Here is a 56,889-nt window from a genome sequence, read left to right as displayed (position 1 = left end):
GACCTCAATCAGGTCACCTGGGAGATGCGGGCCATGTCCGGAGCCCCGCAGTTCCTGCCCTCGCAGGCGCTCCCCGACGTGCCCTACGCCGACTTCGCCAAGTCCATCGGTCTCGACGGCGTGCGCGTGGAGAAGCCGGGCGACGTGGAGAGTGCCTGGCATCGCGCGCTCGGCTCGGACCGGCCCTTCGTGATCGACTTCCGCACCGACCCGGCGGTGCCGCCGATTCCCCCGCACGCCAGCCTCGATCAGATCGAGGCCGCGGCGTCGGCCATCCTCAAGGGCGACAGCGACCGGGTCGGCATGATCCGGCAGGGGTTCAAGGCCAAGGTGCAGGAAATGCTCCCCGGGCGCGGCTCTAGTGGCGACTCGGGCGCCCGCGGGGGATCGGACGCCACATGACCCACGGTGCTCGGTCCGGTGCCGAACCTGCGGGGGACGGTGTGGATGTGGCCGTCTACACCGTCCCCACGGACGGACCGGAGGCCGACGGCGGCGCCACGGGCGAACTGGGCTCGGCCTGACCTTCCGACGTGAAGCGGCAGAGCGCTGCCGCGTCTCCTGATGGCCCATCAACGCCCCGCCCTGCCAGAGGATTTCGACCGGAGAGGACCACGTGATGTTCACGCCGGACCACACCGACACCGGCCCCGTTTTCGCGCCGCACGTGCTGCGGGAGTACGCGCTGCTGGCCGACGGCGAACGGGGCGCTCTGGTCGGCCCGCACGGCGACATCGCGTGGATGTGCGCGCCGCGGTGGGACTCCGACGCCGTGTTCTCGGCACTCGTGGGCGGCAGCGGCAGCTACGCCGTCACGCCGCTCGACCCGCGGCACGTGTGGGGTGGCTTCTACGAGACGGGCAGCCTGATCTGGCGCAGCCGCTTCATCACCGGCGAAGGGCCCGTCGAATGCCGCGAAGCCCTCGCCTTCCCCGGCGAGAGCGACCGCGTGGTGCTGCTGCGCCGGATCCTGGCGACGGACTGCCCCGCGCGGGTACGGATCGTCCTCGAGCCCCGTGGCGCGTTCGGCGGTGACAGCAGCCACGACGTCCGGCTCCACGACGACGTGTGGACCGGAAAGACAGGCCCGCTGAACTGGCGCTGGAGCGGTGCTGCGGCGGCGCGGGCAACTCGTACCCCGGATGGTGGCGGCGAGGTGCTCACCTTCGAGCTGACCGTGCCGCCGGGCCAGCGGCACGACCTCGTCCTGGAACTGTCCCCCAACGCGCTGCCCGCCGAACCGGTACAGCCCGACGCGGCATGGGCGGCCACCGAGGCCTCCTGGGCGCGGAACTGTCCCGAGCCTCCCGAGACCATCGCGACGCGAGACGCCCACCATGCCCTGGCCGTCCTGCGCGGCCTGACCAGCAGGAGCGGCGGCATGGTCGCCGCCGCCACGATGTGCCTGCCCGAACGCGCGGGAGCGGGCCGCAATTACGACTACCGCTATGCGTGGATCCGCGACCAGTGCTACGCGGGCATCGCAGCCGTGGGCGTCGGTGCCACCGGCCTTCTCGACTCAGCGGTCGGCTTCGTCTCGGCCAGACTTCTCCAGGACGGGCCGGAGCTCAAACCCGCCTACACTGTCACCGGCGGTGCGGTGCCTTCCGAACACACCCTGGATCTGCCCGGCTATCCGGGAGGAACCGACAAGATCGGCAACTGGGTCAACCAGCAGTTCCAACTCGACACGTATGGCGAGGCCCTGCAACTGCTGGCCGCCGCGGGCCATGCGGGCCGGCTGGACCCCGAAGGCCGGCGCGCCGTGCAGGTCGCCGTCGCCGCGGTCGAACAGCTGTGGAACCGGCCTGATGCCGGCATCTGGGAGATCGACGACCGGCACTGGACGCACTCCAAGCTGAGCTGTGTGGCCGGTCTGCGCGCGGTGGCCGCCCTCCCCGGTACCGGCAGGGACGTCGGTCGCCTCACCTCACTCGCCGACACGATCCTGGCCGACACGGCACGTACCAGCCTGCACCCCGACGGGCACTGGAAGCGGGCGCCGGACCTGCCGGGTGTCGACGCGTCGCTCCTGATGCCGCCCATCCGCGGCGCATTGGCGGGGGACGATCCCCGCACTCGTGCCACCGTGCGTGCCGTCCGGCGGGAACTGGCCCGTGACGAGTACGTCTACCGCTTCCGCCAGGACGACGGGCCGCTGGCCGAGGCCGAGGGCGCGTTCCTGCTGTGCGGTTTTCTGATGGCACTGGCCGAACACCAGCAGGGCCACACCACGCGCGCTCTGCGCTTCTTCGAACGCAACAGGGCGGCCTGCGGCCCTCCCGGTCTGTTCGCCGAGGAGTACGACATCATCCAGCGGCAGCTGCGCGGCAACCTCCCGCAGGCCTTCGTGCACGCTCTGCTCCTGGAGTGCGCCGCGCGTCTCAGCGAGGACCCGCCGCCACCGGCGCAGCGCGAGCGCGGGTAGCCCGAGGGTCAGGAAGAAGCTGCCCGGAACCGGCCCCCACTCCGTCAGCGGTATCAACTCATGCGCGCGTTGTGTCCAAATGTCGGTGGGTACCGAAAGTGGACGAAAGCAGCGCTGACAAGCGAGGAGACGAGAAGCACATGAAGATCGGCTACAAGCTGGCCGCCGAGGCGTTCGGCCCGTCGGAACTGGTGCGGCAGGCGGTTCTCGCCGAGAAGGCGGGTTTCGACTTCGTGGAGATCAGCGACCACTACCATCCCTGGCTCGACGTGCAGGGGCATTCACCGTTCGCCTGGACGGTCCTCGGCAGCATCGCGGCCAAGACCGAACGGATCGAGCTGGCGACCGGCGTGACGTGCCCGACGGTGCGCTATCACCCGGCGATCATCGCGCAGGCCGCTGCCACTCTCGCCCTGCTGTCGGAGGGACGGTTCGTGCTCGGCCTGGGCTCGGGCGAACGGCTCAACGAGCACGTGACCGGTGTCGGCTTTCCGGACGCCGTCTCCACCCGGCACGAGATGCTCAAGGAAGCCCTGGAGATCATCCGGCTGCTGTGGAGCGGCGGGTACCGCTCCTATGAGGGAAAGCACCTGCGGCTGGAGGACGCCCGGGTCTTCGACCTCCCCGAGAAGCTGCCGCTGATCGCGGTCGCCGCCAGCGGCAAGGCGTCGACGCGGCTCGCCGCGGAGTTGGGCGACGGCCTGTTCGCCACGGAGGACAAGCCGGAGATCGTCCAGGCCTATCGGGACGCCGGAGGTGACGGCCCGCGGTACGCGGAGGTGCCGATGGCGTGGGCGCCCGATGCGCACACCGGAGCGAAGGCCGCGCTGGAGACGTCGCGTTGGGCACTGACCGGGTGGAAGGTCATGAGCGAGCTGCCCAACCCGGTCAACTTCGACGCCGCGACCTCGACCGTGCGTGAGGACGACATCCTGCAGAAGTTCGCCTGTGGCACGGACCCCGCGCGGTACGTCGAGGTGGCGCAGAAGTTCGTGGACGCGGGCTTCGACAGGCTGGTCATGCAGAACGCAGGACCCGACCCCGACGGTTTCATCGACTTCTACCAGCGAGAACTCGACACGCGCATGCGCCGGCTCCGGCCGAGCCCCAGCACGGCCTGACGTAGGCCCCGGGCCGGCCTGCCGCGCATGCTCTCAGGACAGCTGCGACAGCTGTACGGGGCCAGGGCAGGGCGGGCTGCTTCTCGCCGCGTGCTGCCGGAGACCACAGGAAGGATCAATGTGTGCGCACAGGACAACAGCCCGGTCCTGGTGGCCGATGCGGGATCGTCAAGTCTGCGCCTGACCGTGTTCGGCGCCGACGGCAAGGCGCTCGCCGAACACCACAGTGAATCCCCGCCCGGCGATGACGCCTCGGGCCCGTTGAGGAAGCTTTTGGACACGGCGCCCGCCCCCGCCGCCGTCGGACATCGCATCGTCCACGGCGGACCGGAACTGCGCGGCCACACCGTGGTCGACGCCCAGGTCCGCGCCGTCCTGGAGCAGGTGGCCGACCTCGCGCCGCTGCACGTCCCGCCCGCCCTCACGGTTCTGGACGCGGCCCGGGAGCTGTTGCCGGACGTCCCACACGTCGCCTGCTTCGACACCGTTTTCCACAGCGAGCTGCCCGCTGCCGCGCGGGAATACGCGGTGCCCGCGACCTGGCGCGAGAACTACGGCCTGCGCCGCTACGGGTTCCACGGGCTTTCCTACGCCTGGGCGCTCGACCAGGCTGCCGGTCTCCTGGGCCACCGCCCCGAACAGCTTCACCTGGTGATCGCTCACCTTGGCGGGGGGTGCTCCGCATGCGCGGTGCGCGATGGGCGCAGTGTCGACACGACGATGGGATTCACCCCGCTGGAGGGGCTGGTGATGAGCCATCGCAGTGGCAGCGTCGATCCCGGCGCCCTGACCTGGTTGCAGACCCGGCACCACCTGCCGGCCAAGGACATCGAGAAGGCTCTGAACCACGAGTCCGGTTTGCTCGGCCTGTCCGGCACATCGGGCGACACGCGAGATTTGGTACGCAGCCGAGCGGCGGGGGACGAGCGAGCCGCGCTCGCCCTGGACGTCTTCACCCACCACTGCCGTCGTGGCATCGCCGAGATGACCGCGTCCCTGGACCGGCTCGACGCCCTGGTCTTCACCGGGGAGATCGGCGAGGACCAGCCCGAGGTGCGCGAGGAGGTGTGTGCCCGGCTCGCCACGCTCGGCCTCACCGGTGGTCTGCGGGCGTTGGTCGCCGAACGGCCCGAGATCGTCAGCCCACCCGGAGCGCGGGTCCCGGTCATCGTCGTACCCACCGGAGAGGCTGAGCAGGTCGACAAAGAGACCCGATCCCTGTTGGCCCACCGCTGAGACGGAGCACCCCTCCCTCTCCGCCGTCGGGAGCGGCCCCGATCTTCCGACAGCGTCACAGACAGGAGCAACATGGGATCCGAATCCGTGAAGATCCCCTCGCACCACACAACCCTGGGCGGCGACCTCACCCTCCCGCCAGGGGCACGGGGCGGAGCACCGGGCCCATCGGCGTCGTCTGCCGCCCGAGCCGAGAGCGCTGGGGCAACTCGTCACCACCCGAGATCGTGTACTTCGGCGCTGGTGCGTGCGGGCTCGTGCAGAGGCCGAGCCCCGGAATCGAGCGGCCGCGCGCCCGACGCGGAGCGCGGTTAGGTTGAAAGCGCGGGGCCCGAAAGCGGCGGGTGAGGCGGGCTGCCGCCTGCGTGGCGCCGGGCCGGAAATGACGGGAAACGGCGACGAGCCTTCAGCCCCCACCGAGGGAGAGAGGCAGGCATCAGGTCATGCGATTTCAGAATCGCCAAGTAGCAGGCCAGGAACTCGGTCTCCGGCTCATGGAATGGGCGTCCGAAGGTGAACTCCCGGATGCCGTGGTCCTCGCGCTGCCCCGCGGTGGCGTACCGGTGGCAGTCGAAGTGGCGCGCGCCCTCAGAGCGCCTCTGGATGTGCTCGTCGCTCGGAAGATCGGCCTCCCCGGACGTCCGGAAACCGGCATCGGCGCGATCGTCGGTGATGACCCACCGCTCTTCGACCGGCGGGCACTGCGCATGCTGGGCCTCGACGAGGATCGCCTCGCCCAGGACGTGGCCCGTGAACGCCACGAACTGAAGCGCCGCGAACAGCTCTACCGCGGCGACCGACCCATGCCGGACATCAAGAACAGCAACGTGATCGTCGTCGACGACGGGTTGGCCACCGGAGCCACCGCGCGTGCCGCTCTCCGCCATCTCCGGAGCCTGGAACCGGCCCGACTGATCCTCGCGGTCCCCGTCTGCGCTCCCGAGACCGCAGCGGGAATGCGCTCGGAAGGCGACGACATCGTCTGCCTCCAGCAGCCGCCCGATTTCGGGGCAGTGGGCCTCTGGTACGACGACTTCGAGCAAGTGAGTGACGACGAGGTCATCCAGGCCCTGAACGAACACCGCGCCACAACGCCCGACGGGTGACGGCCTGCCACCAGCGCCTCTGAGGCAATCCGGGAGCAGCCGCCCCCGGACACACACCGACTCAGCACCTACGGCCATCGACTCAGCACACCTTCGGATACTGACCCGACACCCAGGAGGAACCGACCATGACCGTCCCGCAGCCGCCCGGCAGGCCTGATCCGACGCGCCCCGACCCGGTTCCGCCGACGCCCACGCCCCCTTCGCCGCCTCCCGGCCCGCAACCGGGCCCGGCCCCGTCCCCGGTGCCTCCGTCAGGCCCCGACCCCGTGCCCCCCACGCCTCCGGGACCGGGCCCTGTACTTCCGGAGCCGGAACCGCCCCGGCCGTGACGGCAGCGCGAGCCGCACGGGTTCACATCAACCCGAAGCGGCCGAGCCGATGAAACGGGGGGACCGCTGACCGGCAGGCAGCTTCACCTCGCCTCCCTGGACTGAGCCAGGAGAGGGGTGTGTGCCCGGACGGCGCCGTAACGCCCGGCCGTGCGTGCCGGTCAGCCGAGGTCGTCCTCGGGATGAGCACGGTTCTGCAGCTGCCAGTACTCACCGGAGCAGCCCGACGGCAGCGGCGGGAAGCGGTGGGTCTTCACGTCGGTGCTCCAGTGGTGCTCTCCGCCGCAGTCACATTCGTAGATCCCGCTGGCAGGCACGATCTCGCCGGGGTGCCATGACGCTTTCTCCTCGCTCATTGCTCCTTTCTACGACAGCACCGCGCAGGCCGCGACCGGGCTGTCCGCCCACGTGGAACTGCCACGGCCGCATGCGACGAACTGTGCGGCCAGTCGGGGGACGGCCGCTGGGTACGGCTTGGGCACCGCTTGGAGCGCGGACTGCTCGGTCTAGCGCCTGTGAGGACGTCGGCCGGTCGCAACGGGATGACTATGCCGAAACCCAGGGGGTACCCGTCGGCCGCTTCATGCTCCGCCCGACGGGCAAAGGATGACGCGTTGTCCCTGCTCGCCCCGGAGCGTCCGCAACGAACTGGAGGTGTGAGCGATGACCAGCAAAGCCGAGACCGGAAGCACCACCGGGACACCAGACAAGGACTACAACCTCATCTGGTACGTCGAATCGTGCCTGAACAACGCGCTCCGACTGGAGACCTACATCCAGGACGCGGAGCGTGAAAAGGACGCCGAACTGGTGGATCTCTTCCGCAAGGCCCAAGCGGACAGCCGCAAGGGCGCCGAATTCGGCAAGCGCCTGCTGCGTGCCCGCTTGAACGACTGACTCACCGGCACGCCCGGTTCTGCTCGGGCTCGTTCCCAGAGCCCGGGCCTCTGGCGCGTGAGCGACGAACGGCTCCGGGCGGTGGCTTGCCTGCACGAAGGTCATTCGAGATTCTGTGGAACGTGAACCGTCCCCGGACCCCGGAGGGCTCGCGTGTCGACCGACGCCAATACCCGTGCCGCCACCAACACTTCTGCCCCCGAAGCGGGCGACAACGAGGGCGTGTTGGAGCTGCAGGGCGAGGTGCAGCAACTGCGGCAAGCGCTGGGGGCGCACGCCACGGTTGACCAGGCCATCGGTGTGATCATTGCGCTGGGCCGACTGAGCCCGGATGCGGCATGGACCGTTGTCCGCAACGTTTCGATGTGCACGAACACCAAGCTGCGGGACGTAGCGCAGCAGGTCGTCGAGTCTGCGTCTACGGGCGACGTGCCCAAGGATCTTCGCCGCGAGATCAAGCGTCAGATTCAACAGGCACAGCAGTCGGTCACCAGGCCAACCGACGAGCAGTGAAAAGGCTCGCGCCGCCCTTGTAGCGGAGCGGGGCGCTTCGTCGCCAAACTCTAAGAAGCCCTCTTATCCCGCAGGGAAACACTGACCTCCCGGCTATCGCCAGGAGGTCAGATGCCGAGTACTTCCCGCGCAAAATACTTGCTCGCCGCCGCAGCTGCCGTCGTACTCGCAGCCACAACCGGAGCCGCCCTCCCTGGGCACGGCCCGTGGCCATCCCACACGGTCCACGCTGCGTTGGCCCCGGGCGGCGACACCGGGGGAGGGGCTCACAAGCTCATCCGCGAACAGATCGACCTCGACCTCGACCGGGACGACGAGGACCGTGGTTTCTGACGGTCACGGCTGCAGGAGTGCGCGCACCGCTTGGACGATGTGCGTGCGGGAGATGCCTGCCGCGTCGAGGAGTTCGGTGGTGGTGCCGGAGCCAGGCAGGTTGGTGACGGCGAGGTGGGCGAAGGCGGGGTGGGCCGGAATGGTGGCGAGGGCCGAGAGGACGGCTTCCCCGAGGCCGCCTTCGGGGTGATGGTCCTCGGCGACGACGAAAGCGCCGGTGTCCTGTGCGGCGCCTGCGAGGGTGGCGGCGTCGATGGGCTTGATGGAGTACGCGTCGATGACGCGGGCCCGGACGCCCGCGGCGGCGAGGTCATCAGCGGCGGCGAGGCATTCGTGGAGGGTGACGCCCGCTCCGATGAGGGTGACTTGATCGTCGTCACCGCTGCGCAGGGTCTTCGAGCCCCCGACGGGGAAGCTCTCGTCGTCGGCGTACAGGACGGGATAGGCGCCACGGGTGGTGCGCAGGTAGGAGATGCCGTCGAGGTCTGCCATGGCCGCGGTCAGGGCGGTGGCGGACGTGGCGTCGCTCGGGTACAGGACGGTGGATCCGTGCACGGCGCGCATCATGGCGAGGTCCTCGACGCCCATCTGAGAGGGGCCGTCGGCGCCGATCTCCACTCCGCTGTGAGTTCCGCACAGCGCCATGGTGATCTCTGAAACGGCCGCCATGCGGATGAAGTCGTGCGCACGCGTCAGGAACGCGGCGAAGGTGGTGGCGTAGGGGCGATATCCGCAGACCGCCATGCCCACCGCATCGGCGATCATCTGCTGCTCGGCGATAAAGGTCTGAAAGTAGCGCTCGGGGTGAGCCTTCTTGAAGTCTTCGACGTGCGTGGAGTTACCGACTTCAGCGTCCAGGGCGACGACATCGGGATGCGCTCCAAGGGCGGCCAGCGCCTTGCCGAATGCGACACGGGTGGCCACCTCCTCGCCCACTTCGAAGCGGGGCAGCTCTACGGCGGCTGCTGCCGGAGCGGGAACGGGTGCGGCGTCGGGGGGCTTCGGGCCATTCACCCGCAGATCACGGATCCCGCCCAGCTCAGCGATGGCGCGGTCGGCCAGGTCCTCGGGCAGGGGCTTGCCGTGCCACCCCTCCTTGTCGGCGACCTCACTCACGCCTTGGCCCTTGACGGTCTTGGCGACGATGACGGTGGGGGCCTGTCCGTCGGCGGCGGTGGTCAGTGCTCGGTCGATCGCGTCGAGGTCATGGCCGTCGACGACCAGAGCGCGGCAGCCGAAGGCCTCGGCGCGGCGGGCGTAGGTGTCGGTGTCCCACTCAAGCTCGGTGGGGCCGCTCTGCCCCAGCCGGTTGACGTCGATGAGGACGGTGAAGTTGGCGAGCTGATGATGCCCGGCCTTGTCGAGGGCTTCCCATACGGACCCCTCGGCCATCTCACTGTCCCCGCACAACACCCAGACCCGATAGGGCTGCTTTGCCAGGTCCCGTCCGGTCAACGCGATGCCGACTCCGTAGCCGACGCCCTGGCCCAGCGAACCGGTGGCCACATCCACCCAGGGCAGTTCCGGAGTGGGGTGCCCCTGCAATCGGTGCCCGAATCGGCGGTACGTGGTCATCAGCTCCTTGTCGCTGACGACGCCGGCCGCTTTGAACATGGCGTACAGCAGGGGAGAGGCATGTCCCTTGGAGAAGACCAGGTGGTCGCCGGCCCGGTGGTCCGGGTCCTGCCAGTCGTAGCGAAGGTGGCGCGTCATCAGTACGGCCATCAGATCGGCGGCGGAGAGACTCGATGTGGGGTGCCCGGAACCGGCCGAAGTGCTGGCACGCACCGAGTCCACCCGCAGTTGCTGCGCGAGTTCGAAGACCTGGGCCAGGTCGCTTTCGGCGTCGAGCGTGCTTTTCTGGTCGGTGCTCATGACGGGGCCTTTCCGGGGACTAGGCGGCGCATTAGTGCTTCCCGTTCCGGTTGCCGGGTCACGGCAGTCGCAAACTTTGCCCTCATTCGGCGGGCGGTGACACGTACGGGATCGGCCCGGGTGCGGCGACGACCTCGGCCTCTGGTCAGGAAGCTCCTCGATTGATCACATGCTCCTGCATTTCGGTGAAGGACCGCGCGTCGCGGGGCGGGTAATTCAATCTGTCCGGAGCTGGGCCTACGTTCCTCCGCAGTGCGGAGTTCCGGGCTTTGCTCGGGGCCCGACCGCCTCAAAGGAGAAGGAAATGATGGTTCGCAAGGCGATGAGCGGTTGTACGGCGGTGGTTCTCGTCTCCGCGGCGATGACCGGCCTCGCTTATGCAGATGTTCCCGCCGAGCCGAAGCCCGGTGCGGCGGCGGCACCGCGGGTCACGGTCACCCCGACGACGGCCAAGCAGAAGACATCGGTCACGGTGAAGGTCGTGGGCGCTCCGAAGACGTGCCGTTCGGTGCAGGCGCGGTCGAATGCCTTCGTCGTCAAGACGGTGGCGTTGGCGAAGAAGGGGAACCCGCCGGTGTACTCGGGCAAAGCAGCGGTGAAGGCGAATGCCGCTCCGGGTGCTCACCAGGTCGTGGTCGCGGGAGTCGGCTGCGGAAAGTGGACGGCCAAGGCCAATCTCACTCTCCTCGCACCGGCCCCGAAGCCGGTGAAGGGCAAGGTCATCTCGAAGACCGGTGTCAACGTACGCCAGAAGCCCGCCTCCAACTCGCGCATCACCGGGGCTTACCGCAGCGGACAGACCATCGCCCTGATCTGCCGTAAGGCCGGCCAGCCCGTCGCCGGCAACCGCACCTGGTACCGGGTCAAGACGCCTCAGGGATGGGTCACGGCTCGCTACGTGAAGGCCAACGGCGCGGTCCCGCTCTGCAAGTGAACGAACCGTCCGTGATTCGTTCTCCGCTCCGCGCTGTGACGATCGCGGCGTGGGGCGGGGCGACTCGGTAGCGTTCGTTGCCCACTGCATTTGGGCCGGCAGGCACGCCCACGCCGTGCCTGCATGATGCGGACGGCGGTGGGTACCGAGCGCCTGCGGGCCGGGAGGATCATGCTGGCTGGGGAAGCCGCCGGGGCCTCCCGGCTCGACCACAGAGGCGCCGAACGCTGCTCTGAGAGCTTTCCTCGGCGCCGGCCCGCCTTCGGTCTAGTCGAGCCGATGGGTGTCGAGGACCTGCTCGGCCGTGTGCAGCAGGGGCTGGCTGTGGCTGAACGCGTGGGCGCGAAGGCGGGCCAAGGCATCGTCGGTGGTGAGCCCCTCTTTGGCGGCGAGGACACCTGCGGCCATGTGCACGGTGGGCGGGTAGCCCTGCGGTCCGCGTTGGGTGGGGCGGGCTTGGTTGGTGAGCAGGTGGGGGTGTTCCTCCAGGGCGAGCAGGCCCAGAATGCGGGCGTAGGCACTGGCCCGCTCTTTTTGTTCGGGGCTGAAGGGGATGGGTTCGCAGCGGTAGACGTCCATGGCGCCGATGGCGAGGTTGCCGATGGTCAGGGGCAGGGCCAGGACGCTGCGGGCTCCCTGTTCGCTCGCCAGGGGTGCGTAGGCGGGCCAGCGGGTGACTGCGGACGGATGTCGCAGGTCTACCGCGTCGAGAGGAACGCCTTGGGTGTAGGCCTCGGTGCAGGGGCCCTCGCCGGTGACCAACTGGGCGTCTTCCACAGTGCGGGCGCGTTCGTCCGTGGCCGTGGCGAGCAGGCGTAGCTCGCCGGCGACGACGAGGGTGACGCCGGCGAAGTCTGCGTCCATGTCCTCGGAGCAGGCCCGGCAGGCGGTGAGGAGTGTGACGCCACCGGTGTGAGCAGCGGCGCTGATGCGCTGCCAGGCTGCGGCGTGGTGGTCCTGGTTCACGAGGCGTCCCTATGGCGGGGTGGCGGGAGCCGCGTCCTTCCGCCGGGGTCTGGGGTGGATGGTGAGCTGAGGTGCGCGGTCAGGTTGATGCGGTCAGGGGCGTTGGATGGCTGAGGAGTTCAGGGTGCCGTCGATGAGTTGTTGGCAGAGTCCGGCGAGGGTTTGTCGGTGGGCGCGGGCGTGTTGGCGCAGGGCGTCGAAGGCTTCGTCGAGTGTGGATTGCCAGCGTTCGGCGAGGATGCCTTTGGCTTGTTCGATGACGATGCGGCTGGAGAGGGCGGCTCGTAGCTGGGCGCGTTCGATGTTGCCGTGGACGACGGTGCGGTGTTGCAGGATGGCGATGGTGGCGACGTCGGCCAGTGCCTGGGCCACGCGTGCGTCGGCGTCGCTCAGTTTTTGGTCGCGGGAGTCGAAGAGGTTCATGGCTCCCACGACTTTTTGCCGCAGTCGCATGGGCAGGGCGTGGGTGGTGGCGTAGCCGGCCTGGCGGGCGCGCTGGGCGAAGAGGGGGAAGGCGGCTGTCTGGGCGGGTGAGGTCAGGGTGATGTTGAAGCGGGCGGTGCCGGTGCGGTGGCATTCCACGCAGGGGCCCTGGTCGGCTTGGAGGGCGAAGAGTTCCAGCAGCCGGGTGTGTTCGTCCGATGCGGCGATCAGCTGCAGGCCCCCGGCGGGGTCGGCGAGCATGACGCCCACGGCGGAGACGTCGAGCAAGTCGTTGCACCGGTCGCACAGTTGGTGCAGGAAGTCGATCAGGTCGAAGTCGTCGACGAGGGTGTCCACGGCATCGACCATGGCTGCCAGGAGTTGTTCTTCGCGTTTCATGGCCCTTCAGTCCCTTCACCGGCAGGAATGTCCGGCCCGTTTTCATCATCGTGGAAGGCCAGGCGCCTGGCTACCACGTCGTTGGCTACCTCCAGCACGGGCCTTTCGTGCCGGTAGGCGTGGGCGCGCAGCAGGAGCAGGGCCTGGGCGAGGCTGACCCCGGCCTGGACGCTGACCATGCCGCTGGCCTGGTGGACGGCGGCCCGGTAGAAGTCGGCGGAGTCCTCTGCGGTGGCGAAGGCCTCTTGTTGCGGGCTGTTCTCCAGCAGGATGGGGATCAGGGCGTTGGTGACCAGCCAGGTGTCGGTCATCGCGGCGTCCGAGAGCGGACCCGGTGTGGTGCGTTGCAGGGTCATGGTGCCCAGGCAGGCGGAGCCGACGGTGAGGGGAAAGCAGAAGATCGCGCCGATGCCCAGCGCGGTGGCTTCGGGCACCAGCGCCGGCCACCGCTCCGCCGGCACGCGGGCGAGGTCTGCCACCAGGACGGGTCTGCACGTGGCGGCCGCTTGAAGGGCTGGTCCCTGTCCGAGGGTGAACTGCAGGTCCTCCAGCCAGGCGCTGGTACCCGGCGTGAACCACAGCAGTTCGCTCAGGCCGTTGCCGGTGGTCGCGGAGACGGCGATGCCGTCCACCCGCAGAGCCTGGGCGCACAGCCTCGGGTCCGCGCCGACCAGACCCGCATTCCCCGGGGACAGGCCCGCATCCCCGGAGGAGGGGTGCAGGCTCTGCAGCACGGCAGTCAAGTCACTGTCGGTGCCCATCGCTCTCCACCTCCCGTTTGCAGCAGCCTCAGGAGGGACCTCCGCGGCGCAGAGAATGCACTGAAGACGACTCCAGTCTAGGGAGTTTTCCGCGGTGCTGAGCTCACCTCGCCGTTCTCGGCGCCGTGAGCGGCGAGGTGCCTCAATTTGCCCCTCCCACCCGGCGAAAGGTGGCCGCCAAACGTGTGCGGAACTTGGCAAGTGCGAGGCGCGGCGGAAGGCGAGGCGTAGTGTGGACGTACAGGCTGCCCGAAGGCGACGCCGCTCGCCCCATCTCATCCTGACATTGGCTTCCGATCAGGGCAGCGTCGGCGGTGAATGCCGGAGTTCGGACGCCATGATGCCCGTGCACCTCAGGGTCGCTTGCCTGCTCGCTCACACACCGAGTTCCCCGTGACGGGCGCCCGGGCGGAAGCTGTGGCTCTCGCCGCCCGTTATTCAGGTCAGACCCAACCCGGCTTGCACCTCGGGGAGGCGTGCCGGACGGCCCTGCGCGGCGTGTATTCCGTGGGGCTCACGCTGGCGGCCGATGCCGCCTTGGCGCAACGGGTGTCGCTGTGCGCGGTCGGCCCCTTGGCGGCCAAGGGCGAGGAACTGCAGATCAGTCTCGGGGAGGGTCCCTGCGTACAGGCCCTGAGCGAGCGCTCACCGGTCCTGGTCGACGATCTCGAAGACCCCGCCATGACACGGCTCTGGCCCGTCTATGCCGAGCAGGCCAAGGCTCACCACATCCGCGCCGCTTTCGCCCTGCCCGTCCTCAGCGGCGCGGACCCGGCACAGCAGGCCGGGCTCGTCCTCACCCTCTACCGCCACGAACCCGGCCCGATCTCCGACGCCGACCTGGAGATCGCACAGGACCACGTCGACGCCGCTGACCTCCTGCTCCTGGCCGCGCCCGTGCCAACGGAAGACGACCTCATCCGCGCCTGGCTCCTGCCCGCAGACTCCGTGGTCCACCAGGCCATCGGCATGATCAGCTACCGTCACTCCCTCACCACCGGCCAAGCCCTCGCCCTGCTGCGCGCCCACGCTCACAGCCAGGCAACGCCCTTGACCGACCTGGCCCGCGCCATCGTCGACGACCACCTCACACTCCGTGAGCCGCCGTCCTCCGGGGACGCGGACAGCTGACAGGGCGGTCCCACATCGTGGGTGCGGGCGTGTGCCTCGCTCCTTCGGCCGGCGGGTCACTTCGGTCGAGGGTCCTCCGGGACTGAGTGGGCGTGGCGGCTCATCCGGATACGGATCGTGGTGCCTTGATCGGTTGCCCTCATGTCAGCGGAGTCACTGAGCTGACGGATGATCCACAGGCCGCGGCCGTCCAGGTGGGCGGTGCTCGGCGGTAGATATCCGGCAAGGGAAGTATTCAAGTTCCCCTTGGGATCGCTGACTTCGCAGAGGACTTCATTGGCGGTGGTCCAGATCCTGCAGCGACCGGCGCCTCCTCCATGGCGTATCGCGTTGGCCGCGGCCTCGTCGACACAGACCAGCAGACTGTCGATGCGGTCCGCCGGGAGCCCCGCCTGGCCGGCCAGACGGCAGGTGAACTCCCGCATCTCGGCGATCTGCTGGGGTCCGTTGAACTGAAACTCCGGGCTCCCGGCAGGTGGGGCCGGTAGGGGCACCGTGTCACAGGCAGCGCTGAATTGCTCCGGGGCGACGTGCACCGGATTGGTGCGGCGCTCGCCTCCCGCCATCACGCTGGGGTGGGTGAGGTGCGCGGTGTGCAGGACCGACTCCGGGAGGCTGCGGGTGTCGTAGGGGCACAGATGCCAGGCACCGGTGGAGGCCAACGCGAGGGTGAGCAATGCCTCGTAGCGGCTCCACTCCCGTACCTGTTCGCGCGACAGTCCCTCCCACGGCGTCTCGCCCAGCACGCGCGAGCGGCCCTGCACGCTGCGTGCCTGGTCGTGGTAGGCGAGCAGCACCTGTGCGGGAGTCCGGTACCAGTGAGCGGGGGCGAAGGAGATCTCGTCGGCCCTCTTGCCCAGGTTGCGGCGCAGCAGATCGGTGTTGTGCCGGCTGGTGGCGATGAACACCGGCTCCCTGGCCGTCAGCCCGTCCCGGGCAAAGGGGAGCGCGGAGGCGAGGAACTGCTCGTCGCCGCCGTAGAGCAGCAGATGGTGCGCGTGGGGTGCCGGGCCGGCCTGTGACGGCGCGCGCGGCTCACTCATCGGAGACCTCCTCCAGGACGGTCAGTGGGAGTTCCGGCCGGTCCCATCCGCAGGCCTCGATGATCTCGACAACCACCGGGCTCTTGGTGTGCAGGACCAGTCGGCGGCCCGGTTCAAGCATCGAGGCGAAGGCGGCCAGCGCGTGCAGCGAGGCGAAGTTCAAGAACGTCACCCGGGTCAGGTCCACCGTCACATCGGCGGGGGTCCCGTTCACGGAGAGCAGGTGTCCCACGAAAGCAGCCTGGTTGGTCAGATCGACTTCACCGGCCAGTCGCAGCCCCGGCGGAGAATCGGTGCGCCAGATCCGTAGCCGCGTATCGGCATAGTCAGCGGACATGAAGGACCTCTTGCCTGGCCGACACAGGGCGCTCCGCCGGACGGCCCGGCCGCTGCTGGTGATCACCGGGTCGTGGCATCGGCCGTGTCGTAGGCCTGTCGGCCGGTCGCATGGGGCCGGGGGAATGTCCGTCGGCGGCATGACGCCTCCTCGCAACGGGACCGCCGGATGCCCTTGTCACATGCGCGCTCACGCCGGTGGTGGCATCCACGGATACCTTTCGACAGTACGCTCGTCGGCTGCCGCAAAGTGGACATGGACGCGGGCAGTTCGAGCGTGGAAGGCGCCGTGCCGCTTACCGGGGTGGCGGCGTTCGCCACCCCGGCGGTGGCCCGTCACACGGGCGCCTCCAGTGCGTCGTTGCACCACGGCCGGCCGTTCGAGCAGGCCCTTGTGCTTCGACGCAAGCGGGGTGGGTCTCGGGCCGGGCTCCGATGAGCCGAAGTGCTGCGGTCATGCCGTGAGGCGGGTGCCGCGGCGCCAGACGGCACGGGTGTTGAGGGTGTCGCTGATGTTGCTGAGCGGGTCGCCGTCGACGAGCAGGAGGTCGGCGCGCAGTCCTTCGGCGATGCGGCCCCGGTCGCTGAGGCGGAAGCGGCGGGCGGTGGTCGCCGTGGCGGCGCGCAGGGCCCGTGCGGGCGTGAGGCCGGCTGCCACCAGGTACTGCAGTTCGTGGTGCAGGCTTGCTCCGTGTGCCAGGCCCCCGAAGAACGTCTCGGGCATGGAGACGTCGGTGCCGGCCAGTACGTCGACGCCGACGGCGTCCAGAGCGCGCACGGTGTCGTACACGTCGTCGAGCTTGCCCTGCGGGTAGCGGTTGTAGCTGGAGCGCAGGGTCTGGTCCCACTTGCTGTCGAGGCGTGCGGCGACCCGGGGGTCGTCGGCGAGTTCGCCGGCGGTGTTCCCCATCATCGAGGCATTGAGAGTGATGCAGGGAATGACGAACATGCCCGCGTCCTTGATGAGGGCGATGATTTCGGCGGTGTGCGGCTGGTCCATGAAGACGTGGGTGACGCCGTCGACGCCGGCTTCGGCGGCCATCCTGGTGGCCTCCACGGTCAGCGCGTGGGCCACGGTGAGGGCGCCGTACTTCTTGGCTTCGGCCACACCGGCGTTCACGGTGGCCTGGTCGAGCGAGGGCAGCCCGGGGTGTCCCTCCACGCTGCCGTCGTCGATCATGAACTTGATGAAGTCGGAGCCACGGGAAAGGAGTTGGGGCACGAAGGCGGCCGCTTGCTCGGGCGTGGTGGAGAACGGCATCAGGGGCATCACCGGGGGGAGATCCCACTTGGGGCGGAAGCCCTCGGGCATCAACTCGCTGGGGTGGCCGCCGGGCGGTGTGATGGCGAAGCCGGACGAGCGCACGTCGGCCAGGGTGTCGTCGTCGGTGATGAGCCCCCGGTTCTCCCGGGTGTTCATCCCCTGCATCTCCAGCTCGGTCGTCACCCCGAACCGCAGGGCGAGCGCCAGAGAACCCGGGGCGGAGTGGACGTGGGCGTCGATGAGCCCCGGCAGCAGGGTGGCACCGCTGCCGTCGACGATCTCGCTGTCCTGAGGAGCGTCACCGCCGATGCGGGCGATCCTCCCGCCGTCGATGACTACGGTCCCTACGCCGACCGCCTTCTCTCCGTCGAAGATGTGCGCGTCGGTGATCGCGGTGAGCGCCATAACAGTCCGCCTCGGTTCCTCGCTCGTCCAAGATTTACATACCTGATGCTATGTACTTGTCTACTGGTATGCAAATGTGCGGGCTGGGCCTAGACTCGGTCACATGAGCAGTGCGTCCTTCTCCGAGCAGCCTTCCGACGACCTGGCGCTGGACCAGATCGGCCCGGCGCTGTCACGGCTGCGCCGACGCGCACCGGCATCGAGCAAGGACCTCTCCCGCAACCTCGTTCTCAATGTGATCGCCGACGCGCCGGGCGAGACGACCGTCGGCGGCCTCGCTGCCGAGATGGGTGTCGCGCAGCCGGTGGCCAGCCGGACCGTCGCCGCCTGCATAGAGGACGGGCTGCTGCGCCGGGCGGCGTCTCAACTGGACGGACGCCGCACCGTGCTCGAACTCACCGAGCACGGCGAGGCCGAACGCAACCGCTTCGCCGCCGAACAGCGCAAGGCGTTCCAGGAGATCACCGCCGCCTGGTCGCCGGATGAGCGCATCCAGTTCGCACGCCTCTTGGTCCGATACGGAGCAGACGCCACCGCGTGGTCCAGGAAACAGGCCACCAGCGGCGACTGACCAGCCGACGCCGCGGGACCGAATCGACGAGCGGCGCCCCGACACCGAACCATGAGCAGGAGGCGCGTCACGCGCCCGGCCCCGTCCGCAGCGCATCGGAGATTGACTTGGCGCCGCCGTGGGCGGTGAATCCACCGTCCACGGGGATGTCCGCGCCGGTGATGAACGAGGCCTCGTCCGACAGCAGGAATGAGACGAGCGGTGTGATCTCGTCGACCGTTCCGGTGCGGCCCAGTGGCGTCTCGCGCACGTTGCTCTCGCGGAAGGCGGGGGAAGCTGACGCCGTCATCTCCGTCTCGATGAAGCCCGGGTGGATGGTGTTGACGCGGATGCCGCACGGTCCCAGTTCGAGAGCGGCAGACTTGGAAAGCCCGCGCAGCGCCCACTTGCTGGCCGTGTACGCGATCGGGTAGTGCGCGGTGAGGGCGACGGACGAGCCGATGTTGACGATCGAGGCGCCGGGCGGCATCAGCGGAGCGAGATGCTGGATGCCGAGGAGCGGGCCGGTGACGTTGACGGCGTGGACGCGGGTGAAGTCGTCGGGCATCACCTCGCCGAGCCGGGCCCGCCAGGTGATGCCCGCGTTGTTGACCAGGCCGTGGACCTGCCCGTACGACTCCTGCAGCTCCCTGGCGAGGTGGGCCCACTGCGATGCGTCGGTGACGTCGAGGGGGCGGATGCCGGGGGCCTCGGTGACGTCGGTGGCGATGACGCGAGCGCCCTCGCGGGTGAGGGCCTCGGCCTCGGCGGCGCCCTGCCCGCGGGCGGCGCCGGTGACGACGACCACCTTGCCCGGCAGGCGTTGCGGATTCACGGACGCTGCCGGTCGCGGCGGCGCCCGGCCGGGAGCGGTACCGCCTCGGCCCCGGCCACGACGGTGTTGGAGAGCGCCCCGATGCCCTCCACGGTGAGGGTGACGGTGTCGCCGGGCTGCAGCGGCGGCAAGGCCTGCTCGCCGCGCAGGCCCCACAGCTCGGCGAGGCAGCCGCCGTTGCCGCAGGTCCCTGAGCCCAGCACGTCACCGGGCACGACACGGGTGCCGCGCGACGCGTAGGCGACCATCTCCTCGAAGGTCCAGCTCATGTTGGACAGCAGGTCCTCGCCGATCACTCGGCCGTTGACCTCGGCGGTCAGGGCGAGGCGCAGGAAGCCGTCGCCGTCGCGGTACGGGTCGAGTTCGTCGGCGGTGACCAGGTAGGGGCCAAGCGTGGTGGCGGTGTCCTTGCCCTTGCACGGGCCCAGGCCCACCTTCATCTCGGCGGACTGCAGGTCGCGGGCCGACCAGTCGTTGAAGACGGTGTAGCCGATGATGTGGTCCCGGGCCTGGTCGGGGGTGAGGTCGCCGCCCTCGCGGCCGATGACGGCGGCGACTTCGAGTTCGTAGTCGAGCCGGGCCGAACCGGGCGGCATCGGGATGCTGTCGCCCGGCCCGTAGATCGCGTGCGGGTTGGTGAAGTAGAAGGTGGGCGCCGCGTACCACTGGTCGGGGACTCCGCTGACGCCGTCCACCGCACGGCGCACGCCCTCGACATGCTCCTCGAAGGTGACGAAGTCCCGTACGGAGGACGGCTGAAGAGGTGGAAGCAGCCGCACCTGTGAGACGTGCGGCCCCGGCGGCACGTCGAGCGCGGCGGCGCCGGCGTCGAGGAGGGCGGCAAGACCGCCTCCGGAACGGATCAACTCGGTCAGCGACGTGGCGCCGGGTAGCGGGTAGAGAGTGCCGTCCTCCTCGACGACGGCGACGCGGGTACGGTGCTGGTGGTCGTAGGTGGCGAATCGCATGGGGTCTCCTGGCGCGAACTGGGGCCGGGGGCGCCGGCGGCGGAGTCAGGGCAGGGACAGCGCCGCGGCGCCCCCGGGGATGGGGGAGATCAGACCGGCGGGGCGATGAACACGCCGCGGTCGGGGTCGTTGAACGACTCCTTGGCGACGAGCTCGTTCATCGCGTTCGCCGTGCCCCACTGGTCGGTGACCTCGGGCTGCGAGAAGTCGTAGACGTGCGGGTGCCAGGTGTCCTCGTCGAGCTCCTCCAGCTCGGTGGTGTACTCGACGGTGTTGCCGTGCGGGTCGAGGAAGTACGTGAAGGTGTTGTCGCCCGCCATGTGCCGGCCCGGGCCCCAGATCTTCCGGAATCCGGCGCGCATGACACGGCCGGAGCCGCGCATGTACTCGTCGATGCCGCGCATCTCGAAGGAGACGTGGTGCAGGGCCGTGTGGGGGCCCTGCGCGATGGCCATCGAGTGGTGCTGGTTGCTGATCCGCATGAAGTGCATGACCTCGCCCATGTGCGGCGAGCTGAGCGTGTCGGAGAGGGCGAATCCGAGGTGTGCCTCGTACCACTGACGTGTGCGGTTCAGATCGGGGGAGTTGAGGACGACGTGGGAGAGCTTGACCGGGATGGCCTCCTTCTCCTCGATCTTCCGGTGCTGCCTCACCTCGACGTCGGCGGAGACCTCGATGGTGCGCCCGTCCACGTCGAAGAAGCGGAAGCCGTAGCCGCCGCCCGGGGTGTCGACGGTGCCGGGCTGTGAGATCAACTGCACGCCGCCCGCGAGGAGTTGCTCGGCCAGAGCGTCGACGTCGGCTGCCGACGCCGCTCCGTACGAGACGAGGTCGAGCCGCTTCTCCTCGGCCTTGCGCAGGCGTACCACGTACTGCTCGGGGGAGCCCTCGGCGGCGAGGAAGGAGATGCCGGAGTCCTCGGCGACCTTGGTCAGGCCCCAGACGCCCGAGTAGAAGTCCAGCTGCTTGTCGTAGTCGGGCACGGCCAGGTCGACGTGCCGCAGGTGGGTCAGCAGACGGTTGCTCACGATGTCAGTCCTTTCGGAGGAGAGCGGCCGCGTTGCCGCCGCGCACCGCGTCGAAGTCGGCGTCGGGCAGGCGGGCGGCGCGCAGCGCGCCGAGCGGGTCCTCGGTGCCCATGTCGAAGGGGAAGTCGGAGCCGAGCAGCACCCGGTCCGCTCCGGCCACGCGTATCAGCTCCCGCAGCACGTGCGGGTCGTGGACGAGGGAGTCGAAGTAGAGACGCTTGAGGTAGCTGCTGGGCAGGTGGGCGCAGCCGGACCCGGCGTCGGAGCGGGCCGTCCAGGCGTGGTCGGAGCGGCCGATGTGCGTGGGCAGGTAGCCGCCGCCGTGCGCCGCGATGATCTTCAGGCCGGGGTGGCGGTCCAGGACGCCAGAGAAGATCAGGTGGGAGAGGGCGACTGCGTTCTCGGTAGGCTGTCCCACGGTGTTGGACAGGTACCACCGGTCGAGGCGTTCGTCGAGCGTGCAGCCGAAGGGGTGCAGGAAGATGATCGCGCCGGTCTCCCGCGCCCTGGCCCAGAACGGTTCGTAGGCCGGGTCGGACAGTTCGCGTCCCGGGGCGTGGCTGGAGATCTCCACTCCGGACAGGCCCTGCTCCAGCGCGTGGTCGAGCGCACGCACCGCCTGGCCCGGATGCTGCAGGGGTACGAGGCCGAGGCCGTGCAGCCTCTCGGGCGCGGCCGAACAGTGCGCGGCAGTCGCCTCGTTGGCGAGCCGGTACACCTTCTCGGCCGTCTCCTCGTCCGTCCAGTAGTGGTAGTGCGAGGGGGAGGGGCTGACCAGCTGGATGTCCACGCTTTGGGTGTCCATCGCGGCGAGCCGGACCGCGGGATCGGTGAGGCGGGGGATGCGTGCGCCGATCATCGGGCCGTTGACGTTCAGCGCGTCCGGTCCGTTGCGGCGGGCGTCCAGGGCCTTCGCATCGGCAAGGCCGGGCAGGCCCGCGACGAGCGCCTCTATGTCGGGCAGCAGGACGTGCGCGTGCACGTCCACGGTGGGTGGGATGGTCACGGCAGCTCCCGCAGCGCGGTCATGGTGCGGCCCATCAGGCCTGGCACGTCGGCGTCGCGTACTCCGTCGAGCTGCCACCGGCCGATCTGGACGGAGGCCTCCACGACGGGGCGTACGCGGGCGACGCGTCGCTCGTAGTACGCCTGGAGGAGTGCGTCGTCCCACGTGTCGGTGGCGGTCAGCATCTGGGTGAGGACCCAGGCGTCCTCCATCGACAGGGCCGCGCCCTGGGCGAGGGTGGGCGGGCAGCAGTGGGCCGCGTCGCCGACGAGGACCACGCGCCCGCGGTGCCAGGAGCCTTCCACCAGCATCCGGTCGAACCATGTGTAGTTGACCTGGGAGGCGTCGGTGATGTGCGCGGTGATCTCGGGCCAGTGGCCGCCGTAGTGCTGTGCCAGGGAGCGCATCTCGTCCGCGTAGGAGGCGGGCGGTATGGAGGCTCGGTCGCGGTTGGCCTCGACGACGTACGCGTAGAGCGTGTTCTCGCTGGTGGGGCAGTAGCCGGCGATGTAGGCGGGGCCGCCGTAGGCGAGGTCGGTACGGGTCATGCCTGCTGGACGGGGCGCCGCGACACGCCAGATGGCCATGCCGGTGGGCTCGGGCTGATCCGTGATGCCGATGGCCGCGCGGGTGGTGGAGCCGAGACCGTCGGCGGCGATCACCAGGTCGTAGCGGGACGTGGTGCCGTCGCTGAAGCGGACGGTGACGCCGGCCGCGTCGGCGGACTGGTCCAGTGACGTCGCTCGGACGCCCAGGCGTACGGTGGCGCCGCTCGCGCGGACCGCGTCGATCAGAATCCTCTGGAGCTGTGGGCGCTGCATGCCGACGGTGGCGGGCAGGTCGTCGCCGCCCGTGCGCAGATCCTCGGCGACGTGCAGCACGGTGCCGTCGGGGGCGGTGATACCGACCGCGCCGAACCCGAATCCGGACTTCTCCACCTGCTCCCACACACCCAGTTCGCGCAGGACGCGCAGGGCGTTGCCCTGGAGGGTGATGCCGGATCCCGCGGTGGCGTTCCAGTCGTCCTTCGCTTCGATCAGGTCGACCGCGATCCCGGCGCGGCGCAACAGGATCGTCGCGGCGTTTCCGGCCGCGCCGCCGCCGACGACGAGGACCGCAGGGGGTGTGCTCATGGGGGAACTCCTTCGTTCCGCTGGTGTCGTGTGGTGCCGTCTGTTGGCGTGGCGGACTACTTGACGGCGACCGGGTTGACCGGGGAGCCGACCGCGCCGGTGATGGGCAGGGGAGCGGCGGTGAGCCAGAACTCGTACACGCCGTCCTTCGCGCAGTCGGCGGCCAGCGCCTCCAGGTCCCACATCTCGCCGATGAGCAGGCCCATGTTCGGGATGACGACCTGGTGCAGGGGCTGGAAGGCGTGCTCGAACTCGTTCGGGCGGACCTCGAAGCCCCAGGTGTCGGTGGCGATCGCGGCGAGTTCGGTGCGGTGCAGCCAGCCCGCGGTGGTGAAGGAGAGGCCGGGCGCGGGGCCTCCGGCGTACTCGCCCCAACCCTCGCGCCGTGCCCGTGCGAGCTGACCGGTGCGTACGAGGACGATGTCGCCCCGGCCGACGCTCACGCCGTGCGCCTGGGCGGCCGCGGCCAGGTGCTGTTCGGTGACGGCGAAGCCGTCGGGCAGTTCGCCGTCGTCGCCGACCACACGGCCCACGTCGAGCAGGATGCCGCGCCCCGCGATGTGCGGGGCCATGTGCTCGATGCCGGTGACGAGGTCGCCCTCGGAGGTCACGACCTGGTCCGCGGCTCGGCCGTTCCAGGCCTTGCCGTGGTCGAAGATGTGGCCGAGGCCGTCCCACTGCGTGGAGCACTGCAGTGGCATGGCTATCACGTCGTCGGCGCCGCCGAGTCCGTGCGGGAACCCCTGGTTGCCGAGCGCCGCGTCGCTGCCGGTGTCCAGCATGGTGTGCACCGGGTTGGTGCGCCGCCGCCAGCCCTTTTGCGGGCCGTCCATGTCGAAGCGCTGTGACAGCGAGAAACTGACGCCCCGTCGCACGAGCGCCGCACCTTCGCGACGCTTGGCCTCGTCGAGGAAGTTCAGCGTGCCGATGCGGTCGTCCTCACCCCAACGGCCCCAGTTCGAGTACGCCTTGGCGGCCTCGGTGATCGCACCCTCGGGGTCGTGCCGGTCCAAGGACGGGCTGCTCACGATGCCACCTCCGCCGTACAGCGGGTGTGCTGCGCGCCGAGGCCGGTGATCGAGGCGTCCATGACGTCACCGTCGCGCAGCAGGCGGCCCCAGTGCATGCCGTTGCCTGCCGGGGAGCCCGTCAACACCAGGTCGCCGGGCAGGAGGTGGGCGGACTGTGAGGCGTAGGACACCATGCGGGCGACGTTGAAGATCATGTCCTTGGTGGACTCGTCCTGCATGGTCTCGCCGTTCAGCTTCAACACCAGCCGCAGGTCATCGGGGTCGGCGACCGACTCGGTGGGCACGATCCACGGGCCGAGCGGGGTGAAGCCGGGGGCGTTCTTGCTGCGCAGCCAGTCGGTGCCGATCTGCGGCATGTCCCGGCGAAAGACGGTGGCGCGGTCGGTGAGGTCGTTGGCGATCGTGTACCCGGCGACGTACTCCAGTGCCTCCTCGACGGATACGCGGTGCGCCGGGCGACCGATGACGGCCGCCAACTCCAGCTCCCAGTCAGGCTTTTCGGCCCAGTCGGGCAGCGTGACATCGTCGTACGGGCCGGTGATCGCGCTCGGCAGCCCGATGAACACGTAGGGCAGGTCCTCTGTGGCCCGCCGGTCCATGATGTCCGCCGCCTCGGCGCGCCGTTCGTCTTCGGGCCGGTCGTCCCCCGGAGCCTTGTGGGCGACGTGCAGATCGATGACGTGCTGCCGGTAGTTGGCGCCGGACTGGAACACCTGACGCGGCTCGACCGGCGCGTGCACCTGGAACTCCGCCAGCGGCCTGTACTGCGCGGAATCCTCGTCGGCCAGGGATCGCAGCCGCGGCAGTACCGTCGGCCAGTCCTCCAGGAGACGGCGGACGGTCAACCGTGCGTCGCCGAGGGCGTCGCGCAGATCGACGACGCGCTCCTCGGGTGTGAGCAGGGCGGGGAACGCCGGGCCGTCCGGGGCCGAGAGCGTCGCGAGGGCGAAGGGGCCGGCGAACGGCGCGGATGCGGGAGCGGGTTTCACGGACATGTCCTCCTGATTGCGGTGGGACTAATCTGGACCCGCTACCGACGATCAGGGAAATAGATTGTGTGGATGGCAGCCATCCACCAGACAGATTTCTCCTGGTCAGCGCCGCCCGACGCCCCACAGCAAGGGAAAGTCCGTGAATCTGGCCCGCCTGGACCTCAACCTCGTCGTCGCCCTGCGCGCCCTGCTCGAGGAGCGCAACGTCACCCGCGCCGGGCAGCTCGTCGGGCTCAGCCAGCCCGCCATGAGCGCCGCGCTGTCCCGGTTGCGCCGCCACTTCGACGACGACCTGCTCGCCCGCGTCGGCGGCCACTACGAACTCACCGCCCTCGGCCAGGTCCTGCTCGACCGCACCTCCACCGCCTATGACGTCCTCGAGCGGCTCTTCTCCAGCCAGGCCGACTTCGACCCGGCCGCGGAGAGCCGCGAGTTCAAGCTGGTGGCCTCCGACTACGCCGTCTCCGTCTTCGGCACCGCACTCGCCCGCGTCGTGCACGAGGAAGCCCCCGGCATCCGGCTGCGTTTCGCGCAGACCCCGCCCACCGTGGTCGATGACACCGCCACCCTGCTCAGCGCCGTCGACGGACTGCTCATGCCGCACGGCGTCATCAGCGACTTCCCCGCCACCGACCTCTACGAGGACAGGTGGGTCTTCGTGGTCGCCGACGACCATCCCAGCGTCACGGACGGGCTGACCCGGCAGGATCTGGCGGACCTGCCGTGGGTCACCTACCAGCGGACCTACGACGCGCCGGCCGTGCGCCAGCTGGGAATGCTCGGCGTGGAGCCACGCGTCGAGGTGTCGGTCGACAGCTTCCAGTTGCTGCCGCTGCTGGTGGTCGGCACCCGGCGTATCGCCATGGTCCAGGCCCGGCTCGCCCGGCTGCTGGCGCCGATCGCCCCGGTGCGGGTCGTGGAACCTCCCTACGAGGCGGTTCCCTTGCAGGAGGCCCTGTGGTGGCATCCGGTGCACACGCACGACGCCGCCCACATCTGGCTGCGGGAGACGGCGGCGCGGGTCGGGGCGACGCTGTCTTCGCCGCACGGCGCATGATCCGGCGGCCTGGCGACGACGCAGGACGGATACACGGCGGATATGGGACGTACGCAGGACGGATACACGGCGGACATGGGACGGACGCAGCAAGGGGGAGGCGCGCGATGAAGCCACCGCACCACGAGTCGGTTCTCTCCCGTGCCGCGCGCATTCTCGAGGCGTTCAGCCAGGACGAGCCGGCGCTGACCGTCTCGGAGATCGCCCGCCGCACCGGCCTGCACGTGGCGACGGCCTCCCGCCTGGTGGGCGAGCTGGTGGCGCACGGATTCCTGAGCCGCGACGACGGGCGGCGCGTGCGCATCGGCGTCCGGCTGTGGGAGCTGGTGGTGCGGGCCTCACCGGCGCTGTCGCTGCGCGATGCGGCGCTGCCGTTCATGGAGGGCGTGCACGACGTGGTGGGCCATCACGTGCAACTCGCCGTCCTCGACGGTGAAGAGGTCCTTTTCGTCGAGCGGCTGTCCGCCCCGAACGCGGTCATCAACTACACCCGCATCGCCGGACGGCTGCCCCTGCACGCCTCCTCCAGCGGCCTGGTGCTGCTGGCCCACGGACCTGCGGCTCTGAAGGAGCGGGTGCTGGCGGGCGAACTGGCCGCCTACACCCCGGCCACTCCCGCCGCCCCCGCGGAGCTGCGGGCGCTGTTGGCCGAGGTGCGCCGCCAGGGATACGCGTACTGCCCCGGATACGTGCACGACGACGCTCTCGGGGTCGCCGCGCCGGTGCGCGGCGCCGACGGGACGGTGGCGGCGGCCCTGTCCGTCATCGTCCCCAACGACCGGGGCGCACAGGCCGTCGTGCCCGTCGTGCGCACGGCCGCCCGAGGTGTGTCCCGCGCGCTGGAGACGCCCGCCGCGCGCGGGAGCGGGCCACGGACAACGGGCCACGGATAGCAGGCCGCAGGTGACAGACGTACGACAGCGATGTGACGGCGGCACGAAATTTGTCTCTCGCTGAGTGAGAAGGCCGTCGCGATGCGCTCGCGGTCACGCGCATCCTTCCCGCAATCCACAGACGGGAGGCGACAACGTGGTCGCACACGAACTGCTGCCCGCGCATCTTGGCCCCACCCCGGCCCTGACGCTGCGGGTCCGCGCCAAGGACGTCGTCGCTGATGGCATCGTGTCCCTCACCCTCGTTCACCCGGACGGCGCCCGGCTGCCGGACTGGACACCCGGCGCCCACATCGACCTGGTCCTGCCGCACGGCACGACCCGCCAGTACTCCCTGTGCGGCGACCGCTGGGACCCGTACAGCTACCGCGTCGCGGTACTGCGCGAGAGCGCCGGACGCGGCGGTTCGGCTTATGTGCACGACCGGCTGGCGGTCGGCGACCGGGTCGGAGTGGGCGCCGCACACAATCACTTCCCCTTGGTCCCGGCCGACCGCTACCTCTTCATCGCGGGCGGCATCGGCATCACTCCGCTGCTGCCGATGATCCACCAGGCCGAACTGGCGGGAACTGACTGGCAGTTGCTCTACGGAGGCCGAACCCGCACCTCGATGGCGTTTCGCGAGCACCTCACCGACACCTACGGCGGACGCGTGCACCTCCGCCCCCAGGACGAGTACGGCCTGCTCGACCTGGATACCTGGCTGAACCGTCCGGAGCCCGGCACCAAGGTGTACTGCTGCGGCCCGGCTCCTCTCCTGTCGGCAGTCCAGGACGCGTGCCGCGCCGCCTGGCCACCGCACACCCTGCGCACCGAACGCTTCACCGCCACCGCCCTGACCGAGCCCGTACGGCAGACGTCCTTCGAGGTGGAGCTGCGCCGCACCGGCACTACGGTCACCGTCACACCGGACGTCTCCGTGCTGCACGCCGTACGCGAGGCCGGGGCTGAGGTGCTGTCCTCCTGCGAGCAGGGCAGCTGTGGCACCTGCCTGGTCCCGGTCCTGGCGGGAACCCCCGACCATCGGGACGCCGTCCTGGACGACCATGAACGTGCCGCGGGTGACTGCCTGTTGCCGTGTGTGTCCCGCTCCCTTTCCGACCATCTCGTCCTGGACCTCTGAGCGCTCGTGCGGACCACGCGCCCCCGCCGTGGACCCGCACCGCCCCCGTTCCTTCGAGCCGCCCCCGTGGAGCCGCCATGCCCGAGACAGCATCCGCCCCCGCCCCGGCGCCGACCAGCGACGTCGACCCGTTCGCGGCGGAGCACCTGGCCGACCCCGACCCCCTGCACCGGCAGCTGCGCGCCGCCGGGCCCGTCGTCCACCTGACGCGTCACGACGTGCACGCCCTGGCCCGCCACCAAGAGGTGCACGCGGCCCTCGTCGACTGGCAGACCTTCCAGTCCGGATCCGGGGTGGGCCTAGCCAACTTCCGTCACGAGAAGCCCTGGCGACCGCCGAGCCTCCTCCTTGAGGCCGACCCGCCCCACCACGACGCCCCACGCCGCGTGCTGCGCGAGATCCTCACCCCGCTCGCCCTGCGCCGACTGCGCGAGACATGGCAGACGGTCGCCGAGGAACTCGTCGAGACCGTACTGGCCACCCAAGGGCCGGAGTTCGACGCCTACGAAGCGCTGGCGACGGCCTTTCCACTACGGGTCTTTCCCGACGCCGTCGGCCTGGGACCGGACGGCAGGCAGAACCTGCTTCCCTACGGCAACATGGCCTTCAACGCCTTCGGCCCGCGCAACGACCTCGTACGGGCCGACCTGCACCGGGTGGCCGAGCTGTCGGCCTGGGTGAACGACCAGTGCGCCCGGGAGGCATTGAGCGAGGACGGCTTCGGCGCCCGCATCTGGGCCGCCGCCGACCGCGGCGACCTCACCCCCGCGCAGGCGCCTTTGGTGGTGCGCTCCCTGCTCACGGCCGGCGTCGACACCACCGTGCACGGCCTGGCCGCCACGCTCTACGCCTTCGCCACCCACCCGGGTGAGTGGCAACGGCTGCGTCGGCGACCGGAGTTGGCGCGCGTGGCGTTCGACGAGGCAGTGCGCTGGCAGTCGCCCGTGCAGACCTTCTTCCGTACCGCCACCACCGACGTCGACATCGCCGGCGCCCGTATCCCCGAGGGCGGCAAGATCCTGATGTTCCTCGGTGCCGCCAACCGCGACCCGCTCCGCTGGACCGATCCCGACCGTTTCGACCTCACCCGGGACCCCTCGGGCCACGTCGGCTTCGGCATGGGCATCCATCAGTGTGTCGGTCAGCACGTCGCCCGCCTCGAAGCGGAGTGCCTGCTGACCGCCTTGGCCCGCCGCGTGGAGCACCTGGAACTCGCGGGCACTCCTCGGCGCCACCTCAACAACACCCTGCGCTCCTGGTCGTCCCTCCCGGTGCGCGTCCGCCCGGCGAGCTGACCGGCGGACACCAGCCCCTGCCCGGCCTTCACCCACCCCTCCTGACCGAAAGGACCTGCCTTCATGCCGCAGTACGTACGGGGCGTCGTCGCCCGTGCCAAAGGTGAACCAGTACGCGTCGAGACGATCACCGTTCCCGATCCCGGCCCGGGTGAGGCGGTGGTGCGGGTGCAGGCGTGCGGTGTCTGCCACACCGACCTGCACTATCGGGAGGGCGGTATCAACGACGACTTCCCCTTCCTCCTGGGCCACGAGGCGGCCGGGATCGTCGACCAGGTCGGCCCCGGGGTGACCGACGTGGTCCCCGGCGACTTCGTGATCCTCAACTGGCGTGCGGTGTGCGGTCATTGCCGGGCATGTCGGCGCGGCCGCCCGCAGTACTGCTTCGACACCCACAACGCACGGCAGAAGATGACACTGGCCGATGGCACCGAACTGACGCCGGCCCTCGGTATCGGGGCCTTCGCCGAGAAGACGCTCGTCGCCGCCGGGCAGTGCACCAAGGTCGACGCCGCCACCTCCCCGGCCGCGGCCGGCCTGCTCGGCTGCGGCGTGATGGCGGGCATCGGTGCCGCCATCAACACCGGGGGAGTGGGGCGCGGCGACTCCGTGGCCGTGATCGGCTGCGGCGGAGTGGGTGACGCCGCTGTGGTCGGCGCGCGCCTGGCGGGCGCGGCGCGGATCATCGCTGTCGACATCGACGACCGCAAGCTGCGCACCGCCCGTGAGCTGGGGGCGACCCATGCCGTCAACTCCCGCGTGAGCGACCCGGTCGAGGCGATCCGTGAACTGACCGGCGGCGTCGGCGCCGACGTCGTCATCGAGGCCGTCGGCCGGCCGGAGACCTATCGGCAGGCGTTCTACGCCCGCGACCTGGCCGGCACGGTGGTCCTCGTCGGTGTGCCCACGCCGGAGATGACGCTCGAACTGCCTCTCCTGGACGTGTTCGGCCGCGGCGGATCCCTCAAGTCCTCCTGGTACGGGGACTGCCTCCCCTCCCGCGACTTCCCCGTGCTCATCGATCTCCATCTCCAGGGCCGCCTGGACCTGAACGCCTTCGTCAGCGAGACCATCGCCCTGGACGAGGTCGAGGACGCCTTCGCCCGCATGCACCAGGGCGATGTCCTGCGCTCGGTGGTCATTCTTTGATGGCCGGCGTACGCGTCGAGGGCATCGTCAGCGAGTCTGCGGCGCGGCGGTGCTGGCGCGCAGGACCAGGCGCGGTGTCATGGTGGAGCGCATCGCCCGGTCCCGGCGGCCTTCCACCCGCTCGATCAGCATCCGTGCGGCGGCCGCGCCCATCTCCTGCCCGGCCTGGTCGACGCTGGACAACTGCACCGGTGCCAGGGCCGCCAGGGCGGTGTTGTTGTAGCCGACGAGGGAGAGGTCCTCGGGGATGCGCAGCCCGAGCTCATGGACGGCGCGGTAGATGCCAAGGGCCGCCACGTCCGCGCCGGCCATGATGGCGGTCGGCGGGTGTTCGGCCGTCAGGAGGGTGAGACCGGCCTTGAAGCCGCCTTCGTCGGAGTAGGCGGCCTGGTGGACGTGCAGGTGCTCTTCGAGGCCGTGGCGCCGCATCGCCTGCGTATAGCCCTCGGCGAGCACGATCTCCGGGGTGCGTCTCCACTGGGCGGCCTTGCTGCCGGGCGCCGAGACCAGGGTGACGTGCCGGTGCCCGAGGGCGACGAGGTGGTCCACCACGAGGCCGGCGCCGATGTCGTCGGCGTCCGCCACTGAGTCGTGGGTGTCCGCGCTGTCGTGGTGGCCGATGACGACCGTGGGTGTCGAGGCGGCCGTGGCGAGGACTTCCGGGCGGGGCGTGGCGGGTGCGATGAGGATCAGTCCGTCCATCTGACGGTCGGTCATGGAGCTGATGACGCGGGCCTGTTGGTCGGGTTCGAACCCGGCCGCGCCGATCAGAACGGTGTACTCGGTGCTGCTCAGCTCCTCGCGGATCCCGTCGAGGATGTCGGCGAAGAAGGCGTTGCGGACGTTGTCGAGGAGTACGCCGATGGTGTACGTCCGGCCGCGCATGCCGCGGGCCGCCGCGTGCGGACGGTAGCCGAGCTCCGTGATCGCCGAGCGCACCTTCTCCTGCATGCCCGGGCTCACGCCGTAGGCGTTGTTGAGCACCTTGGACACGGCTGTGGTGGACACGCCGGCGTGCCGGGCGACGTCGTTGATCGTCACGCGCTTGTTCTGCCTGGGTGTTGCGGCCCCGCCCATGGTCGGCACTCCGGATCTCGTGGCGTCAAGGGAAACGGTTTACAGAATGACATACACGCGCCACGGCGTCTGCTCGTAGGTACGTCAAGAATGCCGCCGGATGCCTTGACTGGCAGGGGAGTTGAGTGCAGGGTGTTGCCCACTCGCCATGGGGAACGTTTCACAAAACCCCGCTGCGGCTGGTCGGCTCTCCGTCCTGCGTGCCGCTCTCGACCCGGCCTGGATCCTTCCTGCTGCTCCTGGCCGGCCTTCCCTTCACCGCACCTTTCTTTCACCGACTTCTGGGAGTGAACCCGTGTCTTCCCGTACCCCGGGCGCCCGTCGCCCGCGCCTGATCCTGCTCACGACCGGTGTCGCCTCGATGTCGCTGCTCGCGACCGCCTGTGGTGGCAGCGGCGGCGGCTCCTCGGCCGCGCCCAAGGAGTTCAGCTACCTGAGCGTCACCGAGAACACCACCGTCAAGACCGCTCTGACGTCCCTGTCGAAGGGGGCGTGCAAGTCCGCCCAGCAGGCGCTGCCACTGAAGGTGGAGACGGTTCCGCAGAGCAGCCTCGACCAGAAGCTGCAGCTGCTGGCCGGGCAGAACGCCCTGCCGGTCCAGTTCGCGGCGGGCAACGCCCCGGCGCTCACCCAGCAGCTCTCCAAGTCGGGCAAGGTCGCCGACCTGGAGAGCGAGCTCAAGAAGCTCGGCGTGTACGACCGCCTCGAGCCGGCCGCCGTCTCCACCATCAAGGCGCTGTACGGCGACAAGCTGGACGTGCTCCCGTACGAGTACAACATCGAGGGAATCTTCTACAACAAGAAGGTCTTCCGGGACAACGGCATCAAGGCCCCCGGCACCTGGACCGAACTGAACGCCGCCGCGGCCAAGTTGGAGGCCAAGGGCATACGGCCGTTCGCCGCCTCCGGTCAGCAGGGCTGGCCGCTGACCCGGCTCATCAGCGGCTACCTCTACCGCAGCCTCGGCCCCGATGCCTTGCAGAAGGTGGCCGACGGCACGGCAAAGCTGACCGATCCCGCGTATGTGAAGGCCGCCCAGGAGGTAGCCCTCCTCGGCAAGAAGGGCTACTTCGGCAAGGGTGTCGGCTCCATCGACTACGACACCGCGATGAACCAGTTCCTCAGCGGCAAGGCCGCCATGTTCTACATGGGCAGTTGGGCCCTGGCGAACATCTCTGACGCCGAGCAGAACAAGGTCGGCGCCGAGAACGTCGGCTTCATACCGTTCCCCGCCGTCTCCGGCGGCAAGGGGTCGGTCGACCAGTACCCCTCCAACGTCGGCCTCGGCATCGCCCTCGGAGCCAAGTCCTTCGACAAGAAGACCGGCGCGTGGGTCTCCTGCATCGCCGAGAACTACGGCAGCACCGCGCTGAAGGACCACGGCACCATCTCGGGCTTCAAGGTGAACACCGAGGTGAAGGACGCGAACAAGGTGACCACCCAGGTCCGCGACACCGTCAGCTCATCGAAGCAGAACGTGCTGTGGTTCGAGGCACTGTTCAGCACCAAGGCCACCACTGTCAGCCAGACCAACGCGGCGAGCCTCGTCAACGGAAGCATGAGCCCGAAGCAGTTCATGCAGACCGTCCAGGACGCCCTGGCCGCCAAGTGAACCCCAGTTCGTCGTAGGTCGTCGCCGGTCTTCAACGGAAACGAAGTGGACTTCACCCATGCACCGCGTACTCGGTGACCGCAGGGCCATCGCGATCCTGCTCGGTCCCGCCCTGCTCGTGTACTCCCTGATCATGCTGGTCCCGATGGCGTGGTCGCTCGGGTACTCCTTCACCCAGGGCAACACCATCGACGGCTTCACCGGCAACGGTGTCGCCAACTTCTCCCGTCTCTTCTCCGACCCGGCCGTCCACGACGCCCTGTGGTTCACGCTCAAGTACGCCGTCGTCGTCACCGTCGGCCAGGTGGTGGCGGGCTACCTGCTGGCCCTGCTCTACGTCTTCTTCCTCAAGCGTGCCTCGGCCCTGGTCCGCACGCTCGTGTTCTTCCCCGTGGTGCTGCCCACCGTCGCCGTCGGTCTGCTGTTCCAGAAGTTCTTCCAGGTCGCCCCGCAGACCGGCCCGGTCAACTCCCTCCTCAACGCCGTGGGAATCGAGTCGATCGACTTCTTCGGCAGCGCCGGGAGTGCCTTCTGGGTCCTGATCGTCATGGACATCTGGCGCTCCATGGGCTTCTACGCCGTCCTGCTCTTCGCCGGTCTGGTCGACATCCCCGAGGAGACGCTGGAGTCGGCCCGCCTGGACGGCGCCACGGGGCTGCGACTGGTACGCCACATCGTGCTGCCGCTGTCGCTGCCGGTCCTGATGTCATCGCTGATCTTCAGCATCAACGGCACCCTCAAGGTCTTCGACTCGATCGTCGCCCTCACCAACGGAGGGCCGGGCGCCGGCACCACCCCCCTGACCTTGTACATGTTCCAGACGTCGTTCACCTACAGCGACTACGGCTATGGCAGCACCATCGCCCTGCTGCTCACCGTGGTGTGCCTGCTGGTGAGCCTGGCCGTCTACCGCCTCTCGCGGCGCGACCTCACGGAGGGCTGAGAGTCATGGCCATCGACACACCTGTCACCACCTCCGCGGGTCACGGCGTCGGCCGGACAGCCGCACGGGCCCGAAGGCCCCGGACCGCACGCCGTTTGTGGGTGAAGATCGTCATCGGCCTGCTCCTGGTCGTGGAGATCTACCCCCTGATCTGGATGTTTCTGACCTCGCTGAAGTCCAACAGCGACTACCTGAACAACTCCGCGTGGAGCCTGCCCACCACCTGGGAGTGGGGCAACTACATCGAGGCGTGGACCACCGGCAACATCGGCCTGTACGTCAAGAACAGCCTGCTCGCCGTCCTCCCGGCGCTGGCCCTGATCCTGCTCCTGGGCACGGCCGCCGGATTCGCCCTGCAGGTCATGGTGTGGAAGGGACGCAGTCTGACCCTGCTCGTCTTCCTCACCGGGATGATGGTGCCTCCGCAGATGATCCTGCTGCCCCTGTTCACCGTGTACTTCCAGACGGGTCTGTCCGGCACGCTGTGGCCGCTGATCCTCACCTACACCGGCACCGGACTGCCGCTCACCGTCTTCATGATGGCCACGTACTACCGCACCGTTCCCCGCGAGATGTTCGAGGCGGCCACCATCGACGGCGCCGGCATCCTGCGCGCCTTCTGGACCATCAGCGTGCCCATGGTGCGCAACGCCCTCCTCACTGTCGGCCTGGTGCAGTTCTTCTTCATCTGGAACGACCTGCTGATCGCCCTGACGTTCACCAACAACCAGGATCTGCGCACCATCCAGGTCGGCCTGCTCAACTTCACCGGCGATTTCGGCGCCACCCAATACGGCCCGCTCTTCGCCGCCATCTGCATCAACGTCTTCGGCACCCTCCTGATCTACCTCTTCCTCAACCAGAAGGTCATGAAGGGCCTCACCTCGGGAGCCGTCAAGGGCTGACGCCCCACGCCCTCCGCTCCCGCGCACGTGAACGAAAGGTTTCCCGTTGTTGCCCTCCCCGCCCTCGCCGGTGTCCTTCGAGCACCTCCCGGACGGCCTTGGCATCGGCACGGCCACCCCACGCCTGTCGTGGACCCTGCCGCCCGGCTCCGGCCGGCAGATCGCCTACGAACTCGAACTCGACCGGGAGGGCGTCCCCTCGCGCACCGGACGCGTAGACAGCGATCAGCAGATCCTCGTGCCCTGGCCCGTAGCGCCGCTGCTCTCGCGTGAACGCGTCCAGGTACGGGTCCGAGTCTGGATCCCCGGCGGTAAGAGCCCATCCGCCTGGAGCGATGCCCGCCCCGTGGAAGCCGGTCTGCTCGACCCCGCGGACTGGCAAGCCGTGCCGGTCGCCGCCGCATGGAATGAGGACCCGGACGGCGACCGGCGCCCGGCCCGCGTCCGCAGGGACTTCACCCTCGACCGGACCGTCACCCGTGCCCGCCTCTACGTGACCGCCCACGGCCTGTACGAAGCCGAAATCAACGGCCGGCGCGTCGGCCACGAGACACTCGCCCCCGGCTGGACGGTCTACCCGCAGCGCCTGCGCTACCGCACCCATGACGTCACCGACCACCTCACCCAGGGCGCCAACACCATCGGCGCCTGGCTCGGCGACGGCTGGTACCGCGGCAAGTACGGCTTCGACGGCGGCACCCGCAACCTCTACGGCACCGACCAGTCGTTCATCGCCCAACTGGAAGTGACGTACACGGACGGGACCAGGACGGTCATCGCCACCGACTGCACCTGGCACGCCGCACCCGGCCCGATACTCTCCAGCGGCCTGTACGAGGGTGAGACCTTCGACGCCCGGCTGCACGAGCCGAGTTGGGCCACCCCGACCGGCGCGGACACCGGCAACTGGTCTGCCGTCCGTACGCACGAGCGCGATCCCCGCACCCTCGTCGCCCCGCTCGGGCCCCCGGTCGCCTGCACCGACGAGATCGCCCCGGCCACCATCACCGCGACCCCCGACGGCCGCCACCTCCTCGACTTCGGCCAGAACCTCGTCGGCCGGCTCCGCGTCACCGCCGACGGACCCGCCGGGACGACGATCACCCTGCGGCACGCCGAGATCCTGCAGGACGGTGAACTGGCCACGCGTCCGCTGCGCGAGGCGTACTCCACCGACACCCTGATCCTGTCCGGTCGCGGCCCCCTCACCTGGGAGCCCCGCTTCACCCTGCACGGCTTCAGATACGCCGAAATCACCAATTGGCCGGGCGAGTTGAACCCCGAAATGGTGACGGCTCGCGTCCACCACACCGACATGCGCCGCAGCGGCTGGTTCGAGTGCAGCGACCCGATGGTCAACCGGCTCCACGAGAACATCGTATGGAGCATGCGCGGCAACTTCGTCGATCTGCCCACCGACTGCCCCCAGCGCGACGAACGCCTCGGCTGGACCGGCGACATCCAGATCTTCGCCCCCACCGCGAGCTACCTCTACGACTGCGTCGGCATGCTCGACTCCTGGCTCACCGACGTGGGCCTCGAGCAGCTGCCCGACGGCACCGTCCCCTGGTACGTGCCCGTCATCCCCGGAGGCCCCCTCTGGACCCCCATCCGGCCCGGCGCAGCCTGGGGCGACGTCGCCGCCCTCACACCGCAAGTGCTGCACCAGCGCTTCGGCGACCGTGAACTGCTGCGCCGCCACTACCCGACGGGCAAGGCGTGGGTCGACCTCATGGAACGCCTCGCCGGGCCCGACCGGCTGTGGGACAGCGGCTTCCAACTGGGGGACTGGCTCGACCCGGCAGCGCCCCCGGACGACCCGGGCGCCTCCCGCACGGACCGATACCTGGTCGCCACCGCCTACTTCGCCCACTCCGCACGCCAACTTGCCCGCTCGGCAGCCGAGTTGGGACTCGACGCGGATGCCGCCCGGTATGCGGCGCTCGCCGACGAAGTGACCGCCGCCTTCCGGCGCCGCTACCTCCTGCCCACCGGCCGCATGACCAGCCACACCCCCACCGCCTACTCCCTCGCCCTGACCTTCGACCTGCTGGACCAGGAGCAACGCCGTTCCGCGGGCGACCGCCTCGCCGAGCTCGTCATCGCCGACGACGCACGCATCGCCACCGGCTTCGTCGGTACCCCGCTGATCTGCGACGCCCTCACCGACACCGGGCATGTCGACGTCGCCTACCGGCTGCTCACCCAGACCGCATGCCCCAGCTGGCTCTACCCCGTCACCATGGGGGCCACCACGATCTGGGAACGCTGGGACAGCCTTCGCCCCGACGGCACGCTCAACCCAGGGGGCATGACCTCCTTCAACCACTACGCCCTGGGCGCGGTCGCCGACTGGCTGCACCGGGTCGTCGGAGGTATCACCGCCGCGGCCCCCGGCTACCGGGAACTGGCCTTCCGGCCGCGCCCCGGCGGCGGCATCACCTGGGCCCGTACCCGCCACGAGACGCCGTACGGAACAGCCCGTCTGGACTGGGAGCTGACCGCGGACGGCATGACGGCACGCATCACCGTGCCCGCAGGCTGCACCGCCACCGCCGAACTACCCGGATGCCGCCCTCTCGAACTGAAGGCGGGCGAGCACACCCTCGACACGACGGAACTCGCATCGCACGCGGCATGACGTCGGCGATGCGGCCGTACTGACAGACCGGAGAACTGCGCGAGACCACGCACATCCGAAGGCTTCGATCGCATGCTCAAATCGATGCCTCACCAGGCCGGGGCCGGTCATGAACCCGACGCCATGACCGGCCCCTCTTCCCCCCGGCGGCCCACGTACCGGGCCGCCCCGTTCCTGGAGAGCCGCTTGTGAACAGACGCATGTTTCTTGCCGCCGCAACACTGACCGCGCTGGGCGCGAGCATGGCTCCGGTTCTGACCGGCCAGGCCGTCGCCGGGCAAAGCACCCCCCAGGAGCGGGCCGACGCCCTGCTCGCACGCATGACGGCGGCCCAGAAGGAGTCGCTCGTACGATGCGACTTCGCCTCCGTCGCGGATCTGGGCATACCGGCGCTGACGATGGCGGACGCCTCCGCCGGACTGCGCGGCGAGCAAGGAGTGACCGCCTTTCCCGTACCACTGGCCCAGGCCGCTACGTTCGACGCGGATCTGGCCGGGCGGATCGGCTGCGCCATCGGCACCGAAGGCCGCGCGAAGGGCTACAACAATCTGCTGGGCCCGACCGTGGACGTGAGCCGGACCTGGCACTTCGGCCGACAGGCCGAAAGCATGGGGGAGGACCCGCTGCTCGCCGGCACACTGGCGGCCGCCCTCACCGTCGGCATGCAAAGCCGCCACGTGGCGGCCACCGTGAAGCACTTCGCCGGCTACACGCAGGAGGTCAATCGCTTCTTCACCGACACCAAGGTCTCCGACCGTGCGCGGCACGAGGTCTACCAGGCGCCCTTCCGGCACGTCGTCGCGGCTGCCCCGATCACGTCGGTCATGATGGCCTACCCCAAGATCAACGGTGTCTACGCGGCACAGAACCCAGGGCTCTTCGCCGACTTGAAGAAGGGCATCGGCCTCCAGGGCTACACCGTCCCGGACTTCTGGGCGGGAGACGACCAGGTCGGCGCCGCCCGGGCCGGAATGGACCTGGCCGGGCTGGGACCCGGCGGCGTAAAGCTCAAGGCAGGCGACCTCATCGGCGGAGCGATCCCGGAGGACCGGCTGAACGACGCGGCACGCCGCATCCTGATCACGATGTACGCGACGGGTCTGTTCGAGCACCCGCTGCCCACACCCGCGGCCGACGTGAGCACCGAGAAGCACCAGGATCTCGCCCACGAAGCGGCGCTCAGCTCCACCGTGCTGCTGGCCAACCGCTCCGCCACTCTGCCACTGCCCGCGACAGTGAAGTCTCTGGCGGTCATCGGCCCGGCGGGTGACGACGCCTTCACCGGCGTGTCCGGCTCCACCTACGTCGACCCCGGCAACTGGACGACCCCGCTGAAGGCCGTCCGCGCCCGGGGCGGGAGCACGGTCAAGGTGACCCATGCCCAGGGCACCAAGGGAGACGTGCCCCTGGACACCGTGCCCTCATCCGTCCTGCGGACCCGTTCGGGTGCGACAGGCCTGAGCGGGACCTATTACGCGGGCGCCGACGCCTCCGGCACCCCCCTCGCCACCAGAACCGACGCGACCGTGGACTTCACGGCCGCGCCCCTGGACGCTCTGCCCGATGTGTGGTCGGCGACCTGGACCGGCACCCTCGTACCGACCACCACGGGCCTGCACCGGTTTTCGCTCTTGGCCGCCGGATCAACCACCCTGAAGATCAACGGCGTCACCGTCGTCTCGGGCACCCGACACAGCCGCCGCTTCTTCCTCGGCCCCTACGACTATCCGCTGCACGGCTGCGTGGAGCTGACGGCGGGCCGGGCCGTTTCGGTGGAACTGCGCTACACCAACGCCGGTGCCGACACCGGCACATGCGGCCTCACCTTCGGCTGGCAGCCCGACTCGCTGATCCCAGCGGCAGTGGAGGCAGCCCGCGCCGCGGACGCCGCGATCGTCTTCGTCAACCGCGTGGCAGGTGAGGACATGGACCACCCGCACCTGGGGCTGCCCGGCGACCAGGACCAGCTCGTCCGCGCCGTCGCCGCGGCGAATCCCCGTACCGTCGTCGTCCTCAACACCGACGGCCCCGTCGCCATGCCCTGGCAGCACGATGTCGGGGCCGTCGTCCAAGCCTGGTACGGCGGCCGCGGCATGGGCACCGCCCTCGCCGCGATCCTCTTCGGCGACAGCGACCCGGCCGGCCGCCTCCCAGTCACCTTCCCGGCCGATGCCACCCAGGGGCCGGGTACCACCACCGCCACCTACCCCGGGACGAACGGCACGGTCACTTACGACGAAGGCATCCACGTCGGCTACCGCTACTACGACCGCAACGGGCAGCGCCCCCGCTTCCCCTTCGGCCATGGCCTGTCGTACACGACCTTCAGTCACGGCTCCCTCGAGGCGTCCTACGACGCCGCTGCGAAGAAGGTGACCGTCGCCGTCACCGTCACGAATACCGGCACCCGCACGGGCACCGAGGTCGTCCAGCTCTACGCGGCGCTGCCGGACGCGGCGGCGGCCGAGCCACGTCGACTGGTCGCATTCCGCAAGGTGTCGCTCAAGGCGAAGTCCTCCGCACGCATCGAGATGGCCCTACCAGCAAGGGAGTTGATGACTTGGAAGGCGGGGGAGTGGGGGCTCGTCGCGGGCTCCTACACGATGTGCGTGGCTCGCTCGGCACATGACATCACCGCCCGGAGGGCCGTAGCCATCAACTGATCGGTGCGCACGGTATTGGCTGCGCCCGAAGGCTTGCGGTCATCCCGACGGCGGGTCGCGGCCTGTGCTCCGCCGCTACACACCGGAGCACAGGCCGCGCCGCCACCATCGCAGAGCTGACTTCGTCGCCACTCCCACCCACGTAGCTCCGGTGGTGACCTGATCGGTAGAGGGCGGCCCTGCCCCCCTCGTACGTGCGGGTATCACCCGGCGCGTGCGGCAGACTCCCGAATGCGCCCTGGCTGGGAGTGCCGGATGGGAGGAGACTGGATGACGGCGGAGGGCCGCTCCCCTGTGCAAGAGTGTCCCTAGATCACTCGGAGGTGAGCGGGGCATGCCCGATTTGGGTCGTGAGGAACAGGTGTCTGCCGCGTTCGTCGAACTGGCCGACACGCTGGTGCAGGATTTCGATGTGATCGCGTTTCTGCACCTGCTCACCGATCACTGCGTGGCCCTGCTGGATGTGGCGGCCGCAGGGGTCCTGCTGGCCACGCCGGAGGGGCACCTCGTGGATGCGGCAGCCTCCGATGAGCGCACCCGCCTGCTGGAGCTGGCAAGCATCGAGTGGGATGAGGGCCCCTGCCGCGACTGCTACCTGAGCAGGAAGGGGGTCGCCGACGTGCCGTTCGCCACGGACGAGGCCCTGGCCAGATGGCCGCGATTCGCGCCGCGTGCCCTTCAAGCGGGCTTCACGTCGGTGGTCGCCGCCCCGCTGCGACTGCACGATCAAGTGATCGGGGCCCTGAACCTCTTCCGTGACCGGCCGGGCCCGCTGGAGGAGCCCCAGGTACGCCTGGGGCAGGCGCTGGCCGACACCGCGACCATCGGTGTCCTGCAACAGCGGGCGGTGACGGAACAGATGGTGGTAAGTGCGCAACTGCAGACCGCTCTGGACAGCCGCATCATCATCGAGCAGGCCAAGGGCTATCTGGCGCACCGGCGCGGAACCGGCGTGGAGGAAGCCTTCAATGCGATGCGTGGTTACGCGCGCGCTCACCGTGTTCGCCTGACCGAGGTCGCGCGCCAGGTCCTGCGGGGCAAGGCCCACGCCTCGCTGCTCAACCCGCCGCCCCGGTGATGCGCAAGCCCATCGTCACCACGTGGTGGGCTGACGGCCCGTTCATCCGCACGACGCCCGGAAGGGGGCTACGGTGCCCCATCCGGTGATGATCGAATACCTGCGCGCCCTCAGCTCGCACACCGGGACGGGCGCGGCTCCCCTGCCGCTCGACGAGTGCGCCGAGATGCTCGGTCTTGAGGGCCTGGCCCTGCTGCTGAGCTCCGGCGGCAGGCGAGCGGAACTGGTGCAGTCCTGCGGTGAGCGCACCAGCGCCCTGGAGGATCTGCAGCAGGTCCAGGGCCAGGGGCCCAGCCTGGACGCCGCACAGTTCGGGAATCTGCTGCTGCTGCCCGATGTGTCCGACTCCCTCAGCTTCAGTGCGGAACGCTGGCCCGGTTTGCCCGGCGCCATCGAAGCACTCGGCATCCGCGCGGTGTTCTCCTTCCCCTTGCGTATCGGAGTCATCGCCCTCGGCGCCCTCACCGGCCACCGCGCCACTCCCGGCCCGATGAGCACCGCCCAGCTCACCGACGCGTTCGGCCTGGCCGACACCATCTCGCAGATCACCATCGCCACAGCCGCCCAGACCGACCTGCCGCACACTCCGCTGCTGGACGAGCCCGGCCTCCACTTCGCCGAGGTCCACCAGGCCACCGGCATGGTCGCCGCCCAGCTGGGCATCGGCGTCGATCACGCACTGATCCGCCTGCGGGGCTATGCCTTCAGCCACGACCTGCCCCTGCTGGAGGTGGCACGCGAGGTGCTTGCCCTGCGCCTGCGCCTGGACGCGAACGGAAACACCACCAGCCACTGAGCGCCGGTGGTGATCATCGCCGCCGCCCGGGTCCTCAGCACGGCGTTCCACGTCGGCTCCCGTACACCTCGTGCGTAGCCGCGTCGAAGAGCAGCGCCGTCTCGCTGATGCCCGGCATTGGAGGACTGCGGGGAACATCGCGGACCACCCTTGAACGGTCGGGCACGACACCGCGCAGCGGAACGAGCCCTGCGCGTGGGAACACCGATACACAGCCGGGCGCGGCCACGCCCCGGAGCCGGAGTGGGTCCTGGCGCACGGTGCGGAGCATGGCCTGTATGCCGGAGCCCGTCACAGGTCCAGCGTGAGCCGTCCCTCCTTGGCCCGCGACACGCACACCATGAGGGTGTCGTTACAGGCCCGCTCCTGTGCCGTGAGGACGCTGTCGCGGTGGTCGACCGCTCCGGCAAGGACCTCCGTCTCGCACGTTCCGCAGGTGCCCTCTGTGCAGGAGTAGAGAACCTCCACCCCGGCCCGCTGCAACGTGGCGAGGATGGTCTGGTCGGCCGGGACCGTCAACGTACGCCCGGACCGCGCCAGTTCGACCTCGAACGGCGCGTCCCCGCCTACGTCGGCCTGCGTCGGGGTGAAGCGTTCGGTGCGCAGGGCCTCGGGCGGCACCAGCGCCTCGACGGCGGCGAGCAGGGATTCCGGGCCGCAGGCGTAGACGAGTTCACCTGGCCGCAGAGAGGCCACGTACTCCGGCAGGTCGAGCGGCCCCTCGCACAGCCGGATCCGGTCGGCGGGATGCCTGGCTGTCAACTCGTCGGTGAAGGCCATCGATCGGCGTGCGCGGCCGCCGTAGTACAACGTCCACGCACCGGCGGCGGCGTCCAGCATCGGCAGGATCGGGGTGATGCCGATGCCGCCCGCCACGAACCGGTACGAGGGCGCCGGCTCGAGACGGAAGTGGTTGCGCGGCCCCCGGGCGAGCACCCGGCTTCCGGGCGCCAGCTGACCGTGTACATGGGCGGACCCGCCGCGGCTCTCCGGCTCCCGCAGCACGGCGATCCGCCAGACGCGGGCGTCGCCACCGCACAGCGAGTACTGCCGCTCGAGGTTGTCGGCCAGGACGAGGTCGACATGGGCTCCCGGCTCCCACGCGGGCAGCGGCGCGCTGTCGGGGCGGCTCAGGAACAGGGATACGACGTCGGCGGTTTCCTGGCGGCGTTCGGTCACGACGAGGTCGAGCAAATCGCTCACGGGGTGCGGTTCTCCTCGATGGCGGCGGGGCGGCTGGAGTGGTCGGGGTGGTCGGCGGGGTGGTCGGGGTGGGCGAGCATCCACTCCCACATGGCGACGGGATCCTGGCACGTGTGGCGCGCGCCGCAGTGGCAGGAGCCGTTGAGCAGGTCGGTGCCGGGCAGCCAGTCGACGCGGAAGACGTCGCCGCTCATCCCGCGGCCAGCTTGGCGAGGATGCGGCGGGCGGCCAGGCCCCCGGTGTCGATGTTGATGCTGAGCTCCTGGTAGCCGGCGGGCTCGGTGTTCAGGGAGCGCTGCAGCAGGTTGAGCGCGTCCACGTCCTGCATGACGACCGTGTGGTTGAAGTCCCGCAAGAAGGAGGTCACTTCGCGGTCGTCGACGGCGAAGTCGCGGGAGACCGCCCAGAAGTCGTAGACCTTGCCGGGCGCCGACGGCGTGATGGCGTATGTGATCTCTGTGCGGAACTGCGGTGCGTGGGCTCCGGCCGGGCTGATGCGACTGTGCAGCAGATACAGACAGGGTGCGTGGTACTCGATGTCCTGCAACCGCTGGATGCGGCCTTCGATCCCGGTGGAGCGGGCGTAGAAGGGCGGGCACTCGGCGTCGCTCATGTGTCGCGAGACCCGTACGATCCCGGCGGCCTCGTCGACTTCGGTGGTGATCGGCGTCTCGGCGACCTCGGGGGTGCCGATGTAGCCGCCGTGCAGGTATGTCTCGTGGGAGAGGTCCATCAGGTTGTCGACCAGGAGGCCATAGTCGGCGTCGATCGGTTCCATGCCCTGCACGGTCACCCAGCCGTCTTCGGCCAGGTGCGGGGCCCGCGGAATGGTGTCGGCGTCGGCGAGTTCCGGGTCACCGATCCACACCCATACCATCCCGTCGACCTCGGCGACCGGGTACGAACTCACCCTGGCCGTACGCGGAACGCGTTTCTGCCCCGGCACGTACACGCACGTCCCGGTCGTGTCGTAGGTGAACCCGTGGTACCCGCAGACCACCCGGTCGCCGTCAAGACCGCTTGCCGAGAGCGGGTAGCGGCGGTGCACGCAGCGGTCGGCGAGGACGACCGGTTCGCCCGCCTGCGTGCGGTAGAGGGCGAGTGGTTCGCCGAGGACGGTACGGCCGAGGAGTTCGCGGCCGACCTCGGAGGACCAAGCGGCGACGTACCACTGATCGCGGGCGAAAGCGGTGCGGTCGACACTGGTGGCAGACACACCGGAAGCAGCAGTTACTGCAGGCACAGTAGACATGGCAGGCGCCCTCCCGTCACTGCGCGGAGCACCGTTGCCCCGCGTCGTGGAACACAGTGGTGACCTGGGGCACACCGCCACAACGCGACTTCTGTCAGGCGGAAGTCGGGGGGCCGGGGGAGACGGGTTGCCAGCCCAGGGCACGCGAGATGCCGCGGCCGGCCAGTTGGACCGCCGGAATCAGCGCGGTTGTCCTTGCCGCCGCCACCGGTACGACGACCGAGACCGCGGCGACCACGTCTCCGCGCGGTCCGCGCACCGGTGCGGCCACCGACAGCGCGTCGTCAGTGATCTGGCGGTCGCTCACCGCGACCCCGCCGCGCCGCACGTCGGCCAGCATCCGGCGCAGCTGGAGCGAGTCGGTCACCGTGTACGGCGTGAACGAGGCCAAGGCATCGGTGGGGTATCGGTCCTGGAGGTCGAGGCCCCCGTGGGCGAGCAGGACGAGTCCGACGCCGGTGGCGTGCAGGGGCCAGCGCGCACCGACCTGCGAGTGCACGCCCACCGCGGAACGCCCGGAAAGCCGCTCGATGTAGACGACCTCAAGGCCGTCGCGCACAGCGAGATGGACGTTCTCGTGCGTCGCCTCGTACAGATCCTCCAGAAAGGGCAGTGCCGCTTGCCGCAGCCCGAGGCCGCGCGGGGCGAGCGCGGCGATCTCCCACAGGCGCAGTCCTACGTGATAGAGCCCGGCGTCGTCCCGTTCCAGGGCGCCCCACCGCGTCAGCGCGCCGACGAGCCGGTGCGCGGTGGCCAGCGGCAGGTCGGCGCGCTGCGCGAGCCGAGTGAGGGTCAGTGCGGGATGCGCCTGGTCGAAGGCGCCCAGGACGTCGAGGAGGCGGTCGGCGGCGGAACGGTTCATCGGACTGTCCTACCGCACCGGGTGGGACTCTCGCAGAACTCGCGTAGGTGGACATTGATGAGAGTCCATGGTTTCCTGAATTCAGGCTTCTGTGTACTGTCATGGGGTGCTGACTCTCGCCCATGACATCGAGGTGCTGGCCCGGTTCGGCCGCGCGCTCGCCGATCCGATCCGCTGCCGCATCCTGCTCGCCCTGCGTGACGCCCCCGCCTACCCGGCCGATCTCGCCGACGCTCTCGGCGTCTCCCGCACCCGGCTGTCGAACCACCTGGCGTGCCTGCGTGACTGCGGTCTGGTCGTTACGGTGCCCGATGGACGGCGGACCCTCTACGAACTGGCCGACGAACGTCTGGCTCACGCGCTGGACGATCTGCGCACCGCCGTGGTCGCCGTCGAGGCGGACAAGACCTGCCCGGACGCGGAGTCGAAGGGCTGCTGCTGAGATGACCGCGATATCCCTCGCGTCCAGCCCGGCCCGCCGTGACGCGCTCGCCAAGCGCATACGGCTGCTGGTCGCCGCGACGATCAGCTACAACGTCATCGAGGCGATCGTCGCCCTCGCCGCGGGGACCATCGCCTCCTCCACCGCGCTGATTGGCTTCGGCCTGGACTCGGTCATCGAGGTCTCATCGGCCGCGGCGGTCGCCTGGCAGTTCTCCGTCCCCGACCACGCCGTACGGGACGCCCGGGAGAAGACCGCGCTGCGGATCATCGCCGTCTCCTTCTTCGCACTCGCCGTGTACGTCGGCATCGACGCCGTCCGCGCGTTGACCGGCGCCGGGGAAGCCGACCGCTCGATCCCCGGCATCGTCATCGCCACCCTCTCGCTGGCGATCATGCCGTTCCTGTCTGCCGCCCAGCGCAGGGCCGGGCGGGAACTCGGTTCTGCCAGCGCGGTCGCGGACTCCAAGCAAACCCTGCTGTGCACCTACCTCTCCGCCGTGCTTCTGGTCGGCCTGGTCCTCAACGCGACCCTGGGCTGGTCGTGGGCCGACCCGATCGCCGCCCTGGTGATCGCCGTCATCGCGGTGAAGGAAGGCCGCGACGCCTGGCAGGGCAAGGGCTGCTGCGCGACCCCGGCCGCAATCGCCTCGGCGCCGTCCTCCGCCGGCGCCGAGGCGGACACGTGCGGCTGCCGCCCCGGCTGCGACTGCTGCAACTGACCGGCCTGTTGTGTGTGGAGCCGGGTCCCGACGGTCGTTGGGAGGTCCGGACGAACAGGGAGTGAGCGACCGGTGCCTTTGCCCGAAGACGGGCCCGTGCCATGGCGGACAGGTTCCGCGACCAGCGAGGATGCCCGTCATGGCCACCGACCAGAACATCGTTCTCGTGCCTTCCACGCACCCCGTGTCCCTGGTGTTCGGTGCCGGAGCAGCGATTGGCGTGCTGGGCGGGATGATCGGCCTGGGCGGCGCGGAGTTCCGTCTGCCGCTGCTCATCGGCCTGTTCGGGTTCGCCGCGCTCTCCGCGGTCATCCTGAACAAGGCGACGAGCCTGGTCGTGGTCCTGGTCGCGCTGCCTGCACGGCTAGCCGCGGTCCCCGCCTCCGCACTGGCCACGCACGGGGCGATCGCGGTCAACCTGCTGGCCGGGAGCCTGATTGGCGCCTGGGCCGGAGCGACGTGGGCGGTGCGGATGCGCAGCTCCACCCTCTACAAGGTGCTGGCCGCCCTGATGGTGCTCATGGCCGCGGCCCTGCTGGTCACCCACGTCACCACCGTGGGGACGCTGTCGCTGCCGTTGTGGGCGCAAGTGCCCCTGGGGGTGGTCGCCGGGTTCGGCATCGGGGTGGTCGCCGCGATCATGGGAGTGGCCGGCGGCGAGCTGCTGATCCCGACGATCGTGCTGCTGTTCGCCGTGGACATCAAAACAGCAGGGAGCCTGTCACTGCTGGTGTCGTTGCCGACCATGCTGGTCGCCTTCGCCCGCTACAGCCGGGACGGCAGCTTCGCGGTCCTGGGCGCCAACCGCCGCTTCACCCTGGTCATGGCCGCAGGCTCGAGCGCCGGCGCGGTGCTGGGCGGACTGCTGGTCGGCGTGTTCCCAGACCTGGTGCTCATCCCCGCGCTGGCCGTGATCCTGCTCATCTCCTCGGTCAAGCTCACCCGTCACGGCTGACGGGGCTTATGTCCGTCTTCGTCCTCGACGTTCTTGACGTTCTCGACAGAGTCCGCATCCCGGCGTGCCAGGACAGCCAGAACGGCTGTGAGGCGATCCCCGCCACGGCGGGATCGAAGTCCATGAACACGAGCCGGTACCGCTCCAGTCGGAATGGCGGCTACAACACCCCAGTGCGCTCACCACGCACGACTAGGTTCGCTGACCAGCACCGATTCCTACCGCCTGGCCGCCCATCCAACGCCCAGGCCGAAGCCGGCTGAGCCGCCCGACAGGCCCCGCTTCCGATCAACCCGGCTCTTCTTCTACCCTCAGACCAGGTGACGTTGGGCTCGGGCCCACACCACAGGCTCCCAGCCCTCGAGCCGTGACAGACGCGCACGCTTCACGAGACCGGCTGGAGCCGCATCGCCGACGGCGCAGCTCCAGCCGCCGCCCTCCCCGGCGGCCGGCAGGGCTTCCCGCAGCCCGGGCCGCCCGGAGGGCGCTCGGCGCGAGGACCCGATCGAAGGGGAGCCTCGGTCCCTCGCGCCGCGGCCGCCGCCGCAGTCCGCGCGGCGGCGGCCGCACACTCTCAGCCTCCCACCCCAGGCACGCCCTGTCCGCAAACCGGCGCACTCCCTTCCGGTCCACCCTCTCGAACCGGCCCCGGCATGCCTGCAACAGCCGCAGGCGCTCACCTCCACCAGATCGACGTCACCGCCACCACGACCGTTGCGACGGCCACTCCCGTCATCACAGCCCGCACCCGGCGATGGCCTGCCGTCAGTCGGCTCACCTGTCCTGCGGTCCAGGGACCGCACCGGCAGTGGTCCCACGACTTGTGCACCGAACTCTCCAGCCAGTACGGGCCCGCCAACTCAGCGAGCACCACACCGGGTTGACCCCTCCGGTGTGGGACGCGGGGGCATAAGGCGGTTGAAACCGACTGCCAGCCCCTCCAAGGTGTCAGCGAAGTCCCGGCTCGTCGCATACACCTTGCCCTCGTGGAGCCATTCTGTGCGGCTGACCGGCCTGCTGAGCACAGTCTCGAACCAGGCCGCGGACCGCTCGGCGAGCTCCTCCACCGGCCCGGTCGCATGGAAGTAGCCGCGCTCGGATGTCTCGTGCAGGTTGAAGAGCTGATCGCTGACCTTGCCGGCCCGGACGTGGGTGCCGTAGAAGTGGACGGCCCATTCGCCGAGCACAACGGGCCACTCATGGTCGATCAGAGAGACGTAGACCAGCAGCGACGAGTCGTCTTCGGGACGACAGACGTTGCTGTGGGCCGACAGGACGCGCCAGGAACTGGCCCGGGCCTGCAGGGCCGCGACGAAAGCGAATTCGTCTGCGTCGAAGTCCCAGGGCTCTTCGTCGTACTCGTGCGGGTCCTCGGCCACGAACCACCGGTTGTCGTCCACGGGGCGACTCTAGAGCCCCACCACACAAGTTGTGCCGGAGCCCGTTCAGACCTCCATAACCAGGCCGGGGCGACGGTTGCCTGAACTCAAGCGAACCCGGTGCATTGAGCGGCAACTGATAGTCGAACCGAGGAGCCGCACCTGGAGGGGCGGGCCTTTTCTACCGTTTCGGCCGGGCGGTTGTCCGGTTTCCGGGCGGTGGAATGCCCCGCTCCCATGGGTGAGGCAGGGGGCATGTTCTGGGGGCGGCGACTTTTTCAAGTGTGGACAGTCTCAGGCCCGGTTCGAAAGGGCGCCGGGCATGGGCGGGAGGCATGTGCCGTAGCTGGTCCTCTGGTGTCCGGGGCGTCTGGTGCGGGCGTCCGCTGACCGGCACATGACCGGGGGTGGGTTGGCCGGTAGCGGACCTGGGGGAAGGGGGGCCTCGGTGCTGAGGTGAGGGCCTGGCGTCGTGTGCTTGAAGCCGCGACCTTTTCAGAGAGGGGTCGCTCATGGCGTTCCTCAGGCACAAGTCCACGGGGTTCCGCTGCGCGGTGGCGTGCCCGACCGCCGAGGGGTGGTCCGCGATGTTCCTGCGGCCGGGCAGTGCCGCCGCTATCAGCGAGACGGCTCTGCTCTTCGACAACACGCCGACGCACGAGGTGTACGGGAGCCAGTTCGCCGCCCTGGCGCAGTACGAGTACCAGGACTTCAAGCTGTATCCGGAGGCCGTGCTGCAGCTGCCCGCGCACACGGACGGCTCGGCGCAGTATCTGTTCATCACCGGCTCTGACAGCCTGCGCTACCGCGTGGGCACCGGCGTGCTGGAGCGCAAAGCGCTGGCGATGCGCTCCTGGCTGCCCGCCGAGTGGCAGAACAACGTCGATGCTCTGCTGCAGGCGCCCAACTCCGCGGCCAATGAGTGGCGTACGTATGTGTTCAAGGGCAGCCGTGTCCTCACCTACAACTGGGGCAAGGATTCCGTCGCGGTGGAGCGCAACGCGCTGATCACCGAGGGCCCCGACGCGGACGCTGCGGGGTGGGCCCAGCTCCCGGCCGACTTCCGCTACGACCTCGATCACGTGCTCGCGCTGCCGCCCGCCGCCGGCGTACGGCGCTCGCTGCTGGTCAAGAAGGACAAGGGGGTCATCCTCAACTGGCGTACCGGCGTGGAGAAGTCGGGCGTGCTCACGTCGCTGAGCGCGGGCCTGGGCAAGCTTCCCGCGCGCTGCGCACAGCAGTACCTCCCGGTGTCGGGGACCTACCGGGTCACCAGCGCCGGCCAGACCATCGAAGCACGCATCGACGTCGACGGGGTCGGCACGCTGTCCACCATCAGCGGCGACCTGTTCACAGTGGCGGGCCAGAGCACGACCTACGCCCACTCCTTCCGCTCCACCAGTGTGGAGGTGAAGTGGACCCCGGACTACATGGTGATCACGGGCAAGGGGCTCACCTGGGGGAGCACGCCGCCCTACAACGCAACCATCGTCCAGCTCCTGATCGACCTGACTGCGGCGGGTCAGGCACTGCGGCCGATCTCATGGCTGTACCTGGAGGACGAGGCAGGCTACTACGCCAACTGGTACACCCTGCCCAAGACGTCCACGTACTTCCGCACGGTGGACTACGAGGTCGACGTCGCGACCGGTGAGAGTGAGATAGTCAGCTACGACACCACCAAGGCCACCACCCCGCCCGGGTTCGTCGACCGGGTACTGACCGTGCCCTCCGCCTACGCCGAGGCGGGCGTGGAACTGCGCACCACCGGCGGCCGCAACGTCATCTCCACCCCCGCGACCGCAACCGACCTGCAGTGGTCCAAAGCCGAACTGCACGCCGCGATGGTGGCCAACTTCAGCGGCTACCGCGACGTCCCGCAGTGGAAGGTATGGACGCTGGTCGCAAACGACTACGCAGACAAACCGGGCATCGCCGGAACCATGTTCGACAGCATCGGCCTGCAACGCCAGGGTATGGCGGTCTTCACGAAGGCCGCCAGCGTCGGCACCAATGACGATCTGCACACCTACGTGCACGAACTCGGGCACGCCTTCAACCTGCTGCACTCCTTCGGCAAGGACGGCGCGGACCCGCCCCAGCCGCTGGGCCCGCGCGCCGGGTACGGCGACCTGTCGTGGATGTCCTACCCGCACCTGTACCAGGGCGATCCCAGCGTCGCCGGAGACAAGGGCACCGCCGCGTTCTGGCGCGCCTTCCCGTTCCGCTTCACCGACGACGAGGTCCGCCACCTGCGCCACGGCTTCTACCGCGACGTCATCCTGGGCGGCAGCAACTTCACGGCCGGCGCCGCCAAGGACCACTCGGCCCTGGAACTGGTCGCTCAGCCGCTCATCGACAACTCCGGCCTCGCCCTGGAGGTGGAAGGGCAGGCCGCCTTCGCCTACGGCGAGCCGGTCGTCGCCCAGCTCAAGCTCTCGCGCACCGGCAGCCACGGCGACGTCGCCGTCCTGCCAGACCTGGGTCCTGCGGCGGGCCACGTGACCGTGGCGATCACCGACTCCTACGGCCACAGCCGCCTGTTCCAACCCCTCACCCGCGAATGCGGCAGCCACGACACCACCACCCTCACCGCCGACGCACCCGCCCTCTACACCAGCCTTTACCTCGGCTACGGCGCCGACGGGCTCTACTTCAGCGAACCCGGCCTGTACAAGGTGAGCGCCGTCTACCAGGGGCCCGACGGCTCCCGTGTGGCCTCCGCCCCGCGCACGATCCGGGTCCGCGCGCCGCTGGCCGCTGCCGACCAGCACATCGGCGAACTTCTGCTCGGCGACGACCAGGGGCATCTGCTCGCCTTCCTCGGCTCCGACGCCCCCCAGCTGCAGGCCGGCAACGACGCCCTGCAAGAGGTCATCGAACGCTACAGCGACCACCCGCTGGCCGCCCACGCCCGCCTGGCCCGCGGTGCCAACGCCGGCCGCCACTTCCAGCACATCCAAGACGGCCGCCTCACCGTCCGCGAACCCGACATCAAGGAAAGCGTCCAGCAGCTCAGCGCCGCCATCAACGCCTCCACCGGAGATGAGGGACTGGACAACATCACCCTCAACGGTGCGATGCGCCGCCTCGCCAAGGTCCACGCCAAGGACGGCAACCTCGCCGAAGCCGACGCCGTCCTGGACAAGATGGTCACCACCTTCCGCGGCAAGCACCTGCCCGCCGCCGTCCAGAAGACCATCCAGGCCCAGGCCGAAGAAACCCGCACCACCCTCCACCACGGCAAGCCCAAGACCGCCGGACGCAAGAAGAAGTAGCCCCGTACCGTGCCGGTCGTCCGGGGCTGGGCCCGGATGACCGGCACAGCCGTGCCCGGGACATCCGAGGCGCAGTCCTCGTTGTCCGCGTAGCACCTCGTCAACCAGAGCCCGCTGATCGTGACCTACCACGCTCTCTTATCGGGACCTACAGGGCATCGACGGCTGGTTCGTACCGTCTGGGCGGAACACTCCTGGCCGATGCCCTGATGCCCTGATGCCCTGCGCCGGGCGCTCACCGCAGTGCCAGGGATTTACGGGTTGGCTGTGGCCGAACCGTAGCGGTACTCGGAAGCGATGTTGCCGTTCGTGTCACGCAGCTTGGCGGCGTCACCGCGGTCGTTCCAGATCGGCCGTCCGCTGCCGTAGGTGTAGCCGCCCCACTCGGCGTGGATCTGGTTGGTGTAGATCCGTATGCGTTGGCCGGGCAGGAGGACGGTCCCCGGCGGGAAGGTGAAGTCCTGCCCCGCGTCGTCGGCGCCGAGAACCCAGCCGGAGATGTCGGCCGGGGCGGTTCCCCGGTTGACGACCTCCACGAACTCGTCGGCCTGTGTGCGCTTGACGTCACCTTTGAAACGCACCGTGGTGATGTGCACATCAGGCTGACCGGTGCGCGCGAGGACCGCGACCAGGTCGGCGTTGTTGGCGGCGTTCTCCGGGCTGAGGAAGCGGGTGACGATCTGGCCGCCCTGCTTGAACCCGGTGATCACCACGGCGTATTCGGTGTTGTCGATCGTGACCGTCTCGGGGGAGACCCGTGTGGGCAGATCGACGATGTCCTCGGGGTTCGGCCCGACGTTCGGTGTCTCGTTGTGCTGGAAGCGGAAGCTGAAGTCGTGCGTCACCTGGTCTTCGAACACGACGTGGGCCGTGAGGTCGACCCAGAACTGGCTCTGCGGCATGGCCTGGATCGGGAAGTTCTGGTGAGTGATCGTCCCGAGCGTGAACTCGGTGCCGTCGAGCAGCACGTCGACCGTGCCCCCGGAGAACATGTACCCGCTCTTGCCCGACCCCGCAGGGACGCCCCACTTGACGTTGTCGGTGGTGAGACCTTCGAGTCCGGGCGGGCTGACGCTGATGGCGGTCCAGATGCCTGATGTGTCGACTTTGGACATGCTCCCATCCCCTCTTCTCCGTCTGCTTGGGCCCGACCGGGGGTCGGGCAGCATGAAGCTAGCCGCCACAACAACCCGATGTAAGAGAGATTCCATGCCTATCTGAGGAGTTATCGGAAATGGCCAAATTGTGCACGGGCGGGGAGGAGACGAACGGATGCGGGAGAGCAGCGGAGTCCGGCCGTCGCGGCTTGGGCAACCAAGAACATCCTGGGTGACCGCTTCCACCAGTTCCTGCGACGGAGAGACGGGGGACGACAGCGCCTGAGTACGCGTACTCACGCCGGCTGGGTTGCCCGGCCCTGTCGCGGCCGATCCCCGGTCCCCATGATGCAACGGTCCCCACTCTGCGTCGAAAGAGGTGCTCATGGGCCGTGACCTGCAGCTGCGCGCTGCTACTCCGGAGGATCTTGAGTGGATCCACGAATTGCGTCACCGGGTCTACGCACAGGAGTTGGGCCAACATGTGCCGGATCCGACCGGCTCGCTGCGCGACAGTCTTGACGGCGACAACATCTACCTGGTCGCGGCGCGTGGAACGGCCCGAATCGGCTTTGTCAGCCTGACTCCGCCCTGGTTGGGCCGGTACGCGCTGGAGAAGTACCTGACCCGTGACGAGCTGCCGCTGCTGACCGAGGACGATCTGTTCGAGGTACGCATCCTCACCGTTGAACCGCGCTGGCGGACCACCGCGGCGGCACCGCTGCTGATGTACGGGGCGTTGCGCTGGATCGCCGCCCGTGGAGGTCGCAGGGTGGTGGCGATGGGGCGCACCGAGCTGCTCCACATGTACCTGGCCGTCGGTCTGCGGCCCGTCGGCCGGACCGTCCGTAGCGGTGCGTTGACGTTCGAGGTCCTGACGGGCAGCGTGAGCGAGCTGACGAAGGTCACGATGGACCGTCACCGCACCACGTTGGCGCGTCTGGGGGCCGAAGTGGACTGGCGGCTGGACGCCGCCTTCGCGCCCCGGCCGGACGGTTGCGAACACGGCGGTGCCTCGTTCAGTGCCATTGGTGCGGACTTCCGTAGCCTGCACCGCCGCCATCAGGTGGTCGCAGCCGACGTGTTGGACGCCTGGTTTCCGCCGGCCCCCGGGGTGCGGGCAGCGCTCACGGAGGATCCGGCGTGGGCCGCCCGAACCTCGCCGCCCACCGGCGCAGAGGGGCTGCTGGCGGAAATCGCCACGGCCCGGGCGCTGCCGGAAAAGACACTCGCCGTCGGCGCCGGTTCATCCGACTTGATTTTCAGAGCGTTTGGCCAGTGGCTGACCCCGGCGAGCAGGGTGCTTCTGGCTGACCCGGGATACGGCGAGTATGCGCACGTCACGGAGAAGGTGATCGGATGTCAGGTGGACCGGTTCCGGTTGCGTCGTGAAGACGGCTGGCGGATCGATCCGGCCCGGCTGTCCGCTGCCGTCGGGTCCGGCCGCTACGACCTCGTGGTCGTGGTCAACCCGAACAACCCGACCGGACGCCACATGCCGGCCGCCGAGTTGCGCTCGGTGATCGCTGCCGCGCCGGCCCGAACCCGCTGGTGGATCGACGAGGCGTACCTGGGCTATGTCGATCTGACCGAGTCGCTCGCCGGCCTCGCCGCGACGGACCCACGGGTGGTGGTCTGCAGCTCATTGTCCAAGATGTACGGCCTGTCCGGCCTGCGGGCGGCGTACATGGTGGCCGAGCCGACTACCGCTGCGCAGCTACGGCGGTGGACACCACCCTGGCCGGTCAGTCTTCCGGCACAGCTGGCCGCGGTGGCGGCGCTGCGCGATCCGGCGTACTACAGCGACTGCTGGCATCAAACCCACGCGCTGCGCGGGCAACTGGCCGCCGACCTGGCCGCTCTGCACGAGTCCGTGGTGGTCGAGGAGGCGGTGGCGAACTTCCTCACTCTGACCCTGCCGTCGGGCGGGCCGAGTGCCGCACAACTGGTGGACGAATGCCGTCGCCGTGACGTATACCTGCGCGACTTGTCGCCCTTGTCGTCGGAGTACCAGGGGCGCACCGTGCGCATAGCGGTCAAGGGCATGGCCGAGAATGCGCGCATCGTGGCAGCCTGTCAGGCCGCCCTGCACGCACTGCGGCCGCGTTCGGCCTCGCTCGTGTCCATGGCCGAGAGCGTTCCCGCCACCGGATCCGCTCGGTGATCACCGTGGCCTCCCTGGCGCCCCACCTTGGCGGGGCGTTGGCACTGGGCGGCCTTGTGGTGGCGGTGTCCCGGCGTCGTGAGCTGCTGATCAGGTGGTGTGCGTGGGCGGTCGGGGTGCCCCTGGTCACCGGGGCCTTCTGGTTGGGCCGCCCGGGCGCCGCGGCTCTGGCCATCGTGGTCGGGGTGATCGCGGTGCTGGAGTTCGGCGGGCTGATGAAGCTGGGTCGGGTGGACCGGGCGGTGCTGGCCGCGGCCGTGGCAGGTGTGGTGCTTGTGGCCTGGCTGGCGCCCGGTCAGGAGCTCCGCGCGTTCGCGCTCGGGGCGCTCGGGGTGGCCGCGGTGCCGCTTCTGGCCGGCGACGCGGAACATGGCCTGCGTCGGCTCGGCGCCGGCCTGCTGGGGCTGTCCTGGCTGAGTGTGCTGGCCGCGCTGGTACTGCTCGGGGCGAGCGCGCTCGCGTTGTTCGTGGCGGTCTCGATCGCCGACATCGTGGCGTACTTCGCCGGCCAACGGCTTGGCGGGCCGCGGTTGTCACCACTGTCGCCGGCCAAGCGGTGGAGCGGAACCCTGGCAGGGGCCGCCGCCGGCCTTGGTGTGCTTGCCGTCCTTTCAGCCCTGAGTTGGCCGATGGCGGTGGCGGTGGCTGTCGGGGGCCCGGTCGGCGACCTTCTCGAGTCCATGATCAAAAGAGGTGCGGAGGCCAAGGACGCAGGCCGCTGGCTGCCCGGTTCCGGCGGCCTGTTGGATCGGATCGATTCCCTGCTCATCGCGCTGGCCGTCCTGCTTGTCCTGCGCTGGCCCGAGGAACCTCTGGAGAGATCGTTCCGTATCTGTCGGCATGAGGCAGGGAAGCAGCGCGTGCATGGGCGGCCGGAAGCAGGGCACTCGGAAGAGGCAGCAGGACAGAGTCCACCCGACATGGACCACGCGATATGCCGGGCCTTCACCGGAGCCGGGTTACGCAGAGGGTGTTGCGAACCTGACGAGGTGAGGACTGCACGCCCTGAAGAGACTTGCAGATCGGAACCCAAATGATTGTTCTCGGTGTCATTCTGCTCCTCATCGGCCTGCTGGTCGGCATCTCCTTGCTGACGACCGTCGGGGGTGTACTCATCGTGGTCGGCGCGGTCCTGTGGGTGCTCGGCACGACCGGGCGCAAGGTCGGCGGGCGCAAGCACTACTTCTGAGGAGCTTCCTCCCACGCCAGGGTCGGGGGGGGGGGCCCCCCGCGCCCGCCCCCGCCCCCCCCCCCCCCC

Annotated in this window: 51 protein-coding genes and 1 pseudogene (1 of these 52 only partly in view); 30 read left to right on the top strand and 22 right to left on the bottom strand. The window is 69.5% G+C overall.

The genetic code is table 11. The features are described from left to right. The 6 genes from ACWGIH_RS07670 to ACWGIH_RS07645 form a co-directional block, all read left to right on the top strand. Positions 1 to 402: the final stretch of a thiamine pyrophosphate-requiring protein gene (locus ACWGIH_RS07670; RefSeq protein WP_453447136.1), read on the top strand. 1,422 nt of this gene lie to the left of the window's left edge; the window shows 402 of its 1,824 coding nt (coding positions 1,423-1,824); the start codon falls outside the window, past its left edge; the stop codon is at positions 400 to 402. Beyond that, a complete protein-coding gene (locus tag ACWGIH_RS07665) occupies positions 399 to 524 on the top strand; it encodes a hypothetical protein (protein WP_453447134.1) in 126 nt (41 codons plus the stop codon). The genes ACWGIH_RS07670 and ACWGIH_RS07665 overlap by 4 nt, the downstream gene beginning before the upstream one ends. A 95-nt stretch (positions 525 to 619) precedes the next feature. Next, positions 620 to 2,428, top strand: coding sequence for a glycoside hydrolase family 15 protein (locus ACWGIH_RS07660; protein WP_453447132.1), 1,809 nt, complete (start codon positions 620 to 622; stop codon positions 2,426 to 2,428). Positions 2,429 to 2,568: 140 nt separating this feature from the next. Next, entirely contained in the window at positions 2,569 to 3,549 is a 981-nt protein-coding gene (locus ACWGIH_RS07655; RefSeq protein WP_453447131.1) for a TIGR03557 family F420-dependent LLM class oxidoreductase, read from the top strand. A gap of 27 nt (positions 3,550 to 3,576) precedes the next feature. Beyond that, on the top strand, positions 3,577 to 4,785 hold the full coding sequence (locus ACWGIH_RS07650) for an acetate/propionate family kinase (protein WP_453447129.1): 1,209 nt from the start codon (positions 3,577 to 3,579) through the stop codon (positions 4,783 to 4,785). A 443-nt stretch (positions 4,786 to 5,228) separates the two neighbouring features. After that, on the top strand, positions 5,229 to 5,891 hold the full coding sequence (locus ACWGIH_RS07645; protein WP_453447128.1) for a phosphoribosyltransferase: 663 nt from the start codon (positions 5,229 to 5,231) through the stop codon (positions 5,889 to 5,891). Between the two features lie 493 nt (positions 5,892 to 6,384). Here the strand turns inward: ACWGIH_RS07645 and ACWGIH_RS07640 are convergent, their stop codons facing one another. After that, a complete protein-coding gene (locus tag ACWGIH_RS07640; RefSeq protein WP_453447126.1) occupies positions 6,385 to 6,579 on the bottom strand; it encodes a hypothetical protein in 195 nt (64 codons plus the stop codon). 307 nt (positions 6,580 to 6,886) lie between these two features. On the opposite strand from ACWGIH_RS07640, the gene ACWGIH_RS07635 reads away from it, so the two are divergent. Both ACWGIH_RS07635 and ACWGIH_RS07630 read left to right on the top strand, forming a co-directional pair. Then, complete coding sequence (locus ACWGIH_RS07635; protein WP_453447125.1) at positions 6,887 to 7,120, top strand: hypothetical protein; 234 nt, start codon at positions 6,887 to 6,889, stop codon at positions 7,118 to 7,120. 153 nt (positions 7,121 to 7,273) lie between these two features. Beyond that, a complete protein-coding gene (locus ACWGIH_RS07630; RefSeq protein WP_453447123.1) occupies positions 7,274 to 7,633 on the top strand; it encodes an ANTAR domain-containing protein in 360 nt (119 codons plus the stop codon). 336 nt (positions 7,634 to 7,969) lie between these two features. Here ACWGIH_RS07630 and ACWGIH_RS07625 read toward each other — a convergent pair whose 3' ends face one another. After that, positions 7,970 to 9,841 (bottom strand): transketolase, encoded by a 1,872-nt coding sequence (locus ACWGIH_RS07625; RefSeq protein ID WP_453447121.1) that lies wholly within the window; start codon positions 9,839 to 9,841, stop codon positions 7,970 to 7,972. Between the two features lie 304 nt (positions 9,842 to 10,145). Between ACWGIH_RS07625 and ACWGIH_RS07620 the strand changes: the two genes are divergently transcribed. Beyond that, a complete protein-coding gene (locus ACWGIH_RS07620) occupies positions 10,146 to 10,775 on the top strand; it encodes an SH3 domain-containing protein (protein WP_453447119.1) in 630 nt (209 codons plus the stop codon). Between the two features lie 267 nt (positions 10,776 to 11,042). Here the strand turns inward: ACWGIH_RS07620 and ACWGIH_RS07615 are convergent, their stop codons facing one another. From ACWGIH_RS07615 to ACWGIH_RS07605, 3 genes are all read right to left on the bottom strand, one after another. Further along, positions 11,043 to 11,741 carry a GAF and ANTAR domain-containing protein gene (locus ACWGIH_RS07615; protein ID WP_453447117.1) on the bottom strand — a complete coding sequence of 233 codons (699 nt, stop codon included), beginning with the start codon at positions 11,739 to 11,741 and terminating at the stop codon, positions 11,043 to 11,045. A gap of 93 nt (positions 11,742 to 11,834) precedes the next feature. Then, positions 11,835 to 12,563: a GAF and ANTAR domain-containing protein gene (locus ACWGIH_RS07610; protein ID WP_453691608.1), complete on the bottom strand. Its 729-nt coding sequence runs from the start codon at positions 12,561 to 12,563 to the stop codon at positions 11,835 to 11,837. Next, on the bottom strand, positions 12,560 to 13,324 hold the full coding sequence (locus ACWGIH_RS07605) for a GAF domain-containing protein (protein WP_453691606.1): 765 nt from the start codon (positions 13,322 to 13,324) through the stop codon (positions 12,560 to 12,562). The genes ACWGIH_RS07610 and ACWGIH_RS07605 overlap by 4 nt, the downstream gene beginning before the upstream one ends. Before the next feature lie 318 nt (positions 13,325 to 13,642). On the opposite strand from ACWGIH_RS07605, the gene ACWGIH_RS07600 reads away from it, so the two are divergent. Then, positions 13,643 to 14,455, top strand: a complete 813-nt coding sequence (locus tag ACWGIH_RS07600; protein WP_453451808.1) for a GAF and ANTAR domain-containing protein — start codon at positions 13,643 to 13,645, stop codon at positions 14,453 to 14,455. Between the two features lie 56 nt (positions 14,456 to 14,511). Here ACWGIH_RS07600 and ACWGIH_RS07595 read toward each other — a convergent pair whose 3' ends face one another. From ACWGIH_RS07595 to ACWGIH_RS07585, 3 genes are all read right to left on the bottom strand, one after another. After that, on the bottom strand, positions 14,512 to 15,498 hold the full coding sequence (locus ACWGIH_RS07595) for an anti-sigma factor RsbA family regulatory protein (protein WP_453451809.1): 987 nt from the start codon (positions 15,496 to 15,498) through the stop codon (positions 14,512 to 14,514). Continuing rightward, on the bottom strand, positions 15,491 to 15,835 hold the full coding sequence (locus tag ACWGIH_RS07590; protein ID WP_453451810.1) for an STAS domain-containing protein: 345 nt from the start codon (positions 15,833 to 15,835) through the stop codon (positions 15,491 to 15,493). Before ACWGIH_RS07590 ends, ACWGIH_RS07595 begins: the two co-directional genes overlap by 8 nt. Before the next feature lie 453 nt (positions 15,836 to 16,288). After that, the gene (locus ACWGIH_RS07585; RefSeq protein WP_453451811.1) at positions 16,289 to 17,503 is read right to left on the bottom strand and encodes an amidohydrolase family protein; all 1,215 of its coding nucleotides are present in this window, start codon (positions 17,501 to 17,503) and stop codon (positions 16,289 to 16,291) included. A 103-nt stretch (positions 17,504 to 17,606) separates the two neighbouring features. Between ACWGIH_RS07585 and ACWGIH_RS07580 the strand changes: the two genes are divergently transcribed. Then, entirely contained in the window at positions 17,607 to 18,074 is a 468-nt protein-coding gene (locus ACWGIH_RS07580; protein ID WP_453451812.1) for a MarR family winged helix-turn-helix transcriptional regulator, read from the top strand. A 67-nt stretch (positions 18,075 to 18,141) separates the two neighbouring features. Here the strand turns inward: ACWGIH_RS07580 and ACWGIH_RS07575 are convergent, their stop codons facing one another. From ACWGIH_RS07575 to ACWGIH_RS07545, 7 genes are all read right to left on the bottom strand, one after another. Then, complete coding sequence (locus tag ACWGIH_RS07575; RefSeq protein WP_453451813.1) at positions 18,142 to 18,888, bottom strand: SDR family NAD(P)-dependent oxidoreductase; 747 nt, start codon at positions 18,886 to 18,888, stop codon at positions 18,142 to 18,144. Next, a complete protein-coding gene (locus ACWGIH_RS07570) occupies positions 18,885 to 19,856 on the bottom strand; it encodes a fumarylacetoacetate hydrolase family protein (RefSeq protein WP_453451814.1) in 972 nt (323 codons plus the stop codon). Before ACWGIH_RS07570 ends, ACWGIH_RS07575 begins: the two co-directional genes overlap by 4 nt. An 89-nt stretch (positions 19,857 to 19,945) precedes the next feature. Continuing rightward, on the bottom strand, positions 19,946 to 20,884 hold the full coding sequence (locus ACWGIH_RS07565) for a VOC family protein (protein WP_453451815.1): 939 nt from the start codon (positions 20,882 to 20,884) through the stop codon (positions 19,946 to 19,948). A 4-nt stretch (positions 20,885 to 20,888) separates the two neighbouring features. Beyond that, positions 20,889 to 21,890, bottom strand: coding sequence for an amidohydrolase family protein (locus ACWGIH_RS07560; protein ID WP_453451816.1), 1,002 nt, complete (start codon positions 21,888 to 21,890; stop codon positions 20,889 to 20,891). Continuing rightward, the gene (locus ACWGIH_RS07555; protein ID WP_453451817.1) at positions 21,887 to 23,023 is read right to left on the bottom strand and encodes an FAD-dependent oxidoreductase; all 1,137 of its coding nucleotides are present in this window, start codon (positions 23,021 to 23,023) and stop codon (positions 21,887 to 21,889) included. The genes ACWGIH_RS07560 and ACWGIH_RS07555 overlap by 4 nt, the downstream gene beginning before the upstream one ends. Before the next feature lie 56 nt (positions 23,024 to 23,079). Then, positions 23,080 to 24,036: a cyclase family protein gene (locus ACWGIH_RS07550; protein WP_453451844.1), complete on the bottom strand. Its 957-nt coding sequence runs from the start codon at positions 24,034 to 24,036 to the stop codon at positions 23,080 to 23,082. 11 nt (positions 24,037 to 24,047) lie between these two features. Next, positions 24,048 to 25,049 carry a fumarylacetoacetate hydrolase family protein gene (locus ACWGIH_RS07545; RefSeq protein WP_453451818.1) on the bottom strand — a complete coding sequence of 334 codons (1,002 nt, stop codon included), beginning with the start codon at positions 25,047 to 25,049 and terminating at the stop codon, positions 24,048 to 24,050. Between the two features lie 136 nt (positions 25,050 to 25,185). On the opposite strand from ACWGIH_RS07545, the gene ACWGIH_RS07540 reads away from it, so the two are divergent. The 5 genes from ACWGIH_RS07540 (at position 25,186) to ACWGIH_RS07520 (ending at position 30,563) form a co-directional block, all read left to right on the top strand. Beyond that, positions 25,186 to 26,103: a LysR family transcriptional regulator gene (locus ACWGIH_RS07540; RefSeq protein WP_453451819.1), complete on the top strand. Its 918-nt coding sequence runs from the start codon at positions 25,186 to 25,188 to the stop codon at positions 26,101 to 26,103. A gap of 107 nt (positions 26,104 to 26,210) precedes the next feature. Beyond that, complete coding sequence (locus tag ACWGIH_RS07535; RefSeq protein WP_453451820.1) at positions 26,211 to 26,996, top strand: IclR family transcriptional regulator; 786 nt, start codon at positions 26,211 to 26,213, stop codon at positions 26,994 to 26,996. Positions 26,997 to 27,132: 136 nt separating this feature from the next. Then, positions 27,133 to 28,119, top strand: coding sequence for a PDR/VanB family oxidoreductase (locus tag ACWGIH_RS07530; protein ID WP_453451821.1), 987 nt, complete (start codon positions 27,133 to 27,135; stop codon positions 28,117 to 28,119). A 77-nt stretch (positions 28,120 to 28,196) separates the two neighbouring features. After that, positions 28,197 to 29,414, top strand: a complete 1,218-nt coding sequence (locus tag ACWGIH_RS07525) for a cytochrome P450 (RefSeq protein WP_453451822.1) — start codon at positions 28,197 to 28,199, stop codon at positions 29,412 to 29,414. 63 nt (positions 29,415 to 29,477) lie between these two features. Further along, on the top strand, positions 29,478 to 30,563 hold the full coding sequence (locus tag ACWGIH_RS07520; protein ID WP_453451823.1) for an S-(hydroxymethyl)mycothiol dehydrogenase: 1,086 nt from the start codon (positions 29,478 to 29,480) through the stop codon (positions 30,561 to 30,563). Positions 30,564 to 30,590: 27 nt separating this feature from the next. Here ACWGIH_RS07520 and ACWGIH_RS07515 read toward each other — a convergent pair whose 3' ends face one another. Beyond that, the gene (locus ACWGIH_RS07515; RefSeq protein ID WP_453451824.1) at positions 30,591 to 31,604 is read right to left on the bottom strand and encodes a LacI family DNA-binding transcriptional regulator; all 1,014 of its coding nucleotides are present in this window, start codon (positions 31,602 to 31,604) and stop codon (positions 30,591 to 30,593) included. A 331-nt stretch (positions 31,605 to 31,935) separates the two neighbouring features. Here ACWGIH_RS07515 and ACWGIH_RS07510 point away from each other — a divergent pair, with 331 nt between their 5' ends. From ACWGIH_RS07510 to ACWGIH_RS07480, 7 genes are all read left to right on the top strand, one after another. Continuing rightward, positions 31,936 to 33,252 carry an ABC transporter substrate-binding protein gene (locus ACWGIH_RS07510; RefSeq protein WP_453451825.1) on the top strand — a complete coding sequence of 439 codons (1,317 nt, stop codon included), beginning with the start codon at positions 31,936 to 31,938 and terminating at the stop codon, positions 33,250 to 33,252. Positions 33,253 to 33,310: 58 nt separating this feature from the next. After that, complete coding sequence (locus ACWGIH_RS07505; RefSeq protein WP_453451826.1) at positions 33,311 to 34,195, top strand: carbohydrate ABC transporter permease; 885 nt, start codon at positions 33,311 to 33,313, stop codon at positions 34,193 to 34,195. A gap of 5 nt (positions 34,196 to 34,200) precedes the next feature. Then, a complete protein-coding gene (locus ACWGIH_RS07500; protein ID WP_453451827.1) occupies positions 34,201 to 35,100 on the top strand; it encodes a carbohydrate ABC transporter permease in 900 nt (299 codons plus the stop codon). Between the two features lie 46 nt (positions 35,101 to 35,146). After that, complete coding sequence (locus tag ACWGIH_RS07495) at positions 35,147 to 37,741, top strand: family 78 glycoside hydrolase catalytic domain (protein ID WP_453691604.1); 2,595 nt, start codon at positions 35,147 to 35,149, stop codon at positions 37,739 to 37,741. 188 nt (positions 37,742 to 37,929) lie between these two features. After that, complete coding sequence (locus tag ACWGIH_RS07490; RefSeq protein ID WP_453451829.1) at positions 37,930 to 40,404, top strand: glycoside hydrolase family 3 protein; 2,475 nt, start codon at positions 37,930 to 37,932, stop codon at positions 40,402 to 40,404. Positions 40,405 to 40,738: 334 nt separating this feature from the next. Then, entirely contained in the window at positions 40,739 to 41,482 is a 744-nt protein-coding gene (locus ACWGIH_RS07485) for a GAF and ANTAR domain-containing protein (RefSeq protein WP_453451830.1), read from the top strand. Positions 41,483 to 41,555: 73 nt separating this feature from the next. After that, complete coding sequence (locus ACWGIH_RS07480; RefSeq protein WP_453451831.1) at positions 41,556 to 42,278, top strand: ANTAR domain-containing protein; 723 nt, start codon at positions 41,556 to 41,558, stop codon at positions 42,276 to 42,278. A gap of 291 nt (positions 42,279 to 42,569) precedes the next feature. Here the strand turns inward: ACWGIH_RS07480 and ACWGIH_RS07475 are convergent, their stop codons facing one another. The 4 genes from ACWGIH_RS07475 to ACWGIH_RS07460 form a co-directional block, all read right to left on the bottom strand. Then, positions 42,570 to 43,481 carry a PDR/VanB family oxidoreductase gene (locus ACWGIH_RS07475; RefSeq protein WP_453451832.1) on the bottom strand — a complete coding sequence of 304 codons (912 nt, stop codon included), beginning with the start codon at positions 43,479 to 43,481 and terminating at the stop codon, positions 42,570 to 42,572. Continuing rightward, the gene (locus ACWGIH_RS07470; RefSeq protein WP_453451833.1) at positions 43,478 to 43,675 is read right to left on the bottom strand and encodes a hypothetical protein; all 198 of its coding nucleotides are present in this window, start codon (positions 43,673 to 43,675) and stop codon (positions 43,478 to 43,480) included. The genes ACWGIH_RS07475 and ACWGIH_RS07470 overlap by 4 nt, the downstream gene beginning before the upstream one ends. Continuing rightward, positions 43,672 to 44,697, bottom strand: a complete 1,026-nt coding sequence (locus ACWGIH_RS07465; RefSeq protein WP_453451834.1) for an aromatic ring-hydroxylating dioxygenase subunit alpha — start codon at positions 44,695 to 44,697, stop codon at positions 43,672 to 43,674. Before ACWGIH_RS07465 ends, ACWGIH_RS07470 begins: the two co-directional genes overlap by 4 nt. A 130-nt stretch (positions 44,698 to 44,827) precedes the next feature. Next, positions 44,828 to 45,595, bottom strand: a complete 768-nt coding sequence (locus ACWGIH_RS07460) for an IclR family transcriptional regulator (protein ID WP_453451835.1) — start codon at positions 45,593 to 45,595, stop codon at positions 44,828 to 44,830. Positions 45,596 to 45,701: 106 nt separating this feature from the next. Between ACWGIH_RS07460 and ACWGIH_RS07455 the strand changes: the two genes are divergently transcribed. The 3 genes from ACWGIH_RS07455 (at position 45,702) to ACWGIH_RS07445 (ending at position 47,713) form a co-directional block, all read left to right on the top strand. Then, positions 45,702 to 46,037 carry an ArsR/SmtB family transcription factor gene (locus tag ACWGIH_RS07455; RefSeq protein ID WP_453451836.1) on the top strand — a complete coding sequence of 112 codons (336 nt, stop codon included), beginning with the start codon at positions 45,702 to 45,704 and terminating at the stop codon, positions 46,035 to 46,037. Between the two features lies 1 nt (position 46,038). Continuing rightward, complete coding sequence (locus ACWGIH_RS07450) at positions 46,039 to 46,758, top strand: cation transporter (RefSeq protein WP_453451837.1); 720 nt, start codon at positions 46,039 to 46,041, stop codon at positions 46,756 to 46,758. A gap of 139 nt (positions 46,759 to 46,897) precedes the next feature. Further along, entirely contained in the window at positions 46,898 to 47,713 is an 816-nt protein-coding gene (locus ACWGIH_RS07445) for a sulfite exporter TauE/SafE family protein (protein WP_453451838.1), read from the top strand. Positions 47,714 to 48,573: 860 nt separating this feature from the next. Here ACWGIH_RS07445 and ACWGIH_RS07440 read toward each other — a convergent pair. Then, positions 48,574 to 49,113 (bottom strand): hypothetical protein, encoded by a 540-nt coding sequence (locus tag ACWGIH_RS07440; protein WP_453451839.1) that lies wholly within the window; start codon positions 49,111 to 49,113, stop codon positions 48,574 to 48,576. Between the two features lie 491 nt (positions 49,114 to 49,604). On the opposite strand from ACWGIH_RS07440, the gene ACWGIH_RS07435 reads away from it, so the two are divergent. Beyond that, on the top strand, positions 49,605 to 52,370 hold the full coding sequence (locus ACWGIH_RS07435) for a hypothetical protein (protein ID WP_453451840.1): 2,766 nt from the start codon (positions 49,605 to 49,607) through the stop codon (positions 52,368 to 52,370). 254 nt (positions 52,371 to 52,624) lie between these two features. Here ACWGIH_RS07435 and ACWGIH_RS07430 read toward each other — a convergent pair whose 3' ends face one another. Continuing rightward, positions 52,625 to 53,485, bottom strand: coding sequence for a choice-of-anchor K domain-containing protein (locus ACWGIH_RS07430; RefSeq protein ID WP_453451841.1), 861 nt, complete (start codon positions 53,483 to 53,485; stop codon positions 52,625 to 52,627). 367 nt (positions 53,486 to 53,852) lie between these two features. On the opposite strand from ACWGIH_RS07430, the gene ACWGIH_RS07425 reads away from it, so the two are divergent. The 3 genes and pseudogenes from ACWGIH_RS07425 to ACWGIH_RS07415 all read left to right on the top strand — a co-directional run bounded on the left by ACWGIH_RS07425 (position 53,853) and on the right by ACWGIH_RS07415 (position 56,820). Next, positions 53,853 to 55,631, top strand: a complete 1,779-nt coding sequence (locus ACWGIH_RS07425) for an aminotransferase class I/II-fold pyridoxal phosphate-dependent enzyme (RefSeq protein ID WP_453451842.1) — start codon at positions 53,853 to 53,855, stop codon at positions 55,629 to 55,631. Continuing rightward, positions 55,628 to 56,428 (top strand): annotated as a pseudogene (locus ACWGIH_RS07420) (phosphatidate cytidylyltransferase); the annotation flags it as partial. The gene ACWGIH_RS07425 and the pseudogene ACWGIH_RS07420, both read left to right, overlap by 4 nt. 236 nt (positions 56,429 to 56,664) lie before the next feature. After that, positions 56,665 to 56,820, top strand: a complete 156-nt coding sequence (locus tag ACWGIH_RS07415; RefSeq protein WP_453451843.1) for a hypothetical protein — start codon at positions 56,665 to 56,667, stop codon at positions 56,818 to 56,820. The last annotated feature ends 69 nt before the right edge of the window (positions 56,821 to 56,889 follow it).

It is taken from the genome of Streptomyces sp. NPDC054872 (genome assembly GCF_053610705.1).
Note: the sequence above shows the minus strand (reverse complement) of the source record. Positions and strands in the feature narration are given on the sequence as shown.

Excerpts from the sequence above, each read along its gene's own strand:
- ACWGIH_RS07665 (WP_453447134.1), top strand. The coding sequence starts at position 399 with ATGACCCACGGTGCTCGGTCCGGTGCCGAACCTGCGGGGGACGGTGTG.
- ACWGIH_RS07660 (WP_453447132.1), top strand. The coding sequence starts at position 620 with ATGTTCACGCCGGACCACACCGACACCGGCCCCGTTTTCGCGCCGCAC.
- ACWGIH_RS07655 (WP_453447131.1), top strand. The coding sequence starts at position 2,569 with ATGAAGATCGGCTACAAGCTGGCCGCCGAGGCGTTCGGCCCGTCGGAA.
- ACWGIH_RS07650 (WP_453447129.1), top strand. The coding sequence starts at position 3,577 with ATGCTCTCAGGACAGCTGCGACAGCTGTACGGGGCCAGGGCAGGGCGG.
- ACWGIH_RS07645 (WP_453447128.1), top strand. The coding sequence starts at position 5,229 with ATGCGATTTCAGAATCGCCAAGTAGCAGGCCAGGAACTCGGTCTCCGG.
- ACWGIH_RS07640 (WP_453447126.1), bottom strand. The coding sequence starts at position 6,579 with ATGAGCGAGGAGAAAGCGTCATGGCACCCCGGCGAGATCGTGCCTGCC.
- ACWGIH_RS07635 (WP_453447125.1), top strand. The coding sequence starts at position 6,887 with ATGACCAGCAAAGCCGAGACCGGAAGCACCACCGGGACACCAGACAAG.
- ACWGIH_RS07625 (WP_453447121.1), bottom strand. The coding sequence starts at position 9,841 with ATGAGCACCGACCAGAAAAGCACGCTCGACGCCGAAAGCGACCTGGCC.
- ACWGIH_RS07620 (WP_453447119.1), top strand. The coding sequence starts at position 10,146 with ATGATGGTTCGCAAGGCGATGAGCGGTTGTACGGCGGTGGTTCTCGTC.
- ACWGIH_RS07610 (WP_453691608.1), bottom strand. The coding sequence starts at position 12,563 with ATGAAACGCGAAGAACAACTCCTGGCAGCCATGGTCGATGCCGTGGAC.
- ACWGIH_RS07605 (WP_453691606.1), bottom strand. The coding sequence starts at position 13,324 with ATGGGCACCGACAGTGACTTGACTGCCGTGCTGCAGAGCCTGCACCCC.
- ACWGIH_RS07600 (WP_453451808.1), top strand. The coding sequence starts at position 13,643 with ATGCCGGAGTTCGGACGCCATGATGCCCGTGCACCTCAGGGTCGCTTG.
- ACWGIH_RS07595 (WP_453451809.1), bottom strand. The coding sequence starts at position 15,498 with ATGAGTGAGCCGCGCGCGCCGTCACAGGCCGGCCCGGCACCCCACGCG.
- ACWGIH_RS07590 (WP_453451810.1), bottom strand. The coding sequence starts at position 15,835 with ATGTCCGCTGACTATGCCGATACGCGGCTACGGATCTGGCGCACCGAT.
- ACWGIH_RS07585 (WP_453451811.1), bottom strand. The coding sequence starts at position 17,503 with ATGGCGCTCACCGCGATCACCGACGCGCACATCTTCGACGGAGAGAAG.
- ACWGIH_RS07580 (WP_453451812.1), top strand. The coding sequence starts at position 17,607 with ATGAGCAGTGCGTCCTTCTCCGAGCAGCCTTCCGACGACCTGGCGCTG.
- ACWGIH_RS07570 (WP_453451814.1), bottom strand. The coding sequence starts at position 19,856 with ATGCGATTCGCCACCTACGACCACCAGCACCGTACCCGCGTCGCCGTC.
- ACWGIH_RS07555 (WP_453451817.1), bottom strand. The coding sequence starts at position 23,023 with ATGAGCACACCCCCTGCGGTCCTCGTCGTCGGCGGCGGCGCGGCCGGA.
- ACWGIH_RS07545 (WP_453451818.1), bottom strand. The coding sequence starts at position 25,049 with ATGTCCGTGAAACCCGCTCCCGCATCCGCGCCGTTCGCCGGCCCCTTC.
- ACWGIH_RS07535 (WP_453451820.1), top strand. The coding sequence starts at position 26,211 with ATGAAGCCACCGCACCACGAGTCGGTTCTCTCCCGTGCCGCGCGCATT.
- ACWGIH_RS07525 (WP_453451822.1), top strand. The coding sequence starts at position 28,197 with ATGCCCGAGACAGCATCCGCCCCCGCCCCGGCGCCGACCAGCGACGTC.
- ACWGIH_RS07520 (WP_453451823.1), top strand. The coding sequence starts at position 29,478 with ATGCCGCAGTACGTACGGGGCGTCGTCGCCCGTGCCAAAGGTGAACCA.
- ACWGIH_RS07505 (WP_453451826.1), top strand. The coding sequence starts at position 33,311 with ATGCACCGCGTACTCGGTGACCGCAGGGCCATCGCGATCCTGCTCGGT.
- ACWGIH_RS07500 (WP_453451827.1), top strand. The coding sequence starts at position 34,201 with ATGGCCATCGACACACCTGTCACCACCTCCGCGGGTCACGGCGTCGGC.
- ACWGIH_RS07485 (WP_453451830.1), top strand. The coding sequence starts at position 40,739 with ATGCCCGATTTGGGTCGTGAGGAACAGGTGTCTGCCGCGTTCGTCGAA.
- ACWGIH_RS07470 (WP_453451833.1), bottom strand. The coding sequence starts at position 43,675 with ATGAGCGGCGACGTCTTCCGCGTCGACTGGCTGCCCGGCACCGACCTG.
- ACWGIH_RS07460 (WP_453451835.1), bottom strand. The coding sequence starts at position 45,595 with ATGAACCGTTCCGCCGCCGACCGCCTCCTCGACGTCCTGGGCGCCTTC.
- ACWGIH_RS07450 (WP_453451837.1), top strand. The coding sequence starts at position 46,039 with ATGACCGCGATATCCCTCGCGTCCAGCCCGGCCCGCCGTGACGCGCTC.
- ACWGIH_RS07445 (WP_453451838.1), top strand. The coding sequence starts at position 46,898 with ATGGCCACCGACCAGAACATCGTTCTCGTGCCTTCCACGCACCCCGTG.
- ACWGIH_RS07435 (WP_453451840.1), top strand. The coding sequence starts at position 49,605 with ATGGCGTTCCTCAGGCACAAGTCCACGGGGTTCCGCTGCGCGGTGGCG.
- ACWGIH_RS07430 (WP_453451841.1), bottom strand. The coding sequence starts at position 53,485 with ATGTCCAAAGTCGACACATCAGGCATCTGGACCGCCATCAGCGTCAGC.
- ACWGIH_RS07425 (WP_453451842.1), top strand. The coding sequence starts at position 53,853 with ATGGGCCGTGACCTGCAGCTGCGCGCTGCTACTCCGGAGGATCTTGAG.
- ACWGIH_RS07415 (WP_453451843.1), top strand. The coding sequence starts at position 56,665 with ATGATTGTTCTCGGTGTCATTCTGCTCCTCATCGGCCTGCTGGTCGGC.